Source organism: Neisseria sp. HMSC078C12, assembly GCF_001838065.1.
In the GTDB taxonomy this organism is placed as follows: Bacteria; Pseudomonadota; Gammaproteobacteria; order Burkholderiales; family Neisseriaceae; genus Neisseria.
In genome coordinates, this window is the sequence record NZ_KV835608.1 from 265,126 (window position 1) to 322,055 (window position 56,930).

The window sequence follows — 56,930 nt, forward strand, 5'->3', positions numbered from 1 at the left end:
CCGTTTCCAAACGGCTGGAAATACAACAGGCCGTCTTAGACGAATTTTTGCGCACGCAATACCGACTGATCAACCAAACAAAATAGTACGGTGTGTTTATTGATACAATCAAATCCCTTACAATAATAAAGTTCACAATCAACAATAAGGAAAAGTCATGTTGCCCGAATCAGCCCTTGCCGAAATGTATCCCGTCATTATGACCCCCAGCCATGACGGCAAATATTTCCACAACTACACCCTTTCGCTTCTGAACATCGTCCACACCAACGCCTCCCTCGGCCTGCCGCTGCAAGTAATGATGCAGCGCGGCGAAAGCCTGATTACGCGCGCGCGCAACAACTGCGTGGCCAAATTTTTGGAAAACAAAGAATGGACGCATTTATTCTGGATTGACTCCGACATCGGCTTCTCTCCCGACTCATTCTACCGCCTGCTCTTGGCTGACAAAGACGTTGTGGCCGGCGTTTATCCGCTCAAACGCGAAAACTGGCCCCAAGCAGGCCTTCCTGCCGGCATGACCCAAGCCGATTTCGAGCGCATGTACACTTCTTACACCGTCAACACCAACGACAAAAATGAAAACGGCGAAATCGTCCTGAAAGTCGATGAAGAAGGCTTTATGAAGGTTCATGACGCACCAACCGGCTTTATGGTCATCAAACGCAGCGTATTTGAAAAAATGATAGAGGCTTATCCCGAGTTGAACTACGTCTCCGACAGCGACTACAGCCCGGAAAACAAAGGCCTGCACTACCGTTTCTTCGACTGCATGGTCGATCCCGAAAGCAAACGCTACCTGTCCGAAGACTACACCTTCTGCCACCTCTGGCGTCAAATCGGCGGCGAAGTGTACGTCGACGTACAATCTAACCTGACCCACCAAGGCGCAAAAGTGTATCACGGCTCGTTTGCCGAATCCCTGCAAACCAATGTTGCCAATGCGGTTTACGCCCCCGAAGGCACCACCATGCGCCTCGAACTGGCCGCCCCGTTGCACGCCAATCCGCGCGGTCCGGAATAAGGCTGACCGACAGGCAGGCAGGCAGGCAAAACACTTTAATTCTGCCTGTCTGCCACCATATAGCGCCTATCGTTTTCTTTTCAGACGGCCCCAAGGCCGTCTGAAACCATCTTATTCAGGAGAAACCATATGAGCGACAACGTCCTGCTCCACTTGGGCGAAGAACCCCGTTTCGACCAAATCAAAACCGAAGACATCAAACCCGCCCTGCAAACCGCCATTACCGAAGCGCGCGAACAAATCGCCGCCATCAAAGCGCAAACGCACACCGACTGGGCAAACACTGTCGAAAAACTGACCGACATTACCGAACGCGTCGGCCGCATTTGGAGCGTGGTTTCCCATCTCAACTCCGTGGTCGATACGCCCGAATTGCGTGCCGTATACAACGAATTGATGCCTGAAATCACCATCTTCTTCACCGAAATCGGTCAAGACATCGAGTTGTACAACCGCTTCAAAATCATTAAAAACTCTGCCGAATTCGACACCCTCTCCCCGGCGCAGCAAACCAAGCTCAACCACGACTTGCGCGATTTCGTCCTCAGCGGTGCCGAATTACCGCCCGAACAGCAGGCAGAATTGGCGCAACTGCAAACCGAAGGCGCGCAACTGGGTGCCAAATTCGCACAAAACATCCAAGACGCGACCGACGCTTTCGGCATTTACTTTGACGATGCAGCGCCGCTTGCCGGTATCCCCGAAGACTCCATCGCCATGTTTGCCGCCGCCGCGCAAAGCGAAGGCAAAACAGGCTACAAAATCGGCCTGCAGATTCCGCACTACCTCGCCGTCATCCAATACGCCGACAACCGCGAACTGCGCGAACGAATCTACCGCGCCTACGTTACCCGCGCCAGCGAATTGTCCGACGACGGCAAATTCGACAATACGGCCAACATCGACCGCACCCTCGAAAACGCATTGAAAACCGCCAAACTGCTCGGTTTCAAAAACTACGCCGAGCTGTCGCTGGCAACCAAAATGGCCGACACGCCCGAACAGGTTCTGAACTTCCTGCACGACCTTGCCCGCCGCGCCAAACCGTTTGCCGAAAAAGACTTTGCCGAAATCAAGGCCTTTGCGCGCGAAAACCTGAATATCGAAGACCCGCAATCGTGGGATTTGAGCTACGCCGCCGAAAAACTGCGCCAAGCCAAATACGCCTTCAGCGAAGCCGAAGTGAAAAAATACTTCCCTATCAGCAAAGTCTTGGCAGGCCTGTTTGCCCAAATCAAAAAACTGTACGGCATCGAGCTGGCTGAAAAAACCGTCCCCGTTTGGCACAAAGACGTGCGCTATTTCGAGCTGAAACAAGACGGCCAAACCATCGGCGGCGTTTACATGGACTTGTACGCACGCGAAGGCAAACGCGGCGGCGCATGGATGGACGGCTACAAAAGCCGCCGCCGTTTCGCCGACGGTACGCTGCAACTGCCGACCGCCTACCTCGTCTGCAACTTCACCCCGCCTGTAGGCGACAAAGAAGCGCGTTTGAGCCACGACGAAATCATCACCCTCTTCCACGAAACCGGCCACGGCCTGCACCACTTGTTGACCCAAGTTGACGAAGTGGGCGTATCCGGCATCAACGGCGTCGAATGGGACGCGGTCGAGCTGCCCAGCCAATTCATGGAAAACTTCGTTTGGGAATACGACGTATTGGCGCAAATGTCCTCGCACGAAGAAACCGGTGCGGTATTGCCGAAAGAGCTGTTCGACAAAATGCACGCGGCTAAAAACTTCCAACGCGGTATGTTCCTCGTCCGCCAAATGGAATTTGCCCTCTTCGATATGGAAATCTACCATCAGGAAGACGAAGGCCGTCTGAAAGAATGGCCGCAAATCTTGGACAAAGTGCGTCAAGAAGTCGCCGTAACCCAACCGCCGGCATACAACCGCTTTGCCTTGAGCTTCAGCCACATCTTCGCCGGCGGCTACGCCGCAGGCTATTACAGCTACGCATGGGCGGAAGTTTTGAGCGCAGATGCTTACGCGGCGTTTGAAGAAAGCGACGACGTGGCCGAAACCGGCCGCCGCTTCTGGAAAGAAATACTGGCCGTCGGCGGTTCGCGCAGCGCAGCCGAATCCTTCAAAGCCTTCCGCGGCCGCGAACCAAGCCTGGATGCCCTGCTCCGCCACAGCGGTTTCGACAACGCAGCTTGATTTGAAAATCCGCCGTTTTAAACAGAATGGTTGCTGATTCAAAGTTAAAGGCCGTCTGAAATGTTTCAGACGGCCCTTCGGTTGGCGCAATTAATGAGGAACAATAAATACGTCCAATCTCTAACAATTTTTTCGGGAGAAACTGAAGCACGTATTTCAAACCCCAATCTCCCCCGGCCCATCGCTCAAATCAATTTTTGCCCTTTTTATCGCCGGCGGCCAAACGCATATTGATAAATTCCATCATCAAATCTTTTTTCGTCCAGAAAAAGGATTTCATTTTTTCCAAAGAATAGATTTTCCGAATCATCGCCGGCAATCCTGCGTGAACGATGGCCGCGACTTCGCCATTGGTTGTTTCATTGTCCATGGCGGCTTTGAGGTTTAGATTGTGCGTATTCAGGTAGTCGCAAAGCGCTTTTCTGACGCTGCTGCTGATTTCAAATTGTTTCATGTTTTCCGTCCATAATGCTTTTATAGTTAAATAGCATAGGATTCTAGCAAGTTTTTTGCATTGTGCATATCTCAATGTGCATATTATTGCGGAATTTACAATTTGGCTTTTGGGTAAAATCATGCCTGCAACACATTGTTGCGGCGCACCCTGCCGGATTGTTTTGACTATTTTGTTTCGGCTTGGGCCGCATTGCGGATAAAATAACGGTTTTAGGTGTTGAGGCCGTCTGAAATGTATTTGTGGTTTAAGCTGTTGCACATATTTTTTGTAATTTCTTGGTTTGCAGGACTGTTTTATCTGCCGCGGATTTATGTGAATCTGGCGCAATTGGAACCCGGCAGCGCGGAATATGTACGGCTGACGGATATGTCGCGGCGGCTGTACCGCTTTATGTCGCCTTTGGGCTGGGGAACGCTGATATTCGGCGCGGCCATCGGCTTTGTTAATAATTGGTGGGGCAACGGCTGGCTGGCGGTTAAATTATTGTGCGGCCTACTGCTCTTGGCTTATCAGCTTTATTGCGGCCTGTTGCTGCGCCGTTTTCAAAACGGCAGCAATGTGTATTCGCACCGCTGGTATCGGGTATTCAATGAACTCCCCGTTTTGATGATGGTGGCCGCGCTTTATATGGTGGTTTTCAAGCCGTTTTGATCTTCAGACGGCCTATTTGGTAAATAAGGAAAGAATTCATGACGGTCGAAATCGAACGCCGCTTTTTGCTGGCGGATGACAGTTGGCGCGAAGCGGCAAGCGAGCCGCTGGTGTTGCAACAGGGCTATTTGAGCGTGGAAAAAGAGCGCACCATCCGTGTGCGGATTATCGGTTCGCAAGCCTGGCTGACCCTGAAAGGCTATATTTCCGACATGACGCGCAGCGAATTTGAATACGAAATTCCTCTGGCTCACGCGCAGGCGATGATGGCGGATATGTGCCCGTTTAAAATGGAAAAATACCGCTATCGTGTCGAATTTGAAGGCTTTGTGTATGAAATCGACGAATATTTCGGCGACAATGCGCCCTTGATTGTGGCGGAAATCGAATTGCCGTCTGAAGATACCGAGTTTCCCAAACCGTCTTGGTTGGGCAAGGAAATTACGTCAGACGGAAAATTCACCAATGCGTATTTGAGCAAACATCCGTATTCGTCTTGGACGGAATAACGAGTACAACCCACATACAAAAAAGGCATGTATCGCACATGCCTTTTTTCTTTTCAGACGGCCTGATTTGCCTTACCGATATTTGTATCGAGCTGCTTTCGACATACCGTTTCAAATATCGGGCAAGCCCGTGTATTTTATCCGTGTAGTCTTATGCCGGACGGCAGGCAACCATGTAGTTAACTTCGGTCGAATCGCACAGGGAATAACGGCCGCTCAACAAATTGTAGGTCATGCCCTTGCTGCCGACGGTATCCAATCCGGCTTGGCGGCACATGCGCGCGAGTTCTGCCGGCGTGATGAATTTTTTCCAGTCGTGCGTGCCTTTGGGGACGAATTTCAACAGATATTCCGCGCCGACAATCAGATGCAGATAAGATTTGGGATTGCGGTTGATGGTGGAGAAAAACACCATGCCGTCGGGTTTGACCAGTTTCGCACAGGCTTGAACGATGGCGGCCGGATCGGGAACGTGTTCCATCATTTCCATACACGTTACCACATCGAAGCTGTGCGGCTGCTCGGCGGCGAGGTCTTCGACGCGGATACAGCGGTAATCGATATTGGCAACGTGTTGGGCGGCCGCATGGGCAGCGGCGGTTTGCAGGGATTTTTCCGCCATATCGATGCCGGTAACGTGTTCTGCGCCGCGTTTGGCTATGCTTTCGGACAAAATACCGCCGCCGCAGCCTACATCCAACACACGTTTACCTGCCAATCCGGCATAGCCGTCGATATAGTCGAGGCGCAAGGGGTTGATGTCATGCAGGGGCTTGAATTCGCCGTTTTTATCCCACCATTTGTCGGCGATTTGGCTGAACTTGGCGATTTCGCCGGCATCTACGTTGTCGTGTTGATTGCTCATGGTTTGCTCCTGCATAAAATCATTCGCCTGATTTTAGCCGATTGTGCTTCAAAATAAAATGTTTCAGACGGCCTTTGCCCGTTTATCGGCCCTATTTCAACTTTCATCCGCCTGCCCATAAAAAACGCACCTTGTGGCAAGGTGCGTTTCAATCGGCATGATTTAGAATTTAGCGCCGGATTCGTTGGCCATGTAGTCAACTGCGGCTTTCACTTCGTCGTCGCTCAAGCTGCTGTTGCCGCCTTTGGCAGGCATGGAATTGAAGCCTTCGAGGGCATGTTTGTGCAAGGTATCTTTGCCTTGTTTAATGCGAGGCGCCCAGTCTTCTTTTTTGCCTACGGCAGGAGCACCGGGAATCAAGCCGCCGTGGCATGCTTTACAGTTCGCTTCAAAAACGGCTTTGCCGTCCACTTTGGCGGATTCGGCAGGCTTGGCTTCAGCGGCAGGCGCTTCGGCTTTCTCTTCGTGCTTGGCAGCTTCTTCAGGTTTCGCGGCTTCTTCTGCTTTGCTGGCGGCAGCTTCAACCTTATCGGCAGCTTCTTGAGCGGCAGATGCAGTCGCATCGGCAGCAGAAGCGGCTTCGGTTTTCACTTCAGATGCAACGGCTTGAGCAGTCTCTTGTGTCTCCTGTTTAGCCTCTTGGGAACAAGCTGTCAAACCAGCCATCATCATTACGGCAATCAGTAATTTGTTCATGTTCTGTCTTTCCTTAATTTTATTTAAATCACTGTTTTATATAAACAGCTCAAAAATTCTAACACAGAAACTAATACTTTCGACCTACACTATAATAAATATTGGTATAAATCAGATTTTGTCTCAAAAACTGAAAAACATATTGACACCACCTCTCTACTCGGATAGAAATTTACCCTATTTGTCATGAAGTGCAATAACTTTCATTTTATTGTTCAAGCAGTTACTCATTTTATTTTCAAAGTTTCTTTTAGAATTCAACTTTTTACCGACTTCTCCATGAGTAGCGTCAACCTGAAAGCCATCCCCATCCCAAACAGGCCGTCTGAATCCCAATCAGGTTTCAGACGGCCTGTTTGAATCATGTTAATAAACATTTGCCACTTGGCCATGCAAAAGACACCGGCAGGCTTACTTGTTTATAGAGGTTTTCATATTCCGACTACGATTTAATCCAATGCCATTAGCCTTTTGCCAAGGTTTCAGCTTCAGCCCACAAGCCCCGCTTCTGATCCGCCGTCAATTTCTTAATCCCGATTTCCCGTTTCAGCGCCTCACTTTTAGTCAGGCCGTCTGAAACGATGCGCATCTCGATAGGCTTGTTCAAACGCGTGTATTTCGCGCCTTTTCCTGACGAATGCGCCGCAAACCGCTCTTGCGGACGGTTGCTGATGCCGCAATAAAACGCGCCGTTTTCGCACAAAATCAGGTAAACACACCAATTTTCCGCGTTCATAAATCCCCTTCCTTGGCAAAACTCTCAGTAAAAATGCGCACGGCAGCCTCGGTTTTGGCAGACTGCACACGGTAAGGCGTCACCAAATAAAGGCTGACCGGCGGCAATATCCATTCGGGCAAAACGCTTTTCAGACGGCCTTGGGCAATTTTTTCCCGAACTTCGCCGCCCACTTGCAAAGACAAACCAAAACCGCTTTCGGTCAAGCTGCACACGGCGGCCAAATGCGTGCAGGCAATGCTGTCGGCAACGTCGAGGAAATAGCTTTCTTCACCATTTTGCAAGGTCGTGCGGACAGGTAAAAAATGCAGCCAGCGGTGGGTATGAAGCTGCGCGGGATGGGTAATGGGCGGATGACGGTCGAGATAATCGGGCGCGGCGCAAATAGTGTACGGCCAGGTAACGAGATGACGCGCGACCAGATTGGGATCGTCCAAAGCACGGTCGCCGCCGCGTATGGCGATGTCGGTCTGATTGTGTTGCAGGTCGTCCAAGGTATCGCTGAAATTAAGGACGGGGCGGATTTTAGGGAACTCGGTTTGCAATCGCGAAAAGGCCGTCTGAAAAGCGCAGGATTCGATGACCGTAGAAGTCAGGGCAATCCGCAATTCGCCGACGGGTTCGGTTTTCAGATTGTCGATAACGGTGCGCGTATCGGACAAGGTAGCGGCGAGGCGGCGACAGTATTCGCCCAAGGCACGGCCGGCATCGGTAGGCGCAAGGCTGCGCGTGCTGCGGTTTAACAGCTTGATGCTGTGCAGGGTTTCGAGGCGGTTGATGTGCTGGCTGACTGCCGACGGCGTCATGCCCAGCGCGGCAGCGGCGGCGTTCATGCTGCCGTGTTCGAGGACAGCGGCGAAAACGAGCAGGGATTTGATGTCTTGCATTTCGACTGATTATGTAGTTCAACTTCACAATCATAACAGCAAAACAGGGATTATCAAGCGTTTCAGACGGCCTTACAATGCACTCATCTAATCAATCACATCCCCACAAGGAGTCAAACATGAAAATCGCAGTTATCGGTGCAACTGGTTATGTCGGCAACGCAGTCGTGCAAGAATTGGCAGGCCGCGGTCATGAAGTAACCGCTTTCGCCCGCAATACAGACAAAGTGTTCCAAGCGCAAAATGTTGCCGCCATCTCCGCAGATGTCAACGCGGCGAATTTTGCCGACAAACTGGTCGGTTTTGATGCCGTAGTCAGTGCCTTCAACCCGGGCTGGACCAATCCCAACATCGGCGCGGATTTCACGCGCGGCGCAAACAGCATCGTCGAAGCGGCAAAAGCGGCGCAAGTGCCGTATCTCTTGATTGTCGGCGGCGCGGGCAGCCTGTATGTCGCGCCCGGTTTGCAAGTTATTGATACGCCCGACTTCCCGAAAGAAATTTACGACGGCGCCAATGCCGCACGCCATCTCTTGGCAGAACTCCTGCCGCGCCGCGACGTGAACTGGTCTTTCGTTTCCCCTCCGGCACGACTGGGCACGGACGGCGGCTTCAGCGAAGACAAAACCGGCAAATACCGCTTGGGCAAAGACGATTTGCTGATGGACGGTGAAATTCCGGCAGGCATCAGCGTGGCCGATTTGGCGATCGCCATCGCCGACGATGCGGAAAACAAAGCGCATTTGTTTGAACGCTTTACCGTCGCTGCTGTTTAATTTAATTGTCTCAAATTAAAGGCCGTCTGAATCCAAAGTTTCAGACGGCCTTTTGCTATAATACGCCCATTAAATTTACCTATACGCGAGTTCCCATGTCCGCATCCCAACCCACCATCGCCGCCATCGCCACCGCCCCCGGACGCGGCGGCGTCGGCGTGATCCGTCTTTCCGGCAAAAACCTGCTGCCTTTGGCGCAAACCCTCAGCGGCGGTAAAACACCCAAACCGCGCACCGCGCTTTACACCGACTTTCTCGGCGGCGACGGGCAGCCGATAGACAACGGCATCCTGCTCTACTTCGCCGCCCCCGCCAGCTTTACCGGTGAAGATGTGATTGAGTTGCAGGGACACGGCGGCCCCGTCGTGATGGATATGCTGCTTTCGCGCTGCCTCGAACTGGGCGCGCGTATGGCGGAGCCGGGAGAATTTACCAAACGCGCCTTCCTCAACAACAAACTCGACCTTGCCCAAGCCGAAAGCGTCGCCGACCTTATCGACGCCTCCAGCAAATCCGCCGCACGCATGGCGTTGCGTTCGCTCAAAGGCGCGTTTTCCCGACACATACACGAACTGGTGGACGACCTTATTACTTTGCGGATGCTGGTCGAAGCCACGCTGGACTTCCCCGAAGAAGACATCGACTTTCTCGAAGCCGCCGACGCGCGCGGCAAGCTCCAAGCCCTGCAAGGCCGTCTGAAAACCGTGCTTGCCAGTGCGGAACAAGGTGCGATTTTGCGCGAAGGCATGAACGTCGTCCTCGTCGGCGCGCCCAACGTCGGCAAATCCAGCCTGCTCAACGCCTTGGCGGGCGACGACATCGCCATCGTGACCGACATCGCCGGCACCACCCGCGACACCGTGCGCGAACAAATCACCCTCGACGGCGTACCCGTCCACATCATCGACACCGCCGGCCTGCGCGAAACTGACGACGTGGTCGAACAAATCGGCATCGAACGCAGTCGCAAAGCCGTCTCCGAAGCCGATGTCGCCCTGATTCTGATTGACCCGCGCGAAGGCGTGAATGCCAAAACCCAAGCTATTTTGAACAGCCTGCCCGAAGGTTTGAAAAAAATCGAAATCCACAACAAAGCCGACCTGACCGGCGAACCCGTCGCCGTCCGTTCAGACGGCCTCGCGCAAACCGGCGCGGACACCGTTATCAGTCTGTCCGCCAAAACCGGCGCCGGTCTCGATTTGCTCAAACACGCGCTCTTGCAGGAAGTCGGCTGGCAGGGCGAAAGCGAAAGCCTGTTCCTCGCCCGCAGCCGCCATCTCAACGCCCTGCACGAAGCCGAAGCCGAGCTGGAAAACGCCGCACTCTGCAACAACAACCAAATCGAGCTTTTCGCCGAACACCTGCGCCTCGCCCAAAACGCGTGCAGCGAAATCACCGGTGAATTTACCGCCGACGATTTGCTGGGCGTGATTTTCTCGCGCTTCTGTATCGGCAAATAAAACGGTTTGCCATCAAATACAAAGGCCGTCTGAATGTTCAGACGGCCTTTTTATCACCAAAACAAGCTTTGTTTTACTCGTATTTATTTATCGGCAGCTTCTGCCATATTCTTGACGATATTGGTCGCACCCACTGTCAAACCGGACATCCCGATCAAAGAAGCCGCAGCCAATTTGATTAATGTTTTCATTTTAACTCTTTTCTGTGTATTGATTTGAGGAAGCGTTGTGTGTTTTTATTTGTCGGCATCAGCCATATTGTGGGCGATATTGGTTGCACCGGCGGTCAGGCCGGACATACCGATTAAAGAGGCTGCTGCCAGTTTGATTAAAGTTTTCATTGTTTGTCTCACTTTCTTGTCTGTCGGCCGAAAAACGGCCTAAGTTGCGTTTTCTAAGGTATTGTAATTGATTCGTTTATAATTGAATTATTTGTGTATGGCCGTTTCGATATTACGGGAGATGCCGATGGCAGAAGCCGATATTCCGGACATACCGATTAAAGAAGCGGCGGCAAGCGTTATTAAATGTCCCATTTTAAGTAGTCCTTTTTCATAGAAACAAAATGTTATTTAACAACATACACATTTTTTTCATCGGCATCTGCGCTACCGACAAGGCGAATCATACCGTTTTAAATGTAAACTAATACAGATTAATCGTAAATATATAGCGCAATAATCAAACATATAGATATTTTTTGTTAATTTACATTATGTTTTGAAAATGACACCGATGTCTTACCAAATGACACCGATGTCTTGATTACATACGCACTACAAATGTGTTTCATTTTCCCCATAAAATCGCGCCTTTTTTGTTGCAAAATTGCACTCTAAATAAAATAAATTTTAAAATTCAATATCTTATAAATTTATATTTTTTACAACAAAAATATTTAATTAGTCAAAACCAATACCTTTGATAGCTTCTTTTAAAGAAAACACACGTTTCTAGTGCATATCCGACCATAAAATGCGTTGCAAATATATGATATAGTGAAACATTCCGCGTATTGACTATTTCCAGCATGAACACCACCCTAATCCTGACCGGCGCGGCCGCATTTTTTATCGGCGCGCTGTTTGCTTGGCTGATAACACGCTACCAAGCTCAAAGCCGACACTTTACCGTTTTACAAGAATTGGCCGAAGCCCGCCGCCTGCATGAGTTTGCTGAGCAGGTGCAGGCCCAGACTGCTGCAGACTTGGCGCAAAGCCGCCATACCGTGCAGGAATTGCAAGACGAATTGCAGGAGACGGGCAACCGCTTTGCCGCGGCCGAAAAACAGATTGCCTATCTGCAAGATTGCGAGGCCGAAGCCGAAGCTTTAAAACACGAATGTGCAAAATGGCAGCAAAGCGCGCAAAACCTGCAAATCAACAACGAACGCCTAAACACGCAGCTGGCTCAAGAACAGGCATTGAGTGCGGATAAAAATACGCTTTTGCAACAACAAGAAGCGGAAAAAAGCCGTCTGAAACAAGAATACGACACACTTTTAGAGCAAAACCATGCGCTGCAAGTCCAAAACGAACGCCTCTCCACACAACTGACCCAAGAAAAAGCCAATATCGATGACAAAAACAGCCTTTTACAGCAACAGGAAGCCGAAAAAGGCCGTCTGAAACAAGAATACGCCGCCCTCTTGGAGCAGAACCACGCGCTTCAAGTCCAAAACGAGCGTCTCAACACCCAATCGGAAAAAGACCGTCAGGCCGCCGAAGAAAAATTGGCCCTGCTGGCAGATGCGCGTCAAAACCTGAGCGATCAGTTCCAAAACCTCGCCAACACTATTTTGGAAGAGAAAAGCCGCCGCTTTACCGAGCAAAACCACGACCATCTCCAGCAACTGCTCAATCCGCTCAACGAACGCATCCACGGCTTCAGCGAGCTGGTTCAGCAGACTTATGAAAAAGAAGCCAAAGAACGCCTGACCATCGAAAACGAGCTCAAACGCCTGCAAACCCTCAACACCCAGCTCCACCATGATGCCAAAGCGCTGACCACCGCGCTGACCGGCACGCAAAACAAAACCCAAGGCAACTGGGGCGAAATGATTTTGGAAAGCGTATTGGAAAACTCCGGCCTGCAAAAAGGCCGCGAATACATCGTCCAAGCCTCCAGCGTCCGCCATGAAGCAGACGGCACCCAACGTCGTCTCCAACCCGACGTACTCATCAATCTGCCCGACAACAAACAAATCGTCATCGACTCCAAAGTATCGCTGACCGCCTACGTCCGCTATACGCAAAGTACCGGTGCAGAAGCAGAGCGCGAGCTTGCCAACCACGTCGCCAGCATCCGCGCCCACATCAAAAGCTTGGCAGCAAAAGATTACACCGACCTTGAAGGCGTCAAAACGCTGGACTTCGTCTTTATGTTCGTCCCTGTCGAACCGGCCTACCTCCTCGCCCTGCAACACGATCCTAACCTCTTCCAAGAGTGTTTCGACAAACGCATCATGCTGACCGGCCCCAGCACCCTGCTCGCCACCCTGCGCACCGTTGCCAACATCTGGCGCAACGAGCAGCAAAACCAAAACGCGCTGGCGATTGCCGAGGCAGGCAGCAAACTCTATGATAAATTTGTCGGCTTTGTCGAAAGCATGGATGGCATCAATAAAGCGCTTGGTCAGGCACAATCCCAGTTTCAGACGGCCTACAGCCGTTTGGTTTCAGGCAGGGGCAACCTCATCAGCAGCACTGAAAAACTGCGCAAATTGGGCATCAAAGCCGGCAAACAACTGCAACGAGATTTAGTAGAAAAGGCCGTGTCGGAAACCGAAGATCACGCCGCTTTACCCACGACGCAAAATCAAGAGAATAACTGACCAACTCCAAAACATTGTAAAAAAGGGAATTTAACCAATGAGCAACATCACCATCGTCCTTGCTGCCGATACCGGCTACGCCGAGCAGGTTCATACCCTGATGAAGTCCGTCTGTACGCACAATACAGGTGTCAATTTCTACCTTATGCACAACACTTTCAGGAAAGAATGGATCAACTATACCAACCAAAAACTCGCCGCCAGCGGCAGCCGTCTGAATGACGTCAAAATTGAAATGGACTTCAGCCAATATCGCCGCCTGTCCCATATTTCGGATGCCGCATTTTTCCGCCTGATGATGCAGCACCTGCCCGTCGACCGCGCCCTTTATCTCGACAGCGATATGGTGGTTACCCAGTCCCTGCACGATTTGTTCAACCTCGATATGCGCGGCTATCCCGTCGCTGCCGTACAAGATTCCTATCTCGCCCGTACCGATTGGAACCATCCGACCGGCCTGCACACCACACCCTATTTCAATTCCGGTATGTTGTTGGTCGACCTGGCGCAATGGCGGGAACAGAATATCGCGGCGCAACTGCTGCAAACTGCTACCACCATTGACAAATCCGTTCCCTACGGCGACCAATGCTTTCTAAACACCGTATTTCAAGAAAACTGGCTGCAATTGGAAGAGTCTTGGAATTACCAAACCGGCGCCAGAAGATTTTTCCAGACATACGACCTTGACGAAATGTTCCCTCTGCCGGATACCGCCCCGCCCGTTATCCACTACACCACACGCGCCAAACCGTGGTTGTGCGATTACGGCAAGATTCCTTTTGAAGAAATCTATTGGCAATACTATTGCGCCGACTGGCCGGAAGCGTAATCTCAGACAGGGAATACCCTTCCCTTGCCTCAATTGACCTTAAAACAACCCATCATCAAAAACAAAAGGCCGTCTGAAATCGTTTCAGACGGCCTTTAAGCCATAAAAAAACAGGCAGAATATTCTGCCTGTTTTGTGTTCAACACCGACCGTAAGGCAGGCTTTTCCACCCACCCTCAGCCGGCGTCATCGTTATCCGATTAAATACCACGCAACAATTCGTTCACGCTGGTTTTCGCACGGGTTTGTGCGTCCACGCGTTTGACGATAACCGCGCAGTAGAGGCTGTGGCTGCCGTCTTTGGAAGGCATGCTGCCGGATACGACAACCGAACCTGCCGGTACGCGGCCTTGATAGATTTCGCCGGTCGTACGGTCAAAGATTTTGGTGGATTGACCGATGAACACGCCCATAGAAATCACGCTGCCTTCTTCGACAATCACGCCTTCGACGATTTCAGAACGCGCACCGATGAAGCAGTTGTCTTCAATAATAGTCGGGCTGGCTTGCAGAGGCTCGAGTACGCCGCCGATGCCGACGCCGCCGCTCAAGTGCACGTTTTTACCGATTTGCGCGCAAGAGCCGACAGTCGCCCAAGTGTCAACCATCGCACCTTCGTCAACGTATGCGCCGATGTTGACATAAGAAGGCATCAACACGACATTTTTCGCCACAAAGCTGCCGCGGCGGGCAACCGCACCCGGAACTGCGCGGAAACCTGCGCTGCGGAATTCGTCTTCAGACCAGTCGGCAAATTTAGTCGGCACTTTGTCGAAGTATTTGTTCACGCCGTCGTTGAGGATTTCATTGTCCTGAATGCGGAAAGACAGCAATACGGCTTTTTTCGCCCATTCGTTAACTTTCCATTCGCCCACGCCCAAACGCTCGGCAACGCGCAGTTTGCCGGAGTCGAGTTGATGAATGGTTTCCAAAACCGCTTCACGCACTTCCGGGGTAACGGTATTCGGATTGATTTCGGCACGGTTTTCAAAAGCCGTTTCAATGATGTTTTGCAAAGACATGTTGATTCCTTCAAGAGATCAGGGCCGTCTGAAACCTATTCAGGCCACCCTATTACAAATTTTTAACTCGTTATTTTGCCATGTAAAAGCAATTTCGTCAGCTATTAACATGATGAGCGCCGCGCGTTACACGGCCGGATTTCGGCTAAGCCAAGATTTTCAGACGGCCTGTTCACGTGAATGGAATAGCATTTATTTTCTAACTAATTTTCCAGCTACGATATGCAAGCTGTCGATTCTGCCGACACACGCCGTGCCGATAAATCAATTACCGCCAATCTTTTGCAACAGATTTTCAGCCACCACGCCGCATTCAATATTCCGCTTTAACGGTTTCGCGTTCCAATCTTTCAAGGCCGTCTGAAAATCGGCAAAACCCATCAACTGCGAACCGAAACGGCGCATATGTTCCGTATCCTGCTGACAGTCTATCAGCGCAACGCCCAAATCCGCCAAAAATGGGACGGCGCAGGCAAACGCAATCTTGGACGCATCGGGACGCAAAGCAAACATCGACTCGCCATAAAACACGCAGCCGATTTGCACACCGTAAAACCCGCCCGCCAACTGCATTTCGCCTTGCTCATCCGGCAGCCAACATTCAAACGAATGCGCATGCCCCTGATGGTGCAGCTTCAAATAGGCCGTCTGAAACGCAGGTTCTATCCACGTTCCGTCCTGTTCCGGACGCGGCACATCGGCACAATGGGCAATCACTTTTTTAAAACAGCGGTTGACCGTTACCCGATACGGCTTGTTGCGCAAAGTTTTGGCGAGCGAACGGCCGATATGCAGGCTTTCCGGCACAATCACGGCACGCGGCGCAACCGCATACCAGAAAAACCAACCGTCGCGGCTAAACCACGGAAAAATCCCCTGCCCATACGCCGACAACAGCCGCCCCGTATCCAAATCACCGCTGACGCCGACCAAGCCGTCGCATTCGGCCAAAGCGTAAGACGGGTCGGGGAAACGATAATCCCGTGGCGCAAGTAAAGGAATCTTCATCGCAAAGCCCATAAAGTTTCAGACGGCCTCAAGCGGAAAATGCCCAAGGCCGTCTGAAAAATCAACATACCAACTGATTAACGTTTGGTTTTGGTTTGGCAATCGCCGCATACGCCGTACATATACAGCGCGTGGTCGACGATGCGGTAGCCGTTTTCTTCGGCGATTTTGTCTTGCAGCGCTTCGATTTCCGGATTGTGGAATTCGGTTACTTCGCCGCATTTCACGCAGACGATGTGGTCGTGGTGGTCGCCTTTGTCCAATTCGTAAACCGCTTTGCCGGTTTCAAAATGGTGGCGTTGCAAAATGCCGGCCTGTTCAAACTGGGTCAGCACACGGTAAATCGTCGCCACGCCGATTTCCACGCCCTCTTCCAACAGGATGCGGTACACATCTTCCGCACTCAAATGCTCCTCGGCATGAGTTTCAAACAAGTCCAAAATTTTCAAACGCGGACCTGTAACTTTCAAACCGCTGTCTTTCAATTGCGCAATGTTGCTGAATTTTTCCATAATATTCAATATCCCTGTAAGGTAATAACCGTTATAATACGCACTTTCCGCCCGTTTGCCCACTATTGGGCCGTTAAAGGACGGCAATCTGCCGCCGGTCTTGCAATTGAAAATCGGCGAAAAGAAAAATTAAGAAGATGATTATCGTTTGCTTTTTAAAAATATTCAAGCGATGATAAACATCTTTCCCGAAATGACACAGAAAGGTAAGCCCGTGAATAAAGCCTTATGCCTTGCCATCGCCGCTATTTTAGGTCTGGCCTCATGCAGTGCCGAGCGCGTATCCAACTTTCCATCCTACAAACTCAAAATCATTCAAGGTAATGAGCTCAACCCTCGCGCCGTAGTTTCCCTGCGCCAAGGTATGACCCGCGACCAAGTCCAACTGCTGCTCGGTACGCCGCTCCTGCGCGACGCCTTCCATGCCGACCGCTGGGATTACACTTTCAACACCAGCCGCAACGGCATCATCAAAGAACAAAGCAACCTGACCCTGTACTTTGAAAACGACGTCCTCGCACGCGCCGAAGGCGATGCCATTCAAAAATCCATCGAAGCGGTTCAAGCCGGACAAAACATCGTTCCGACCACCGAAACCAAGCCGCAATAAGGAAGCCCCATGAGCGCATTGAAAATCTCCATTGCCGGCGTCAACGGCCGCATGGGCCGCGTCTTGGTTGAAGCAGTCAACAACCATCCCGACACCGTCCTCTCCGGCGCACTCGAGCATTCCGGTTCGGAAGTATTGGGTTTGGATGCAGGCTTCGCCTCCGGCCTCAAAACCGGCATTGCCATTTCAGACGACGTGGATGCCGTACTGGCTCAAAGCGATGTCCTCATCGACTTTACCCGTCCCGAGCCAACCCTGAAACACCTGCAAAAATGCGTGGAAAAAGGCGTCAACATCATCATCGGCACAACCGGTTTCGACGACGCAGGCAAAGCCGCCATCCAAGCCGCAGGCGAAAAAATAGGCGTCGTCTTCGCCGCCAACTTCAGCGTCGGCGTCAACCTGACCTTCCATATCCTCGACACCGTCGCCCGCGTGTTAAACGAAGGCTACGACATCGAAATCATCGAAGGCCACCACCGCCACAAAGTCGATGCTCCAAGCGGTACCGCATTGCGCATGGGTGAAGTCATTGCCGACGCCCTTGGCCGCGACCTCAAACAATGCGCCGTTTACGGCCGCGAAGGCCACACCGGCCCGCGCGATCCGTCCACCATCGGTTTTGCCACCGTCCGCGCAGGCGACATCGTCGGAGACCACACCGCACTCTTCGCCACCGACGGAGAACGCGTGGAAATTACCCACAAAGCCAGCAGCCGCATGACCTTCGCCGCCGGTGCCGTACGCGCCGCAGTTTGGGCAAACGGCAAAAAAGGCCTGTACGATATGCAAGACGTATTGGGTTTGAAAAACCGATAAACCCGCATCATCAGGTTTCATCCCTGACAAGGCCGTCTGAAAGCACAACGTCGATTTTCAGACGGCCTTATTAAAAAGAAAGCCCCACCATGTCCTATCAACAAATCACCATCAACGTCAACGATGCCGTCGCCGAACGCCTTGCCGACGCGCTGATGGAACACGGCGCATTGTCCGCCGCCATTGAAGATGCCTACGCCGGTACAGAAAACGAGCAGGCCATTTTCGGCGAGCCGGGCATGCCGACCGAGCAAATCTGGCAACAAAGCAAAGTCATCGCCCTTTTCGGCGAAAGCGACGACGCCGCTTCCATTATCGAAGCCGCCGCGCAGGAATGCGGTTTGAACGATTTGAAATACACCGGCGAAATCCTTGAAGATCAAGACTGGGTACGCCTGACCCAAGCGCAATTCGACCCGATTCAAATTTCCGACCGCCTGTGGATTACCCCGTCTTGGCACGAAGCGCCCAACGGCAACGCCGTCAACCTGCAACTCGACCCGGGCCTTGCCTTCGGCACCGGCAGCCATCCGACCACCCGCCTCTGCCTCAAATGGCTCGACACGCAGCTCAAAGGCGGCGAAAGCGTATTGGACTACGGCTGCGGCTCCGGCATTTTGGCCATTGCCGCCCTCAAACTCGGCGCAGGCTCCGCCATCGGCGTGGACATTGACGAACAAGCTATCCGCGCCAGCAAAGACAATGCCGCGCAAAACAACGTCGACGCGCAGTTCTACCTGCCGGACGGCCTGCCGCAAGGCCAATTTGATGTCGTTGTCGCCAACATTCTGGCCAATCCCCTGCGTATGCTCGGAGAAATGCTTGCCGCGCGTACCAAACAAGGCGGCCGCATTGTCTTGTCCGGCCTTTTGGACGAACAAGTCGAAGAACTCAGCGGCATTTACAGCCAATGGTTCGACATTGAGCCTGCCGAAATCGAAGAAGGCTGGGCGCGATTGAGCGGCGTCAAACGCTAAAGTTGTTTTCCGATACAAAGGACGTCTGAAATTTAAGCTTTCAGACGGCCTTTTTGCACTTAAAACGCTGAATATTCCAGCAAAATCAGGTATAATTGCCCATTATTTTGACCTTTCGGAACACATCCGCCGCGCCCGTTTGACATTTCATTGCGCGCACGGAAAAATTCCTTGAAATTCAGCAAGAAAAGACCATGACTGACCAAAAACACGAAGAATACGGCGCCGACAGCATACAAGTGCTGGAAGGCTTGGAAGCGGTACGCAAACGCCCCGGTATGTATATCGGCGACACGCAGGACGGCAGCGGCCTGCACCACATGGTGTTCGAGGTGCTCGACAACGCCATTGATGAAGCGCTCGCCGGACATTGCGACAAAATCACCGTAACCATCCATGCCGACAATTCCGTCAGCGTGGCCGACAACGGCCGTGGCATGCCGACCGGCATCCATCCGAAAGAAGGCCGCTCCGCCGCCGAAGTCATCATGACCGTCTTGCACGCAGGCGGTAAATTCGACAACAACAGCTACAAAATCTCCGGCGGCCTGCACGGCGTGGGCGTCTCCGTCGTCAACGCACTGTCCGACTGGGTAACACTGACCATCTACCGCGACGGCAAAGAACACTTCGTCCGCTTCGTACGCGGCGAAACCGAAGAGCCGTTGAAGGTTGTTGGCGATTCCGACAAAAAAGGCACGACCGTGCGCTTCCTCGCCAGCGCGGAAACCTTCGGCAATGTCGAATACAGCTTCGACATTCTTGCCAAACGCATCCGCGAGCTTTCCTTCCTGAACAACGGCGTGGACATCGAACTGACCGACGAACGCGACGGCAAACACGAAAGCTTCGCCCTCTCCGGCGGCGTGGCCGGCTTCGTGCAATACATGAACCGCAAAAAAACACCGTTGCACGAAAAAATCTTCTACGCGTTCGGTGAAAAAGACGGCATGAGCGTCGAATGCGCGATGCAGTGGAACGACAGCTACCAAGAAAGCGTGCAATGTTTTACCAACAACATTCCGCAACGCGACGGCGGTACGCACTTGACCGCACTGCGCCAAGTGATGACCCGTACCATCAACAACTATATCGAAGCCAACGAAGTCGCCAAAAAAGCCAAAGTGGAAACCGCCGGCGACGATATGCGCGAAGGCCTGACCTGCGTGTTGTCCGTCAAACTCCCCGACCCGAAATTCTCATCGCAAACCAAAGACAAACTGGTTTCCAGCGAAATCGGCCCCGTCGTCAACGAAGTCATCAACCAAGCCCTGACCGACTTCCTTGAAGAAAACCCGACCGAAGCCAAAATCATCACCAGCAAAATCGTCGATGCCGCCCGCGCGCGCGAAGCCGCACGAAAAGCCCGCGAAATTACCCGCCGCAAAGGCGTGATGGACGGTTTGGGCCTGCCGGGCAAACTGGCCGACTGCCAAGAAAAAGACCCTGCCCTGTCCGAACTCTACCTCGTCGAGGGCGACTCCGCAGGCGGTTCCGCCATGCAAGGCCGAGACCGCAAATTCCAAGCGATTTTGCCGCTCAAAGGTAAAATTTTGAACGTCGAAAAAGCACGTTTTGAAAAAATGCTGGCCAGCCAAGAAGTCGCCACGCTGATTACCGCTTTGGGCGCGGGCATCGGCAAAGAAGAATTCAATGCCGAAAAACTGCGCTACCACCGCATCATCATCATGACCGATGCCGACGTGGACGGCGCGCACATCCGCACCCTGCTCCTGACCTTCTTCTACCGCCAAATGCCCGAGCTGGTCGAACGCGGCTACATCTACATCGCCCAGCCACCTTTGTACAAAGCCAAATACGGCAAACAAGAGCGCTATCTCAAAGACGAATTGGAAAAAGACCAATGGCTACTCGGTTTGGCCTTGGAAAAAGCCAAAATCGTTTCAGACGGCCGCACCATCGAAGGCGAAGAGCTTGCCAATACCGCCAAACAATTCCTGTTGGCCAAAACCGTCATCGAGCAAGAAAGCCGCATCATTGACGAACTCGTTCTGCACGCCATGCTGCACGCTTCGCCGGTCGAACTCAGTACAGCAGAAAGCGCAGACCGGGCCGTTGCCGAATTGAGCGGCCTCTTGGACGAAAAAGAAGTCGCACTCGAACGCATCGAAGGCCACGAAGGACACCAGTTCATCAAAATCACACGCAAGCTGCACGGCAATGTGATGGTAAGCTACCTCGAGCCTAAGTTCCTCAACAGCAAAGCCTACCAAACCCTTACCCAAACCGCCGCCGCACTCAAAGGCATGGTCGGCAAAGGGGCGAAGCTCTACAAAGGCGACAACGAATACGACATCGACAGCTTTGAAGCCGCTTTGGACATCTTGATGAGCGTTGCCCAAAAAGGCATGTCCATCCAACGATACAAAGGCTTGGGCGAGATGAACCCGGAACAACTTTGGGAAACCACGATGGATCCTACCGTCCGCCGCCTCCTGAAAGTCCGCATCGAAGACGCCATCGCCGCCGACGAAGTGTTCGTCACCCTGATGGGCGACGAAGTCGAACCGCGCCGCGCCTTCATCGAAAACAACGCCCTGCTGGCACAAAACATTGACGCCTAAGCATGGAAAGATAAAAGGCCGTCTGAAAAACGATTTTCAGACGGCCTTTTTGTTTTTTTGTATTTTATTCACAATATTCTTTTTATAATCCAAAGTCCGATAACTTTTTGTGTTTACTTTCAAGTAAATCATGAATAAATTGCGGTTCTATTTCTAATAATGATTTTACAGTATCATGGATTTCCCAATACCGTTTACTTGGATAGTCAATAATATGCTGTAGATACTCCTTAACGAGCGGCACATACTCTATAAACTGCATTTTCGTGACCAGCCAAAACAACTCACTGATAGAAAAATCTGCCGATGATGCTTTACGAATAATTCTAGCCACAGGAGGAAAGATTTTCTGACGTGCATCATCACCTTTTTGCTGACTCTGATCTGCTTTAGATGCCCAGTAACTGATAAAAGCAGACAAGATATGCCGATCTGTATCATCATAACCATGTAAACGATGATCAATCATTCCCTCTGTATCCCCTTTCTCAAACATCAAAACCAAAGTATCAAAGCCTTCATCAATACCCCAGTAAGCAAGCAGGCGTGCTGAATCAAATTGCAATACCTCTTTTTCATTGGATAGCAATTCAATTAATCCATCTATCCTCTCTTGTGGCACATCCTCCAAGTCAAGCTCTTCTGGAATCGTCGTATAGTCCACATTTTCCGGTACGCTATACAGCAAAAAATCTATTTTTTTCTCATCCATTAATTTGACCCTTAGGCAACTTACTTAAGCCGCGTATTATAGTAGAGCGTTCCAACTGATTCGGATTCGGGTCAATCCCAAATAACCTGTTTAAAACGCTCCAATCCGTTTCCGATTTATTCCGCCTTCCCCAAAATCATCGCATCGCCATAGCTGAAAAAACGGTATTCCTGTTCCACCGCATGACGGTAAACGCTGCGGATATGCTCCATGCCCGAAAACGCGCTGACGAGCATCAGCAAGGTTGATTTAGGCAGGTGGAAATTGGTAATCAATCGGTCGGCAACATTGAAGCGGTAGCCCGGCGTAATGAAAATATCGGTATCGCCGCGACCGGCTTTCAGACGGCCTGTTTCGCGTGCGGCGGATTCCAAGGCGCGCATGGAGGTTGTGCCCACTGCCCACACTTTATTGCCGTGCGCTTTGGCGGCTTCAACGGCGGCAACGGTCTCGGCCGGTACGTCAAACCACTCGCTGTGCATTTTATGTTCTTCAATTTTATCGACGCGCACGGGTTGGAATGTTCCGGCACCGACGTGCAGGGTTACTTCTGCGGTTTCTACGCCTTTGGCTTTCAGACGGCCCAATAATTCATCGGTAAAGTGCAAGCCTGCCGTCGGCGCGGCCACTGCGCCTTGATATTTGGCGTACACGGTCTGATAGCGGCTGTCGTCTTCATCATCGGCCGCGCGTTCGATATAAGGCGGCAAGGGCAGATGACCGTTTTGCTCTAAAAGTTCGTAAACAGTTTGCTCGCCTTCAAATTTCAGGCAAAACAATTCCTCCGCGCGCTCCAGCATAACGGCGCGGATATCGCCTTCAAAAATCAATTCTGTACCCGGCTTCGGCGATTTGGACGAACGGATATGCGCCAATGCGGTATGCGCGTCCAATACCCGTTCAATCAGGGCTTCGATTTTGCCGCCGCTGGCTTTTTGGCCGAACAGGCGCGCCTTCATCACTTTGGTATTGTTAAACACCAGCACATCGCCCGGTGCGACATAATCGGGTAAATCGCCGAAATGTTTGTCTTCAATCGGCAATGTAGGCAAGGCAACCAGAAGCCTGCTGCTGCCGCGCACTTCCGGCGGATGCTGGGCAATCAGTTTTTCGGGCAATTCAAAATCAAAATCGGAAATATCCATTGTCGTGCATAATTTAAAAAAACAGGCGCCATTATACGCGCAAAGTGGGTTTTCAGACGGCATGTTTTGTCGAAAAACCAATAAATTAGAATAAACGCTCTTGGAGAAATCACTTTTTAACGAAAATCAGCGTTCCTTTCTTTTTTCGCCGAAAAACGCCTTTTTTCTATCTTTTACTGGACATTTACCGACAAGTTCGGGAAAATAACCGGATTCATTTTTCAGGCTCCGCCCTGTTCCGACATTATTTAAACGCCGGATGGCAAACCTGCCTTCCGACGTATCAGGAAATCATCTAAAACCACTGCGGCGCATACCTAATATGCACTTTATATGCCGCGCAAAAAAGGAAAAGCAATGGATTTGCGTAAATTAAAAAAACTGATTGATTTGGTCGAAGAATCAGGCATTGCAGAAATTGAAGTTACCGAAGGCGAAGAAAAAGTCCGCATTACGCGCACCACTGCCGCCGCAGCTCCTGTTTATGCTGCTCCGGCACCTGCCGCAGCTCCGGTTGCCGCGCCTGCCGTTGCTCCGGCTGCAGCCGCTCCGGCCGCCGCCCCTGCCGCTCGCGATTTGTCCAACGCGCAAAAATCGCCTATGGTCGGTACGTTCTACCGCGCCCCCGGCCCGAACGCCGCCGCTTTCGTCGAAGTCGGCCAACAAGTCAAAGCCGGCGATACTTTGTGCATCATCGAAGCCATGAAGCTGATGAACGAAATCGAAGCCGAGAAATCCGGTGTCGTTAAAGAAATTCTGGTTGAAAACGGTACTCCGGTCGAATACGGCGAGCCGCTCTTCATCATTGAATAATCCGTTTTTTCAGACGGCCTTTATCTTTAAGGCCGTCTGAAATTCCTTTTCTGTTCATCAAGGACAAACCATGCGTCTGATTTTGGCTATTTTCTTGCCATGGCTTCAGTTTTTCACCATCGGCCGTCCGTTTGCAGGCATCATCTGTCTGATTCTGCAATGTACGTTGGTTGGCTGGATACCGGCAGCCATGTGGTCGGTTTACGCCTTGAGCCAATACAAAACCGACCAAAAAATCCGCAACGCATTAGGCGGCCGCTGAGGCCGTCTGAACCATCCGGAAAGATTATCATGCTGAAAAAAGTATTGATCGCCAACCGGGGCGAAATCGCCCTGCGCGTCCTGCGTGCCTGCCGTGAAATGGGCATCGCCACCGTCGCCGTCCATTCCGAAGCCGACAAAGACAGCCTGCACGTCAAACTCGCCGACGAATCCGTGTGCATCGGCCCTGCCGCATCCGCACAAAGCTACCTCAACATCCCGGCCCTCATCGCCGCCGCCGAAGTCACCGAAGCCGACGGCATCCACCCCGGCTACGGCTTCCTCGCCGAAAACGCCAATTTTGCCGAACAAGTCGAACAATCTGGCTTTGTCTTCATCGGCCCTAAAGCCGACACCATCCGTCTGATGGGCGACAAAGTATCCGCCAAACACGCCATGATCGAAGCCGGCGTGCCTTGCGTTCCCGGCTCTGACGGCGCATTGCCGGACGATGGCGAAGAAATCCTCAAAATCGCCGATAAAGTCGGTTATCCCGTCATTATCAAAGCCTCCGGCGGCGGCGGTGGTCGCGGTATGCGCGTCGTCGAGAAAAAAGAAGACCTCCTCCAGTCTGTCGAAATGACCAAAGCCGAAGCAGGTGCGGCATTCGGCAACCCGATGGTTTACATGGAACGCTATCTGCAGCGTCCGCGCCACGTCGAAATCCAAGTGATTGCCGACGAACACGGCAACGCCATCTACCTCGCCGAACGCGACTGCTCCATGCAGCGCCGCCACCAAAAAGTCATCGAGGAAGCACCGGCTCCGTTCATCACTGAAGAAGAACGCGCCAAAATCGGCAAAGCCTGTGCCGACGCTTGCAAACGCATCGGTTATCGCGGCGCAGGTACGTTTGAATTCCTGTACGAAGACGGCGAATTCTTCTTTATCGAGATGAACACACGCGTTCAGGTTGAGCATCCGGTTACCGAGCTCATCACCGGCGTGGACATCGTCCAAGAGCAATTGCGCATCGCATCCGGCCTGCCTTTGCAATACAAACAGGAAGACATCCACGTTGAAGGCCATGCGTTTGAATGCCGTATCAACGCCGAAGACCCGTACAACTTCATTCCAAGCCCGGGCCTGATTGAAAGCTGCCACCTGCCCGGCGGCTTCGGCGTCCGCGTCGACAGCCACATTTACCAAGGCTACCGCATCCCTCCTTACTACGACAGCCTGATCGGCAAAGTCTGTGTCGTTGGTAAAGACCGCGACCAAGCCATGGCCAAAATGCGCGTTGCCCTCGATGAGCTGGCGATTACCGGCATCAAAACCAATACGCCGTTGCACCGCGACTTGTTCAGTGATCAAGGTTTCCAAAAAGGTGGTGTCAGCATCCACTACTTGGAACACTGGCTGGAAGAACGCAAAGCCAAACAGGCTAAATAATCCCTTGTTTTGACTAAAAATCAGGCCGTCTGAAACGCAAAATAAAGTTTCAGACGGCCTTTTTTATAACACCATCATTTATAAAAACAAACAATATTAGATTATTAATTAATAATATTAATTCTAAATCGGTTTCATAGTTCCAATAGTTAAAACCTTTCTGTATAGTTTGATTCATAGCTTAACGCAAACTATATTTAAATATCGATATTGAAAATTTATTATATTTTGTATAGAAGCATTCCATCCTGGAAACCATTTCATCAACCTATAACAACTTCACAAAGGAAATAACTATGTCCATCTCCAAATGCCCTGTTACCCACCTGACCATGAACAACGGCGCGCCTGTTGCCGACAATCAAAACAGCCTGACCGCCGGTCCACGCGGCCCTCTGCTGGCGCAGGATTTGTGGCTGAATGAAAAACTCGCCGACTTCGTGCGCGAAGTCATCCCCGAACGCCGTATGCACGCCAAAGGTTCAGGCGCGTTCGGTACGTTTACCGTGACACACGACATCACAAAATATACCCGCGCCAAAATCTTCAGCGAAGTCGGCAAGCAAACCGAGATGTTCGCCCGTTTCACCACTGTGGCCGGCGAGCGCGGCGCAGCCGATGCAGAACGCGACATCCGTGGCTTTGCATTGAAGTTCTATACCGAAGAAGGCAACTGGGATATGGTCGGCAACAACACGCCTGTGTTCTTCCTGCGTGACCCGCGCAAATTCCCCGACCTGAACAAGGCGGTCAAACGCGACCCGCGCACCAATATGCGCTCCGCTACGAACAACTGGGACTTCTGGACGCTGCTGCCCGAAGCCCTGCACCAAGTCACCATCGTCATGAGCGACCGCGGCATCCCCGCCAGCTACCGCCATATGCACGGCTTCGGTTCGCATACTTACAGCTTTTGGAATGAAGCGGGCGAACGTTTTTGGGTGAAATTCCATTTCCGCAGCCAGCAAGGCATTAAAAACCTGACCAACGAAGAAGCCGCAAAAATCATTGCCGACGACCGCGAAAGCCACCAGCGCGACCTGTACGAAGCCATCGAGCGCGGCGAGTTTCCGAAATGGACGATGTACATCCAAGTCATGCCTGAAGCCGATGCGGAAAAAGTGCCGTATCATCCGTTTGACTTGACCAAAGTTTGGCCGAAAAAAGACTATCCGCTGATTGAAGTGGGCGAATTTGAGTTAAACCGCAATCCCGAAAACTTCTTCGCCGATGTGGAACAATCCGCCTTTGCACCGAGCAACCTTGTGCCCGGCATCGGCGCCAGCCCCGACAAAATGCTGCAAGCCCGTTTGTTCAATTACGCCGACGCTCAACGTTACCGCTTGGGTGTGAACTTCCGCCAAATCCCCGTCAACCGCCCGCGTTGCCCCGTCCACAGCAACCAGCGCGACGGACAAGGCCGAGCCGATGGCAACTACGGCAGCCTGCCGCACTACGAACCCAACAGCTTCGGCCAATGGCAACAACAGCCCGACTTCGCCGAACCGCCTTTGAAAATTAATGGCGACGCGGCGCACTGGGACTACCGCCAAGACGATGACGACTACTTCAGCCAACCGCGTGCCTTGTTCAACCTGATGAACGACGCGCAGAAACAGGCTTTGTTCGGCAACACCGCCGCAGCCATGGGCGATGCCCCAGACTTCATCAAATACCGCCACATCCGCAACTGCTACCGTTGCGATCCGGCATACGGTGAAGGCGTAGCCAAAGCCCTTGGACTGACTGTCGAAGATGCCCAAGCGGCACGAGCTAACGACCCGGCTTTAGGTCAACCTGGTTTGCTGTAAGGAGGCATTATGTGGATAGAAATTGAAGAAATCTTGTCTCAAGCTGTCCGATACAGCCGTTCGAGCAAAAAGTAACGGTTTAGATCATTAATCAGGCCGTCTGAAACGCAAAATAAAGTTTCAGACGGCCTTCTTTGATGATGAAGTTTATTTGATTGCTTCTGTTTCAATGGAAATAGCTACCCTTATTTCTCCGTAAATCATGGCATTCGCCTCACCATCTCACGCTTTCCACTGGCAAATAAAAAAACCGCACGGCTGATTACCGTGCGGTTTTGCTTTTTGTCTGAAGGTTTCAGACGGCCTTACAGCATGCCGCCCATACCACCCATGCCGCCCATATCAGGCGTAGCAGGTTTTTCTTCAGGGATTTCAGCAATCATGCAGTCTGTGGTCAGCATCAGGCCGGCGATGGATGCGGCGTGTTGCAGCGCAGAACGGGTTACTTTGGCAGGATCGAGTACGCCCATTTCGATCATGTCGCCGTATTCGCCGGAGCCTGCGTTGTAACCGTAGTTGCCTTTGCCTTCCAACACTTTGTTCACCACCACACTAGGTTCGCCGCCTGCGTTGGCAACGATTTGGCGCAGCGGAGACTCGACGGCGCGCAAGACGATTTGTACGCCTGCGTCTTGGTCGGCATTGCCGGTGTGCAGGTTTTCCAAAGCAGCACGGGCACGCAACAGGGCTACGCCGCCGCCTGCAACCACGCCTTCTTCAACGGCTGCGCGGGTAGCGTGCAGCGCGTCTTCCACGCGGTCTTTTTTCTCTTTCATTTCGACTTCGGTAGCGGCACCGACTTTGATCACTGCCACGCCGCTGGCCAGTTTAGCCACACGCTCTTGCAGTTTTTCTTTGTCGTATTCGCTGGTTGAGGTTTCGATTTGTTGGCGGATTTCTGCAACACGCGCTTCGATTTGGGCTGCATTGCCGAAGCCGTCGATGATGGTGGTGTTTTCTTTACCGATTTCGATGCGTTTGGCTTGACCCAAATCGTCCAAAGTCGCTTTTTCCAGAGACAGGCCGACTTCTTCAGAAATCACCACGCCGCTGGTCAGGATAGCAATGTCTTGCAACATGGCTTTGCGACGGTCGCCGAAGCCAGGGGCTTTAACGGCAACGGTTTTCAGAATACCGCGGATGTTGTTCACCACCAAAGTCGCCAAGGCTTCGCCTTCTACGTCTTCAGCGATAATCAAGAGCGGACGGCTGGCTTTGGCTACTTGTTCCAAAACAGGCAACAGGTCGCGGATGTTGCTGATTTTTTTGTCGAACAACAATACAAACGGATTGTCCAGCGCGGCGATTTGTTTTTCAGCGTCGTTGATGAAGTAAGGAGACAGGTAGCCGCGGTCGAATTGCATACCTTCAACCACATCCAGCTCGTTTTCCAAAGATTTGCCGTCTTCAACGGTAATCACGCCTTCTTTACCGACTTTTTCCATCGCTTCGGCGATAATCGCGCCGACTTGTTCGTCAGAGTTGGCGGAAATAGAGCCGACTTGGGCGATTTCTTTAGAAGTATCGCAAGGTTTGGCGATGTTTTTCAGCTCGTCAACCAAAGCGGCAACGGCTTTGTCGATACCGCGTTTCAGGTCGGTCGGGTTCATGCCGGCGGTCACGTATTTCATGCCTTCGGCAACGATGGATTGCGCCAATACGGTTGCAGTAGTGGTACCGTCGCCGGCTACGTCGTTGGTTTTGGACGCAACTTCTTTCACCATTTGCGCGCCCATGTTTTCGAATTTGTCTTTCAATTCGATTTCTTTTGCAACAGACACACCGTCTTTAGTGATGTGCGGGCCGCCGAAAGCGCGGTCAAGTACCACGTTACGGCCTTTAGGGCCCAAAGTTACGCGTACGGCGTTTGCCAATACATTGACGCCGTTTACCATTTTTTGGCGAACTTCATTGCCGAATTGTACGTCTTTTGCTGCCATTTAAATTCTCCAAATCAATATTAAAAATCTGTTCGAGGCCGTCTGAAAACTTCATGTTTGATTCAGACGGCCTTTGGTTCTGAAACTTAATTCAACAATTATTCAACGATACCGAAGATGTCTTCTTCACGCATTACCAACAGCTCTTCGCCGTCGGCTTTTACAGTTTGGCCGCTGTATTTGCCGAAGATCACTTTGTCGCCGACTTTGACATCCAGCGGACGGCGCGCGCCGTCTTTACCGATTTTACCCGCACCCACGGCGATCACTTCGCCCATGTCGGGTTTTTCAGCGGCCGCACCCGGCAAAACGATGCCGGAGGCGGTTTTTTCTTCAGCTTCTAAGCGTTTGACGACTACGCGGTCGTGTAAAGGGCGGATGGTCATGTCTTAATGCTCCGATAAATAAATAGATTGAAAACAATTGTCTGTCGGACATGACAGACACGGTTTGCTTGGAAATAGCGGCACGCTTATGGAAAGCCTGCCGTAATGGCGGGTAGATTTGGGTTGTCTGCGACAAATTCAAGGGAAAAAGTAAAAATTTCTATGCAGTCTTTCCAAATATTTTCATACGCAAAAATGTTCGAGTACATATTTTTCAGACGGTCTGATATACCAACTGCAAAGTTCGTTTAAAAACAACCCACTTCCTTTACAAATTCAATACAACTCTTTACAACTGTTTCTTTTATATGCATTATTATAAATGATGATTATTCTTAATTGCATATTTTAAAGATAATTTCTCTTTATTTGCTTTTATTTTTTATTACTGTCATTTTATTAAGGACATTTCTCAATGAATACGCCCCTGTTTCGACTGAGCCTGCTGTCACTGACACTGGCAGCCGGTTTTGCACACGCAGAAAATGAAGCCAAAGACAATGTTGTGCTTGATACCGTTACCGTTAAAGGCGACCGCCAAGGTAGCAAAATCAAAACCAATATCGTCACTCTTCGTCAAAAAGACGAAAGCACGGCAACCGATTTGCGCGAATTATTAAAAGAAGAACCAGCCATCGACTTCGGCGGCGGCAACGGTTCATCTCAATTCCTGACGCTGCGCGGCATGGGTCAAAACTCGGTGGATATTAAGGTGGACAACGCCTCTTCCGACAGCCAAATGCTGTATCACCAAGGCCGTTTCATCATCGACCCTGCACTGGTTAAAATCGTCTCTGTACAAAAAGGCGCAGGTTCGGCATCTGCCGGTATCGGCGCAACCAACGGTGCGATTATTACCAAAACAGTCGATGCCCAAGACTTGCTCAAAGGTTTGGACAAAAACTGGGGTGTGCGCCTCAACAGCGGCTATGCCAGCAATGACGGCGTAAGCTACGGTGCAAGCGTATTCGGCAAAGCGGGCAACTTTGATGGCTTGTTCTCTTACAGCCGCAACGATGAAAAAGATTACGAACCCGGCAAAGGCTATACACACAGCAACGGCGGCAAAACCGTACCATTCAGCGCGCTGGACAAACGCAGCTATCTTGCCAAAATCGGCGCAAACTTCGGCGACCACCGCTTAGTGTTAAGCCACATGAATGATCAACACCGAGGCATCCGCACCGTCCGTGAAGAGTTTACCGCCACTGACAACCCGCGTCTGACTTTGGCACGTCAAGCCCCGACCTACCGCGAAACCAGCCTCTCCAACACCAATTTGGCATGGACGGCGAACAATTTGGGCTTTGTTGAAAAACTGGATGCCAACGCCTACCTCATGAAAAATGAACGCTATTCGGCTGATGACAGTAAAAACGGTTATGCAGGCAACCTGCCCGGCCCGAATACGACCGTTATCGAAACCAAAGGCGCGAATTTCAATCTAGACAGCCGCATTGGCGAAAAAACATTGATCAAATACGGCGTCAACTACCGTCATCAAGAAATCAAACCGCCGGTATTCTTCAGCGCAGCCTTGAGCAATCCGAAGAAAAGCGATGCCGGTATTTACGCTGAAGCCATCCACGACATCGGCGACTTTACCCTTACAGGCGGCTTGCGCTACGACCATTTCGATATCAAAACCCATGACGGAAAATCCGTTTCCGATGGCACCGTCAACCCGAGCTTCGGCGTGATTTGGCAACCGCATGAATACTGGAGTTTCAGTGCCAGCCACAACTACGCATCCCGCAGCCCGCGTCTTTACGATGCGATGCGCCAACATGGACGCGGAAACTCCATCACGTCGATTGCTGACGGTACCAAAGCCGAACGCGCCCGCAATACCGAAATCGGCTTCAACTATAACAACGGCAGCTTTGCCGCCAACGGTAGCTACTTCTGGCAAAAAATTAAAGATGCCGTCGCAGGTCCGCAGCAACGCCATGATGCTGCTGGCAACCCGATTGCAGGCGTACGCGAAATCGTCAATGCAGGCTACATCAAAAACCAAGGCTACGAACTGGGTGCATCCTACCGTACAGGCGGCCTGATGGCGAAAGTCGGCGTCAGCCACAGCAAACCGCGCATCTACGACACTCACCCTGAAAACTTGTTAAGTGCCAACCCTGAATTTGCCGTACAAACCGGCCGTACTTGGACAACATCCCTCTCCTACCGCTTCCAAAATCCGGATTTGGAAATCGGATGGCGCGGACGCTACCTGCAAAAAGCCTCCGGCTCTGTGTTGGTACGCGACAAGGGCGAAGTCAAACGTAAAGGCTATGGCGTGAACGATGTGTTCGCCAACTGGAAGCCCCTGGGCAAAGACACGCTCAATGTCAACTTTGCCGTCAACAACGTGTTTAACAAGTTCTACTATCCGCACAGCCAACGCGGTGAAACCTTACCCGGTATCGGCCGCGATGTCCGCTTGGGTGTGAACTACCGCTTCTAAGCAATCAGCTTGAAAAAGCCGTCTGAAAACAAAAGTTTTCAGACGGCATCTAGCTTTATAATCCGATACAAGTTATCATTTCTATTTACTTTATTTCCGACCACGGAGAAACCCTATGTTACGTTTGACCGCTTTAGCCGTATGCTGCACCCTCGCTTTGGGTGCGTGTTCACCGAAAGATTCTGCGTCCAACCAAGCCCAAACTGCTTCCGCTTCTGCCGCCCAAACCGAAGGTGCAAGCCTGACGGTGAAAACTGCGCGCGGCGATGCGAAAGTGCCGCAAAATCCAGAGCGTATTGCCGTTTACGATTTGGGCATGCTCGATACTTTAAACAAACTGGGCGTAAAAACCGGTTTGTCCGTCGACAAAAACCGCCTGCCCTACTTGGACGAATATTTCAAAACGACCAAACCTGCCGGCACGCTGTTTGAGCCTGACTACGAAGCCTTAAACGCTTACAAACCGCAGCTCATCATCATCGGCAGCCGTGCAGCCAAAGCATTTGACAAGTTGAACGAGATTGCGCCGACCATCGAAATGACCGCCGAAACCGCCAATCTGAAAGAAAGTTCCAAAGAGCGCATCGACGCGTTGGCGCAAATCTTCGGCAAACAGGCCGAAGCGGACAAGCTGAAAGCGGAAATCGACGCTTCGTTTGACGCGGCGAAAACTGCGGCACAAGGCAAAGGCAAGGGTTTGGTGGTATTGGTCAACGGCGGCAAAATGTCGGCTTTCGGCCCTTCTTCCCGTTTGGGCGGTTGGCTGCACAAAGACATCGGCGTTCCCGCTGTCGATGAATCGATTAAAGAAGGCAGCCACGGCCAGCCCATCAGCTTTGAATACTTGAAAGAGAAAAATCCTGATTGGTTGTTCGTCCTTGACCGCGGTGCGGCCATCGGCGAAGAAGGCCAGGCGGCAAAAGATGTGTTGAACAATCCGCTGGTCGCTGAAACGAACGCCTGGAAAAAAGGACAGGTGGTTTACCTTGTTCCTGAAACTTATTTGGCGGCCGGCGGCGCGCAAGAATTGCTGAACGCTTCCAAACAGGTTGCCGACGCATTCAACGCGGCGAAATAGTTATTTCGGGGGGCGGCAATGCCCACCCTTCCGTTTCACGGCATCCGGACGGCCTTTGCCCGAGCTGTATTTTGGTCATCAGGCCGTCTGAAACGGGCATTCTTGCCCGTTTGCTTCGTTATCTTTGAAAACGATACAACTATAAAATAATGCCTTTGTTTCTTTTACGACCTTATCGTTTATGTTTCACAAGCCCTTTTATTTGAACCTTATCAACGGCATCGCGCTTCTGATATTGTTTGCCGTCAGCCTGTCGGTCGGCGTGGCCCAATTCGACTGGTCCGCCCTGTTTTCGCTCTCCGACAGCCAACAGGTTATGTTCATCAGCCGCCTGCCGCGCACGTTTGCCATTGTGCTGACGGGTGCGTCGATGGCCGTGGCCGGCATGATTATGCAGATTTTGATGCGCAACCGTTTTGTCGAACCGTCGATGGTGGGCGCAAGCCAAAGTGCGGCTTTGGGTTTGCTGTTGATGTCCTTGCTGTTACCGGCCGCGCCGCTGCTGGCAAAAATGTCGGTTGCCGCCGTTGCTGCGCTGATCGGGATGTTGGTCTTTATGCTGCTGATCCGCCGCCTGCCGCCGACCGCGCAGCTGATGGTGCCTTTGGTCGGGATTATTTTCGGCGGTGTGATTGAGGCGGTGGCCACCTTTATCGCGTACCAAAACGAAATGCTGCAAATGCTGGGCGTGTGGCAACAGGGCGATTTTTCCGGCGTGTTGCTCGGGCGGTATGAGCTGTTGTGGGCAACGGGGGTTTTGGCTTTGTTTGCCTATTTGATTGCCGACCAGCTGACGATTTTGGGTTTGGGCGAAACGGTGAGCGTGAACTTGGGGCTGAACCGGACGGCGATTCTGTGGTCGGGGCTGATTATTGTGGCGCTGATTACGTCTTTGGTGGTCGTAACGGTCGGCAATATTCCGTTTATCGGCCTGGTCGTGCCGAACATCATCAGCCGCCTGATGGGCGACAAGCTGCGCCAAAGCCTGCCGGCGGTGGCCTTGCTGGGCGCGTCTTTGGTGTTGCTGTGCGACATTGTCGGACGCGTGATTGTGTTTCCGTTTGAAATCCCTGTATCGACTGTTTTCGGAGTCATGGGTACAGTGTTGTTTTTGTGGCTTTTATTAAGGAAACCTGCTCATGCCGTCTGAAAAAAATATCGATTTTATGGCAGGAAGCAGCCGTCCGTTGTGGGTGGCTTTTGCGCTGTTGCTGGTTTCCTGCGCCCTGTTTATGACGCTCAATGTCAAAGGCGATTGGGACTTTGTTTTAAACCTGCGCCTGACCAAACTTGCCGCGCTGCTGATGGTCGCCTATGCGGTCGGCGTGTCCACGCAACTTTTCCAAACGCTGACCAACAACCCGATTCTGACCCCTTCGATTTTGGGTTTCGATTCGCTGTATGTGTTTTTGCAGACCTTGCTGGTGTTTACGCTCGGCGGCGTGGGCTATTCTTCCCTGCCGTTGACGGGCAAATTCGGCTTTGAGCTGGCCATCATGATGGGCGGCTCGCTGCTGCTGTTTTACACGCTCATCAAACAAGGCGGACGCGATTTGTCGCGCATGATTTTAATCGGCGTGATTTTCGGGATTTTGTTCCGTAGCCTGTCGTCGCTGCTTTCGCGCATGATTGACCCCGAAGAATTTACCGCCGCGCAGGCGAATATGTTTGCCACCTTCAATACCGTCCACTCGGAATTGTTGGGCATCGGCGCAATCGTATTGCTCATCAGCGCCGCCGTAATCTGGCGCGAACGCCACCGCCTCGACGTTTACCTGCTCGGCCGCAATCAGGCCATTAATTTGGGCATCAACTACACGCGCAATACCTTATGGTTGCTGCTCTGGATCGCCGCGCTGGTTGCGACCGCGACCGCCGTTGTCGGCCCGGTAAGCTTTTTCGGCCTGCTGGTTGCCGCGCTGGCCAACCATTTTTCCCCGTCAGTGAAACATTCCGTCCGCCTGCCCATGACTTTTTGTGTCGGCGGCATCCTGCTGGTCGGTGGGCAAACCATCTTCGAACACTTCCTCGGCATGCAGGCCGTATTGAGCGTGGTCGTCGAATTTGCAGGCGGCTTGGTATTTTTATATTTGGTGTTGAAAAAGAAATAAATTAAACGTGCCCAAACAGCTTCAGGCCGTCTGAAACCCGTGTTAAAAAATATTTAACCATTGAAATGAAACTAAATTTCTAACATGTACTCATAGTAAACATCACTAAATTTACTAAAATTACAAAAAATGAGTACGACATTAAAATACCGTCCCGACTTGGACGGCATCCGGGCTTTGGCCGTCTTGGCCGTTATTATTTTCCACATCGACGCCGCTTGGCTGCCCGGCGGCTTTCTCGGCGTGGATATGTTTTTCGTTTTGTCCGGCTATCTGATTACCACCATTATCAGCCGCGAAATGCAGAACGGCAGTTTTTCGTTTTTAGAGTTTTACAAACGCCGCGCGAAACGCATTTTGCCCGTTTTCTCTTTTGTGCTTGTGTGCACAACCGCGGCGGCCGCCCTTTTCTTTTTGGCATTCGACCTGCGCCAATACGTCAAATCGGCAGTGTTTGCGTTGCTGTTTTCAGCCAACCTGTTTTTTGCACGGCGTGGCGGCTATTTTGATGCTGACGCAGCGGAAAAACCTTTGCAACACATTTGGTCTTTATCTCTGGAAGAACAGTTTTACTTTGTTTTTCCGGTTTTGCTGATTGCCTTTTTCCGATTCAGCAAAGGACGCAGCATCCGCCAATTCATCCTTTTGCTGATTGTATTGAGCCTGCTGTCCGTCTTTTTGCCCACCTTCGGCATGGACCCTTATTTCCTGCCTTATGTGCGAGCATACGAGCTGCTGATCGGCGCACTTTTCGCCTTTATTCCGCCCTCGCAAAACAACGACCGTTTCAGCACGCCTGTGGTCGGCTGGGCGATGATGGCGGTTATTGCCGCCATGCTACTGCTTCCTTACGGCGTGTTGCCCGGCGAAGGCAATATCGAACGGCTGCTGTGCTGTACGGCGGTTGGCGGCTTGATTTACTCGGGCAAAACCCTGCAGACGCAAAACGGCTTCAATACCGCCAAACTGTTGAGCCTCAAGCCCGTTGTATTTATCGGTTTGATTTCCTATTCGCTGTATTTGTGGCATTGGGTGGTCTTGGCCGTCATGCGTTATGTTTACATGGACAACGCTTTACCGATGTCCGCGATTGTATTGGCCGTGGTGCTGATGTCGGGCTTGTCCGTTTTGTCCTATTACTTCGTCGAAACACCGGCGCGACGGATAAAGAATTTCACCACCCCAAAATTCATCGGGGTAATCGCCGCCTATTTCGCCCTGCTGATTCCTGCCGCCGGCTACCTGCTGACTGCCAAACCGGCCGCATACGAGGCAAACCTATATACGGTTGACGAAAGTAAAATCTGCGCGGATACCTTGACCAAAACCGACTGCGCCGTCGGTGCGGAAAACCAAAGCAGCAAAGTCCTGCTGATGGGCGATTCCCACGCCGCCCACCTGACGCCCTTTATCGATATGGTGGGCAAACGGGAAGGCTTTGCCGCCGACGTTATCTCGTCCAACAGCTGCGGCGTTGCCTTCGGCTTTATGTTGCCGCAAAGCGACCGCCGTGCCGACCGTTGCAACCCTTACAACCGCTTTATCGCACAAAAGGTTGAAAACTATCCGGTGGTCTTTATCTCGCAACGTTGGTTCCTGCATACCGAAAAGCCCGGTTTTACGGAGCATTTCAGCAAAATGCTCGACACCCTGATTCAACAGGGCAAGCAGGTTTACGTCTTTGCCGACACGCCGATGAACGCGCAACTGCCCCTGCGCCATTATTACCTGAAACAGCGCCTCGGCCTCGACATGCAATACGTTTCCGAGCATAAAAAAGCCGAAATCGCCCGCTCCGCCGAAGCCGACAAAACCATAGAAAACATTGTCAAACAGCGGCCTGCCGTGCATTGGGTCAACATCATGGGGCCGATTCCGGCAGATAAAACCATAGACGGCCTGCCGATATATTTCGACACCAACCACCTCAACACCCACGGCGCGACAAAACTGGCCGAAAAATTTATACAGGACAAACAAATACTCTTAAAATAACATTCATGCCCAAGGCCGTCTGAATATTTCAGACGGCCCGGGCAAACCCGCAAAGGACAACCCTCATGACACAAGAACATTTCCCATCATTCTTCAACCAAGCCCCGACCATCACCGTCCAAGACGCATTGGCCGACTTCCTCGGTGCAGCCGAACACGGCATCCTCACTTACCACTACGCCGATGCCGTACGCCTGTGCGGCCACTCCTGCCCGACTGTCGCCGGTGCCTACCTGATGGTCATCAAAGGCCTGAAAGCCCTTTACGGCGAAGAGCTGCCGCAACGCGGCGACATCGAAGCCTTCATGCAGGGCGAGCGTGACGAAGGCACAACCGGTGTTACCGCTTCCGTCGTCCAACTCCTTACCGGCGCAGCACCCGAAACCGGCTTTGGCGGCGTAGGCCCTGCCGGACGCTTTGCCCGCCGCCATTTATTGTCCTTTGGTGCAGGCGAAATCAACGGCACACTCGCGCTCCGCCGCCGCGATACCGGCAAAACCGTTGCCGTCAGCCTCAACGCCGCGCTCCAACCCTTCGCGCCGCAAATGCGCGACATTATGCCCAAAGCCGTCAGCGGCAGCGCAAGTGCCGACGAACTCAAACAATTCGGCGAGCTTTGGCAAGAACGTGTCCGCGCCTTCCTGATCGATCAAGCCGACAATCCCGAATTTGTGACCGTCAGCGAAATCTAACCACTCCATACAGAAATAAAATTCAGACGGCCTCACGCTGAAAGGCCGTCTGAAACCCCAAGTTTTCCATACTCGAATCCGCCTATGATTACCATCCGCAACGTCAGCCACACCATCGGCAGCAACCCCATCCTCAACGACGTCAGCCTCGACATCCCCGAAGGCGGCATTACCGCACTAATCGGCCCGAACGGCGCAGGCAAGTCCACCCTCCTCTCCTTTATGGCGCGCCTACAGCCCTTGGTACACGGCGACATCAGCTACGCAGGCAAAGACATCAAAACCACGCCCACCGCCGAACTCGCCCGCACGCTCTCCATCCTCACCCAAGAAAACAGCATCATGAGCCGCATTACCGTGCGCGACCTGCTCATGTTCGGCCGCTATCCATACCACCAAGGCAGGCCGTCTGAAACGGATAAAACCATCGTCGAAGAAGCACTCGCCGAGTTCCACCTGCAAGGCTTCGCCGACCGCTACCTGACCGAGCTTTCCGGCGGACAACGCCAACGCGCCATGATTGCCATGGTGTTCTGCCAGCGTACCGACTACGTTTTGCTGGACGAGCCGCTGAACAATCTCGACATGTATCATGCCCGCTCCCTCATGCAAATCCTGCGCCGGCTGACCGACGAGTACAAGCGCACCACCGTCGTCGTCCTGCACGACATCAACCAGGCCGCCGCCTACGCCGACCACGTTGTCGCCATGAAAAACGGCCAAGTCGCCATGCAGGGTGCGCCCAACGACATTTTCACCGCCGAAAACATCAAATCCCTATTCGATATGGACGTCAACGTCCTCGATTACGAAGGCAAAAAACTGGTTATCCACCACGTTTAAATCCAATAAAAAAGGCCGTCTGAAACCCGATTACTCAGGTTTCAGACGGCCTTTGCCTATTCAAAAAATTTATTTTTTTTCGTACAAACCGCGCACCACGCGACCAATCGCAGCAATGCCTTTTTCCAGCGTTTCCGCATCCTGCGCAATGCTCATGCGAATGCACTCGCTCGCGTGCGGATAATCTTGCGTATCGATGCCGACAAAGAAATGCTCGCCCGGAATAATCAGCGTGCCTTCAGCCTTGAGCATTTCGTACAAGGTTTGCGACGAAACCGGCAGGTTTTCAAACCAAAGCCACAAGAAAATCGCACCTTCAGGCTTGTGGATTTTCAACGGATACGCACCCAATTCACGCTTGAGCAGGGAAACCGCCGTTTGCGCCTGCCGACGGTAAAACGGCTGAATCACTTGGTCGGCCAACTGTTTCAGACGGCCGTCGTTTAACAGCGGCGCCGCAATCGCCGCGCCGAAACGGGTGGGCGACAGGTTCACAATCGCATTCAAACTGCTGACGGCTTTGACCACTTCCGGCGCGGCGACAATAATGCCGGTACGCACGCCGGGCAGGCCGATTTTAGAAAGGCTGAAGCAGAGGATGATGTTTTCGTGCCAGTTGAGCGTCACATCGCTGTAAATAATATTCGGGAACGGCATTCCGTAAGCGTTGTCGATAATCAGCGGAATCCCGTGTTCCTGCGCCAAAGCGTCCAAACGCGCCATTTCGTCATCGGTCAGCACATTGCCGGTCGGGTTGGTCGGGCGCGAACAGCAAATCGCGCCGATTTTGCCCTCTTTCAATTCAGGCAGGCTCTCCAGCGCGTCAAAGTCCACGCGGTATTTGAAAAAGCCCGCTTCGCCTTCGTGTTCGACATTTTCGATTTTCGGCTTCACCGAAATAAAATGCTGCCCTTCGATATGCACATCGGCATAACCGATATATTCAGGCGCAAGCGGCAACAAAATGGCTTTTTCAGCCGTTTGGCCGTCTGAAAGATTGAATTTGCCGCCGAACAGGTTGAACAAATAGAAAAACGCGTTTTGCGAACCATTGGTCAGCGCGATATTGTCCGCCGTCAGATTCCAGCCGTATTCACGGTTGAGAAACTCCGTCAAAGCCGCAATCAGCGCCGCATCGCCCTGCGGATTGGAATAATTGCCGATATTCTCAACCGCATGTTCCGCCGCCAGTTTGGAAAACACATCGGCGAACACCGCATTGACTTCCACAATCTTCGCCGGATTGCCGCCGCCAAGCATATTGACGGGCTTGTCGCTTTTGAGCGCGTCGCCCAAATCATCCATCAATTGCAAAATGCCGCTGTGTTGCGTGAATTTTTCGCCGAATGCTGAAAACTGCATGGAAACTCCGTTGCTGGGTGTGTAAAAACAATAAACCGCTATTATAAGAACAAAGGCCGTCTGAAAACCAGTTATCCTGATTGTTCAGACGGCCTTTAGTATTCAATCTTTCCTTTAACGGCCAAAATTGTCTCGGCGTTCGCGCCAGTCTTGGCGGATGGAGCCGCTTTTGCCGACCGGCGTGTCTTGTTCGACTTCCCAAATAAAATTCGTTCCTCCACCTATCGGATGCGAGCCGCGCAAACCGATGTGGCTGCCTTGGTCGGCAACGGCGGTGCTGCTGCGTGTTTGGCCGCTGAAACGGGTTTGCGAAGTTTCGATGCCGCTTTTGATGCTGCCGTAAAGCTGTACGTCGGCATGTGCGGCGAGTGCGGCGGTGGAAAGTGCGGCAGTGAGGAGAAGTTTCAAGTTCATGGTTTATCCTTTTTTTGGAGAGGAATTGTGAGGCGATTGTATCGGCCTTGTGCGTAAACAAGTTACAATTCTTGCAAAATCTGACAGGAGTTTTGATGATGCGCTCTTTACGCGCCGCCGCGGTGCAAATGGTGTCGTCCACCGACCCCGAAACCAATATTGCCACGATGAAACGCCTTGTCCGCGATGCGGCCGAACAAGGGGCGGATTGGGTGTTGCTGCCCGAATATTGGCCGCTGATGGGCAAAAACGATACGGACAAGCTGGCATTTGCCGAGCCTTTGGACGATGAACGCGTTGGCGAAACCTGCGACACCCGTTTTCAGACGGCCTTAAGCGAAACGGCAAGGGAATGCGGCGTAGTGTTGTTTGGCGGTACGGTTCCGCTGCAAAGCCCAAACGCGGGCAAAGTGATGAACACGATGCTGGTGTATGACCGCAACGGCAACCGAATCGGTCTTTACCACAAAATGCACCTTTTCGGCTTTTCCGGTTTGGGCGAACGCTACGCCGAAGCCGATACGATACTGGCGGGCAGCGATGTGCCGAAGTTAAGCGTGGACGATGTTCCGCTGGCGGCCGGGGTCTGCTACGATTTGCGCTTTCCTGAGTTTTTCCGCGCCCAGCAGCCGTTTGATGTTTTGCTGTTGCCGGCCGCGTTTACCTATACGACCGGCAAAGCGCATTGGGAATTGCTGCTGCGCGCCCGTGCAGTGGAAAACCAATGCTACGTCATCGCGTCGGCACAAGGCGGACTGCATGAAAGCGGCCGCCGCACATTCGGCCACAGTATGATTATCGACCCTTGGGGCGATGTGTTGGCGACGTTGCCCGAAGGCGAAGGCGTGATTTGTGCCGATTTGGATACCGCGCGCCTGCAAAGCGTACGCACGCGCCTGCCTGCCCTGAAACACCGACTACTTTAAACACACACTATGCCTCACTCCCAACCCACACGCATTCTCGGCATCGACCCTGGCAGCCGCGTGACCGGATTCGGCATTATTGATGTCCACGGCCGCGAGCATCATTATGTTGCTTCCGGCTGTATCAAAACGCCGACCGGCGCGTCGCTTTCCGAACGCATCGCCGTGATTGTCCGCCATATCGACGAAATCATCCGCTACTATCAGCCGCATCAAGCGGCCATCGAGCAAGTCTTCGTCAACGTCAATCCGGCCGCGACGTTAATGCTCGGTCAGGCGCGCGGTGCCGCGATCGCCGCTTTGGTCATGCACGACTTGCCCGTATTTGAATACACCGCGCTTCAGGTCAAGCAGGCTGTGGTCGGCAAGGGCAAGGCCGCCAAAGAACAGGTACAGCATATGGTGGTCCAAATGCTTGCACTTTCAGGCACGCCGCAAGCCGATGCCGCCGACGGACTCGCCGTCGCCCTCACCCACGCCCTGCGCAATCACGGATTGGCTTCGCAACTCAATCCAGACGGCCTGCAGGTCAAACGCGGCCGTTTCCAATGGTAAGCCGACATTCAGGCCGTCTGAAATCGTGTTCCAGCCCGTTTTCAGACGGCCTTTCGGTTATAATACCCCTTTGCCCACATACAGCGAGCCTGCATGAAAGCCGCCTTCCTTTTTCTCTACCTCATCCGCCTGCTGCCTTTTTGCGTGTTGCACAAGATTGCCGACACGATCGGCATTCTCGCCTATTACGCAGTCAAACCGCGCCGCAAAGTCGGCGAGGTCAACCTCAAAAAATGCTTTCCCGAGCTAAATGACAGCCAGCGCACCGCCCTGCTCAAACGCCATTTCCAACACATGGCCAAGCTGATGCTCGAATACGGCCTCTACTGGTACGCACCTGCGGACAAACTGCGCTCGTTGGTGCGCTATCAAGACAAACACCATCTTGACGAAGCCCTCGCCGCCGGCGAAAAAGTCATCATCCTCTATCCGCACTTTACCGCATTTGAAATGGCGGTTTACACGCTCAATCAGGATGTGCCGCTGACGAGTATGTATTCGCACCAAAAAAACAAAGCCCTGGACGAGCAAATCCTGAAAGGCCGCCACCGCTACAACAATGTTTTCCTGATCGGCCGCACAGAAGGCCTGCGCGCCATCATCAAACACCTGCGCAAAAGCGATGCGCCCTTTCTTTATCTGCCCGACCAAGACTTCGGCCGCAACGATTCCATTTTCGTCAATTTCTTCGGCATTCAGACGGCCACGATTACCGGCCTCAGCCGTATCGCCGGCATGACCAAAGCCAAAATCATTCCCGCCATTCCCACGCGCGAAGCCGACAATACCGTAACCCTGCGCTTCTATCCGGCTTGGGACAATTTCCCGACCGAAAATGTCGAAGCCGACACCCAGCGCATGAACGACTTCATCGAAGAGCGGGTACGCGAGCATCCCGAACAATATTTCTGGCTGCACAAACGCTTCAAAACCCGTCCCGAAGGCGAAAGCAGCTTTTACTGACTACATAAAATTACAATTTAAGCATGAAAAAGCGGCAAAACCTTTCTTTTGCCGCTTTTTCATTTTAATTGTATCAAACCCAATCTCGGCTTCAATTTCAAACAATCAAATCAAATTCCACTTTAAATGCTTTAAAAACAACTTTTTTCAAGGCAATTGAAACTTTCAAACAACCTTATATTTTTTCTCAAATAAAAAATGCTCTATTCAATACCCTTTTCATTTATATGTTAAATTTAATTTCATTTAAAAACAAAATGTTATAAAATAACCTTTAAAATAAAACAAATTTTAATCATTCGAAATATGAAATTAAATTAAATTTAAGGCAATAAATACAAAATAAACATCTAATTTTAAATTAATTATGAAATTTAATTGCAAAATTATGACAATAACTGCAATTTACCCCGAACCAAACCTTCAGAAAAAAATACTTGGCAAACTGTAAAAATTCGCGTAAATTTCACTACATCAAATTACAAGACATTCAGACGGCCTCAGCCGGTTTTAAATGTTTTTGTAAGCAGTTTTCTGATATTGCAAGCAATTGCAGTATTTTTAGAGGATTTCGGCGCAATGCCCGAAATGAAAGTTTACCGGTGCAGAGTTGAGCTGCATCTGTAAAGCCGCAGGTGAAAGCCTGTATTGTTTGTGAAGCGTAAATCTCTGATTTGAGGTATTGGGGCAATCCTGTGGGGGATTGCCTCTTTTTTTATCTGCGCCGTCATGCCACAATGGCATCATTCCTTATCCAACCCGATCACGCCATGACTCCGATACTCGCCTTCGACATCGAAACCATTCCCGACGTAAACGGCATCCGCCTGCTTTACGATTTGCCTGCCGATTTGCCCGACAACGAAGTTGTCCTGTTTGCCCAACAGCAACGCCGCGCCAAGACCGGCAGCGACTTTATGCAACACCATCTGCACCAAGTCGTTGCCATCTCCTGCTGTATGCGCTGGGGTCAGGACAAAATCCGCGTCAGCACCATCGGCGATCCCGAAGACAGCGAAGAAGTCATGATTGCCAAGTTTTTCGAGGTCATCGAAAACTATACGCCGCAACTCGTCAGCTGGAACGGCGGCGGTTTCGACCTGCCCGTCCTCCACTACCGCGCCCTGATACACGGCATCAGCGCCGCTCGCTACTGGGACATGGGCGACGGCGACTTTGGCGACAGCCGCGACTTTAAGTGGAACAACTACATCAGCCGCTACCACACCCGCCATTGCGACCTGATGGATTTGCTCGCCCTCTACCAACCGCGCGCCAGCGTGCCTTTGGACGATATGGCCAAACTCTGCGGCTTTCCCGGCAAACTGGGCATGGACGGCAGCAAGGTTTGGGACGCTTATCATGCAGGCCGTCTGAAAGACATCCGCGACTATTGCGAAACCGATGCCGCCAATACCTACCTGATGTACATGCGCTTTCGCATGATGAGCGGCGCGCTCGATGCCGACGAATACGAAGTCGAAATCAAACGCATCAAACATTATCTGGCCGCACAAGCCGAAGAAAAACAACACTGGGCGGAGTTCGTCGCTGCTTGGCGTTAAACCAGGCCGTCTGAACAGCTAAACAGAAAACCAAAAGGGCGTGATCGACACGCCCTTTTTTAATTCCGACAAACCATGCCCGCTAAGCAGGCAAACATCCCAGCGTAACCCTGTCCAATCCTGCCAAATCCTGTTCGGTTGCCACTTCGGCAAAACCGTTCTCAAGCATAATGTTCCGCACCGCTTCGCCTTGGTCATAGCCGTGTTCAAACAGCAGCCAGCCGTTAGACTTCAGGTATTTGGGGGCTTCTTGGGTAATGTGGCGGATATGGCTGAGGCCGTCTGAAAAGTCGGTCAGCGCGTTTTGCGGTTCAAACCTCAAATCGCCCTGCGACAAATGTTCATCGCCATCCTCGATATACGGCGGATTGGAAACAATCACATCGTATCGGCCTTCAGACGGCCTGTCGGTATCAAACCACGAACCCCGCGCAAACTCGACTTTTGCGCCCAATTCTGCTGCATTTTGACGGGCAGTATCCAAAGCACCAGTGCTGATGTCGGATGCGCGAACATCGGCATCAACGCGTTCAAGCGCGACGGTCACGGCAATGGCGCCGCTGCCCGTTCCCAAATCCCACACGCGGCCTTGCGGCGGCAAGCGTTTGAGCACGGCTTCCACCAAATGCTCGGTTTCAGGGCGTGGAATCAACACATGGGGATTGACGGCAAAGCATCGTCCGTAAAACTCGCGTTCGCCCAACAGATAGGCCATCGGCTCGCCTTTCAGACGGCGTTGCGCCAAAGCCTCCAAGGTTTGCAGGGCGGAGTCTGCCAAATCGTCCGTACCGCGCGTTACCAGCTGAGCGCGCGTGTAACCCAGCGCATATTGCAACAACATCCGCGCTTCGTTTTTGGGCAGTGCCGATTGGCGCAACCATTCATCAAGCGTCATTTTTCGTCCCATCTGCCAGCGTTGCGGCTTTTCTTTCCTTATTCTTTCCGGCAAACGTGCCGATGGTGGCAACCGCAAATGCGGCATACCACAAATAAAATCCTGCACCGTAACGCACGATATCCGCCGTATTTCCTGCTTCATCGACGTGTACGGCTTTCACACTGAAAGCCACCAGCGCCAAGCCCCAAAGCGCCGCATGGACAGGCACGACCTTCTTCCGCAACGCCAGCAACACAATGGCAGCCAACCAAACATAATTCGCATAGGCCGCACAATACCTGATATCCAAAGAAGCAAATATCGACCCCAAAATCAAAACGGTTACACCCTTCATGCTTTCATGATTGCCCAAATAAAATGCAACATTAGACAAAGACGCTATCCACAGTGCAACCGACACCAGCAACATCACTATGGGAAAACTTGATTTCCGATTCTCTTCCTGCATGGTTTTATCCTAATGTAAAAGGCCGTCTGAAACCTTTCAGACGGCCTGCCGTTTAAATTTCGCTACCACCGACGGTCAGTCCGGCATCAATCCTCAGGGTCGGTTGTCCGACGCCGACAGGAACGCTCTGCCCTTCTTTGCCGCAGACGCCGATGCCGCTGTCGAGCGCAGAGTCGTTGCCTATCATGGAAACGTGTTTCAGCACTTCGGGGCCGTTGCCGATGATGGTTGCACCTTTGACAGGATATTGCAGCTTGCCGCCTTCCACCCACCACGCTTCGGATGCGCTGAACACAAACTTGCCGCTGGTAATGTCCACTTGTCCGCCGCCGAAGTTGACCGCGTAAATGCCCTTGTCGATGGACGCGATGATTTCTTCCGGCTCATAGCCGCCGTTTTCCATAAAGGTATTGGTCATGCGCGGCATAGGCGCGGAAGCGTAACTTTCGCGGCGGCCGTTGCCGGTCGATTGCGTACCCATCAGGCGGGCGTTGGTTTCGTCCTGCATATAGCCGACCAAAATACCGTCTTCAATCAATACCGTGCGGCGGGTTTCGTTGCCTTCGTCATCGATATTGAGCGAACCGCGTCTGTCGGCAATATCGCCTTGATCCACAACGGTCACGCCTTTGGCGGCCACGCGCTCACCGATACGGCCGGAGAAAACGCTGGTTTCTTTGCGGTTGAAATCGCCCTCCAAACCATGTCCGACCGCTTCGTGCAGCAACACGCCCGGCCAGCCATTGCCCAAAACGACGGTCATCTCGCCGGCAGGCGCAGGACGGGATTCGAGATTGGTCAGGGCTTGTTTGACGGCGGAATCGACAAACCGATGCACCAAGTTTTCATCGAAATACGCCAAATCATAACGCCCGCCGCCGCCCGCGCTGCCCTGCTCGCGACGCTCGCCCTGCTTGGCAATGACGGTAACGTTCATGCGCACCATCGGGCGGATGTCGGCAGCGTGTTTACCGTCCAAACGGGCGATGTACACCATGTCGTATTCGCAGGTCAAACCGGCCATCACTTGCACGATACGCGGATCGGCAGCTTTGGCCAGCGTTTCGACTTTGTTCAACAGCGCAACTTTGGCGGCAGAATCGAGGCTGGCAATAGGGTCAATCGCCATGTGGACAGGCTTACCGTAGGCAGGTGTCGGTACTTTGACGCTGGTCTCGCCGCCGGCCGCACCAATCACGCGAACGGCTTTGGCAGAGCGGTTGATCGAATCGATACACAGGCTGTCGGCGTAGGCAAAAGCAGTCTTATCGCCCGAAACGGCACGCACGCCCACACCCTGATCGATTTGGAAGCTGCCCGATTTGACGATGCCTTCTTCCAAATGCCAGCTTTCATAGGCAGTACGCTGACAATAGATGTCGGCATAATCGACATGGTTGGCGCCGATAATGCTCAGGCTTTGGGCGAGCAAATCGGGGGAAAGGTGGTTGGCTTCGAGCAAATCTCGCTGTACAGCGGCATAGGTTTGTTGCATAATTTTTCAGACGGCCCGACAAGCAGGCAAAGTTAATTTGGCCTTGATTATACGGTATTTTATATGGCTTTGGATATGTTGATTGCTTGGGTTTATGAGTGATTGAAACAAATCAAAAGGCCGTCTGAAACATAGGAATATAGGGTTGAAACGTTTGCCTTGCCCTATTTCAACGTCAGCCGCGTAAAGAAGATAACAAATCATCGTATGATTGATGCAACGGCAGACTGATAAAGATTTAAATCATAAATAAATTGGACTTAAAATGAAAAAATTACTTGTTGTATTGCTAGGACTGGCAAGTCTTAATGTTTATGCTGCTGACCCCGCAACTAGAGGAGCATTGCAAAACAATCCGGCGCTGTGTCAGTATGGCTATAATCCCAACTGTACGTCGTCTCGTCAGTATCAACGAAATCAACCTACGGAAATTGTTAATATCGAGGTTCCTTCAAAATATTTGGCACTAGCCGTGAATCCAAAAACTGGTCTGTCAGGGGGGGCTCTCGATATGGATTCTCGGGCTGCAGCAGAGAAAGAGGCCATCAAAACTTGTGAACGTGGAGGAAGCAATGCTCCATGTAAAGTAATTGCATGGGCAAGAAATGGTTGTGTTGCCAGTGCAAGAGGAACTGAAGGCAAGAGAACAAGACAATTCTTAGCTACAGCAGAACCAGGGCTTACCGAAACAAAAGCTTTAAGAAAATGCCAGAATGCTGGTGTTCATGGATGTGAGATTTTTATCCCTGAAACCTGCTCTCTGCCTAAATTCTAATAGCCAAAAGGCCGTCTGTTGTTCAGACGGCCTTTTCAATCACGGCAAAGCCAATACCGAAATTTAATTTCCATACAAAACAATCTATTATAGAAAAATCCCTTATTTTTTCAATTTTGCTATTGATAATAGTTATTATTAGCGTATAATCAAACCCACTCGGAAGACGTCCTAATCCGAGCCATTAAACGACAGATTTTATCCCCCTCTTTCCCATTATCTCTTGATACTCGGAGTGCGCATATACGAAACATACCTGTTCCCCTTTATATCAGATACTCAAAACCGAAAAACATGAAACCCACTGCCGATACAGTGGGTTTCGTGTTTTACGGCGTTCGGTTTATCAGACTTCACCGACTGCTGATCAGGCCGTCTGAAACCGAACAGGCCTGATTATCGGCAGGTTTTCATGTTCAACTTGCCATAACGGCCGACAATGTTTCTGATGTCTTGGGCATCGCGCTCGTCAACTGCCATAAAGACCACGGTCATGCGCGCTACGCTCAAACCGGTATCGGGTGCACTTCTGTCTTCCTGTTCGACAATGCGCGCGCCGCCGAAACCTGCGCTGGACAAGCGTGAAATCAAAACTTGGGCGGAAGAACGGCTGCGTGTTACGTCAATGCTGATTTCGCCGTTGTGAATGCTGCCGCTAAAGCCGCGGCTGCCCAAGGCATCCAGCTGGGCGGAAGTGTCGCCGTCGGCAGGCAAGACCACGCGGAAGGTTTTGGAAGAAGTTTCGCCACCGGATGCGCCGTTGCGTTTTTCGATACTGCGGCTGGCCGCATGGGGCCATTTGCCCAACAGGCCTTTGATGCGGTGGTAATCGTCTTCGTCCATTACCACGGTGGCGCTGCTGGTACACAAGCGTTCCACGCCGGCCGCGTCCATCTCTTCTTCGGCGGCGCGGCGTTCTTGCGCTTCTTTCTCGCGGCGCATTTTTTCTTTTTTCTCTTTCAACTGCTGCGCTTCTTGTTTTTTACGCAAGGCTTCTGCTTTTTCGGATTCGGGTTCGGCCATCATCAGGCCGTCTGATTCATCCGCCACCCAATCGGGCTGCGATGCCTGCTGCGGCTCGGCTTTGGGCGCGTCCAAAGAAGACGGGCGCAATAATTCGTGCGTGCCGCCTTCCAAGGCCGATTCGGGTTTGGCGGTTTTATGCTGTGTCCGATAGGCAACCATGCTGCCAAAAACAATGATGTTGAGTGCGACCAAGACCGCAAACAGCCATTTCATGATGCGTTTTCCTTTTTATTGTCCGTTGCGATGGGTAATCCAATGCAAGAGCCCGTGAATCACGAGATTATCGACGATTTTCACTTGATTGTCATGAACAAATGCCTCGGGCAAGGCCTGCACGACTCTGGCCGCGCCGCCGCCGGTGATAATGATATCGACCGGCTTGCCCCCGCCCGTTTTGTCTTTCAGACGGCCGTGCATCATCATCAGCGCGCCGCAAACGGCATCCATCATGCCGCTGGCAATGGCGTTCGGCGTTGTGGTTGGGAAAGGATATACTTTGCCGATGGGGCGGTTGAGGTTGGCTGTTTTGAGTGCCATCGCCTCTTTCATCAAGTGGAAACCGGGCATGATGGTGCCGCCGAGATAATGATTGTCTTCCGTCAGCGCGTCGGTGGTTACGGCGGTGCCGCAGCTGACGACGACGCAGGCGTTTTGCGTGAAGCGGCGGCTGCCCAGCGCATTAAACCAGCGGTCGGAACCATGTTCTTCAGGGCGGCGGTAATGGTTGCGGATACCCAACGCCTGCGGCATGGAAGACAACCATTCGACCGGACGGGTCAATTGTTCTTCCACCATCGCTTTTTTGACCGAACCGCACACGGCGCAACCGACAATCTTCACATCTTCATCGGCAAATCGCAGCCATTCTTCGCCCAGCTGGGTTAAATCACGATACGGCGCGCGGCTGACTTCGGTAAATGTGCCGTTCTCCACCCACGCCCATTTCAACTGGCTGTTGCCACCGTCCAGCAGCAAAAAGCGTTCCGGCTTGGCGGCGGCAGGTTGTGCCGGACGGTTATCCGGGCGCAAGCTGATTTCGCCGCTGACGATGGTTTTTTCACCCTTGTCCGTCAGCAAACGCAACGCGCCTTGCGCATCCACGCCTTTGACTACGCCTTCGTGGACAATGCGCCCTTCCTGAAGCAGCAATACCGGCCTGTCCGTGTCGCGGTTGGCGGCATCGTATTCGCCGACACATGACGCAAATCCGTTTTGCGCGTATTCGTTCAACAACGCATCGAGTTGCGCCAACACCGCATTCAATAAGGCTTCGACGCTTACGCCCTGCTTAGAGGCCGTCTGAAACAAAGCCTGCACGGAAGTAGCGTTTTCCACTTCTTTCGGCAATACAAAATTAATGCCGATGCCGATGACGGCGACGGTTTTATTTTCCACCCGCGTCGTTTCAATCAACACGCCGGCCAATTTATCGTTGGCCACGACCAAATCGTTCGGCCACTTGATGTTCACGTCCAAACCAATATCGGCAAGCGCACGGCGGCAAGCCAATGCCACCACCAACGCCAGCGAACCCAGCTCATATTGCGGCTTATCAAACGCCCAGCCCAAGCTGAACATCAAGCATTCGCCCTGTCGGTTGACCCAGCTTCGCCCCTGACGTCCACGCCCTTTGGTTTGAAAATGCGCCACACACAAAGCCTTGTGCGCCAAACCTGCCGACCGGCGCGCCAACGCCATGATTTCATCGTTGCTGGACGAACATTCGTGTTTCAACTGCGCGCGAAAACCATGTTTCCCGGCCATTTGTCGCAGAGATTCTTCGCCAAACACAGCCAATGGGCGCACCAAGCGCCATTGCCCGTCATGCTGGCGCAGCAAGCCGCGGATATGGCCCGGCATCTGCTGCCAAAATCCGTTTAATTGTTGCGGCTTCATTCCGGCCGCACGCGCCAGCTGAGAAACGTGTTGCGGCAGGCCGTCTGAAAGCGCGGCGAGCAAGGCCCAATGGCGGCTGTTCAAATCCGTCATGCGCCTCCTCCGGCTTCACGGATTTTCGCCAACGTTTTGGTGGTCGAAGTCTGGTGGAAAAACGGAATCGAAAATACTTTGCCACCGCGTGCAAACGTCTCGGCCGCACCGACAATCTTATCCACAGGCCAATCGCCGCCTTTAATCAACACATCGGGTTTGACCATTTCAATCAGCGCGGCCGGCGTATCGTCATCAAACCATGTGACCAAATCCACGCTGGCCAATGCCGCTGCCACTGCCGCACGGTTTTCCAAAGGATTAATCGGTCGGTCGTCCCCTTTGCCCTGACGGCGCACCGAAGCATCGGTATTCAACGCCAAGACCAAAGCCGCACCGGCCGATCGCGCCTGCGCCAGATACGTTACATGGCCTCGGTGGAGAATATCGAAACAGCCGTTGGTAAACACCAGCGGACGGGGCAATGCCGCCAAACGCTCCGCCAGCTTTTCGGGCGGACAGATTTTGGATTCGAATTCTGGAGCTGACCATTCGGACATGATGCGGTTCCTTTGGGAATAAAACAGAAAATAATCGGGGTATTATAAAGGATAACGGCGAAACGCCATAAAAAGATACCGAACGGTACGATATTCGGGCTTGACTGCGTATTCATCGGCATTTGACAGACACCGCAGACGCCATTTTTGCCGCTGCCATGATGGAACGGTTTGATGAACACTGTTTTTGAAACCCAATAAACTTGAAGTAAAATTCAGGGCATAAACGGAAAAAAGCCTGCATACAATATGCAGGCTTTCATCTGGGGTGGCTGATGGGGCTCGAACCCACGACAACTGGAATCACAATCCAGGGCTCTACCAACTGAGCTACAGCCACCGTAAAAATTGGCACGCCCGACAGGAATCGAACCTGTAACCCCCGACTTAGAAGGTCGGTGCTCTATCCGGTTGAGCTACGGGCGCTCATGCCGATTCGTGCTTAGAATTTTGTGGTCGGGGCGGTGGGATTCGAACTCACGACCCTCTGCTCCCAAAGCAGATGCGCTAACCGGGCTGCGCTACGCCCCGACTGAAGACCCGAACTATACAGACCCTTTTCAGCCCGGTCAACACTTACTTTGCTTTATTTTTCTATTTTTTATTTATCTTATTATTTTTAATCATTATTTATTTTTATGTTTCGTCATCGGGGTCACTCTTTTGTGTCAGGCCGTCTGAAAAATGCGATAATTTGAACGCAATATTTGTCCCTATTTAGAAGGAAAATCATGACTGCTCAACTTATAGACGGAAAAAAAATCTCCCAGCAACGCATCGAGGCGGTCGCGCAGGCGGTAAAGGCGCGTCAGGAAAAAGGTTTGCACACGCCTTGTTTGGCGGTGGTATTGGTCGGCGACGACCCTGCCAGCGCGGTTTATGTACGCAATAAAAAACTGGCCTGCCAAAAAAGCGGCATCGAATCGCGCTCTTACGAGCTGCCGTCTGAAACCACGCAAGACGATTTGTTGAAACTGGTGGACGAATTGAACGGCGATTCTGCCGTCGACGGTATTTTGGTGCAACTGCCGCTGCCGGCCCACATCGACAGCCAGGCAGTTTTGGAACGTATCGTGCCGCATAAAGATGTGGACGGCTTCCACCCTTACAACGTCGGCCGCTTGGTCGTCAAAATGCCACTGATGCGCCCGTGCACACCCAAAGGCGTGATGACTTTGTTGGAAGCCTACGGCATCGACCCGAAAGGCAAAAAAGCCGTGATTGTCGGCGCATCCAATATTGTCGGCCGCCCGCAGGCATTGGAATTGCTGCTGTCCCGCGCGACGGTAACTATCTGCCACAGCGCCACGCAAAACCTTGCCGATGAAGTTGCCGCCGCCGATATTTTGGTGGTCGGCGTGGGCATTCCGAATTTCGTTAAAGGCGAATGGGTCAAACCCGGCGCCGTCGTTATCGATGTGGGCATCAACCGCTTGGAAGACGGCAGCCTGTGCGGCGACGTGGAGTTTGACGTTGCCAAAGAACGCGCTTCCATGATTACGCCCGTTCCCGGCGGCGTCGGCCCGATGACGATTGCCACTTTGTTGGAAAACACGCTACACGCGGCCTCATTGCACGATTAACCGCCGTCATTAAATTAGGCCGTCTGAACATGGTTTTTCAGACGGCCTGACCTGTTTTTTGTTTTTTACCTTATCGGCTTCACATGTCCTTACTCGCTTCCCACACCGACAACCCGACTTTCCGCAACGCTTCCTATATCCTGATGGGTTTGGCTTTGCTGATTGTCTTACACTACCATCTGCTGCCGCTGCTGCTGTCGGTTATCCTGACCTATATCTTTATTACGCGCACCAACGGCGTCATCCTCAAACTCCGCCGCCGTGTTTTGCCGCGTAACACGCGGCTGCATAAATCGCTCAACGCGCACAATATCAACCTGATTTCCACTACGCTGACGCTGGCCATCGTGTTCAGCATCATTGCGATGATGTCTTTGGGCATTTACCACCTGATACACGGCGGCCACGTCGGCTTTATGCTGGCCAAGCTGGCGGCGATTTTGGAAGACACCAAAAACAGCCAAGACCTGCCTGCGGCCATTCTCAATATGCTGCCCAACAATATGGCCGAAATCAAAGCCTCGGCAATCAAGCTGATTGACGAATACCGCGCCGCGCTGACCCGCATCAGTAAAAACAGCATCACGTCCTTCGTGTACATCCTCATCGGCATCATCATCGGCGCCATGCTCAGCTTCCACCGCCTGAAAATGCGTAAAAACCGCCGCAAAATGCCACTGTTTAAAGCCGAATTGGTGCAACGCATCGTCACTTTTGAAACCAGCTTTGAACGCGTGTTCCTCGCCCAAGTCAAAATCTCACTGATCGACACTTTTCTGACCGGCCTGTACCTTTACTTGGTTTTACCGCTGTTCGGCGTTGAGCTGCCGTTTAAAATGACCGTCCTGATCGTCGCCTTTATCGTCGGCCTGATTCCGGTGGCGGGCAACCTGATTTCCAACACCATCATCATTATTTTGAGCCTCGGCGCATCGCTTTACGTCGCACTCGCCTCGCTGGTTTTCCTTGTTGTCATCCACAAGCTCGAATATTTCCTCAACGCCAAAATCATCGGCTCGGAAATCGAATCCAGCGCGTGGGAATTGCTGGTGGCAATGGTCGTCTTTGAACGCATTTTCGGCATCGGCGGCATCATCGTCGCGCCGGTTTATTACGCCTATTTGAAAAACGAATTGAAACTGCGAAAATTGATTTAATCAGTTGCATTTATACACATCAAAGGCCATCTGAAAACGACAATCGGGTTTTCAGACGGCCTTTGCTTTACCTTTTCTTACACTTTACGGCATAATGACAACCACGCATTCCTAGAAGAAAGACAAACAATGTCAACCAAAACCCCATCCCTATTCGGCGGCGCGATGATTATCGCCGGTACGGTTATCGGCGCAGGCATGCTTGCCAACCCGACCGCCACCTCCGGCGTCTGGTTTGCCGGCTCGCTGGTCGTGTTGCTGTACACCTGGTTTTCCATGCTCTCCAGCGGCCTGATGATTTTGGAAGTCAACACCCATTATCCGCACGGCGCCAGCTTCGACACCATGGTCAAAGACCTGCTCGGCCCGGCTTGGAACGTCATCAACGGCGTTGCCGTCGCTTTCGTTTTATACCTGCTCACTTACGCCTACATCTTCGTCGGCGGCGACCTGACCGCCAAAGGCATCGGCAGCGCGGTAGGCGGCGAAATTTCGCTCTCCGTCGGCCAACTCGTCTTCTTCGGCATCCTCGCCTTTTGCGTTTGGGCATCCGCCCGCTTGGTTGACCGCTTCACCAGCATCCTCATCGGTGGCATGGTATTGACCTTTATTTGGGCAACCGGCGGCCTGATTGCCGATGCCAAAATGCCTGTTTTGTTTGACACCCAAGCCCCTGCCGGCACCAGCTACTGGATTTATGTCGCCACCGCCCTGCCCGTCTGCCTTGCGTCATTCGGTTTCCACGGCAACGTCTCCAGCCTGCTCAAATACTTTAAAGGCGACGCGCCCAAAGTAGCCAAATCCCTGTGGGCAGGTACGCTGATTGCCTTGGTAATTTACATCCTCTGGCAAATCGCCATCCAAGGCAATCTGCCGCGCAGCGAGTTCGCACCGGTTATCGCCGCAGAAGGACAAGTTTCCGTCCTGATCGAAACGCTGTCCAAGTTCGCCCAAACCGGCAATATGGACAAAGTGTTAACCCTGTTCTCCTACATGGCGATTGCCACGTCCTTCCTCGGCGTAACGCTCGGCCTGTTCGACTACATCGCCGACATCTTCAAATGGAACGACAGCATCTCCGGCCGCACCAAAACCGCCGCGCTGACCTTCCTGCCGCCCCTGATTTCCTGCCTGCTCTTCCCCACCGGCTTCGTTACTGCCATCGGCTACGTCGGCCTGGCCGCAACCATCTGGACAGGCATCATCCCGGCCATGCTGCTCTACCGCTCGCGCAAAAAATTCGGCATCGGCAAAAACTACCACGTTTACGGCGGATTCCGGCTGATGGTTTGGGTTTTCCTCTTCGGTGTCATCAATATTGCCGCGCAGATATTGAGCCAAATGGAGCTTGTTCCCGTATTTAAAGGTTAAATTCCCTTAAGGCCGTCTGAAACACCCTCTTTCAGACGGCCTAATTCATTATTTTCCGCTACAATACCCCCTTTCCCCCAACGAACCCCGTCCATGTACGACAATATCCGTTTCCACCTCGACGAAGACTATCCCGACCAGCTCCCGCCCGAAAACGCCGCCACCCACATCGGCATGTACTGGCAGTGGGCGGCAAAATCAGGTCTCGTCAACCCCGTCTGGCAAACCGCCCCCGAAACCACGGCCGACTTCGCCGCCATGACCGCAGGCACGATCAGCGGACGGCACTTCCTGCTCAAACACATGGACGGCGCATTGACGGCGGACGACTTTACCGAACTCGGCCAACGGTTTACCGAGTTCTACTACACCGACGAAGAAGACGGCTACGGCGCATTTATGGAAGACTACGTCCTCGCCCTCGACACGCCCTCGCTCGGCGGCTTCTACCACGTCAAAAACACCCCGGAAACCTTCGCCAAACTGACACCCGTTTTTCAGACGGCCTTTGAAAAATGGAAAAGCAGTACCGAGCTGCTGACTTCACCATTATGGCATCACTGTACGAACCATTCGGACTGGTTGGCATAGAATCTATTTTGTGCGGAACCCGAGTTGTTTTCTCCGACAATATGGTATGTACCGAAGTCATGAACGAAAATGCAGGCTTCTTTTTCTCACGTCAAAACCCAGAAACACTGGCACAAGCCATCACACAAGCAGTTTCGCTTAAACAACAGGGAAAACACAAAATTACCTCTCCTATGCAGGCATTAACCTATAATCCTACATTAACGCATCATATCGACCAGACTCTCAATATACTATACTGACAGAT

At 52.2% G+C, this 56,930-nt stretch carries 53 protein-coding genes, 3 tRNA genes and 1 pseudogene (1 of these 57 running past the window's edge); 34 read left to right on the forward strand and 23 right to left on the reverse strand.

Annotation, left to right across the window (positions count from 1 at the left end; all coding sequences use genetic code 11):
- The 3 genes from HMPREF2596_RS06320 to HMPREF2596_RS06330 form a co-directional block, all read left to right on the forward strand.
- Positions 1–86 carry the 3' end of a mechanosensitive ion channel family protein gene (locus HMPREF2596_RS06320; RefSeq protein WP_070850309.1) on the forward strand. Its footprint begins 778 nt before the window's first position, so only the last 86 of its 864 coding nucleotides appear in the window; its start codon lies off the left edge, out of view; the stop codon is at positions 84–86.
- A 71-nt stretch (positions 87–157) separates the two neighbouring features.
- Complete coding sequence (locus tag HMPREF2596_RS06325; protein WP_070615877.1) at positions 158–1,024, forward strand: trafficking protein particle complex subunit; 867 nt, start codon at positions 158–160, stop codon at positions 1,022–1,024.
- A gap of 129 nt (positions 1,025–1,153) precedes the next feature.
- Positions 1,154–3,190: a M3 family metallopeptidase gene (locus HMPREF2596_RS06330; protein WP_070850311.1), complete on the forward strand. Its 2,037-nt coding sequence runs from the start codon at positions 1,154–1,156 to the stop codon at positions 3,188–3,190.
- A 190-nt stretch (positions 3,191–3,380) separates the two neighbouring features.
- On the opposite strand, the gene HMPREF2596_RS06335 is transcribed toward HMPREF2596_RS06330, so the two are convergent.
- A complete protein-coding gene (locus HMPREF2596_RS06335) occupies positions 3,381–3,644 on the reverse strand; it encodes a hypothetical protein (RefSeq protein ID WP_070850313.1) in 264 nt (87 codons plus the stop codon).
- A gap of 234 nt (positions 3,645–3,878) precedes the next feature.
- On the opposite strand from HMPREF2596_RS06335, the gene HMPREF2596_RS06340 reads away from it, so the two are divergent.
- The gene (locus HMPREF2596_RS06340; protein WP_036492713.1) at positions 3,879–4,298 is read left to right on the forward strand and encodes a CopD family protein; all 420 of its coding nucleotides are present in this window, start codon (positions 3,879–3,881) and stop codon (positions 4,296–4,298) included.
- Positions 4,299–4,336: 38 nt separating this feature from the next.
- Positions 4,337–4,807 (forward strand): CYTH domain-containing protein, encoded by a 471-nt coding sequence (locus tag HMPREF2596_RS06345; RefSeq protein WP_070765232.1) that lies wholly within the window; start codon positions 4,337–4,339, stop codon positions 4,805–4,807.
- Between the two features lie 151 nt (positions 4,808–4,958).
- Here the strand turns inward: HMPREF2596_RS06345 and ubiG are convergent, their stop codons facing one another.
- The 4 genes from ubiG to HMPREF2596_RS06365 all read right to left on the reverse strand — a co-directional run bounded on the left by ubiG (position 4,959) and on the right by HMPREF2596_RS06365 (position 7,991).
- The gene (ubiG, locus tag HMPREF2596_RS06350) at positions 4,959–5,672 is read right to left on the reverse strand and encodes a bifunctional 2-polyprenyl-6-hydroxyphenol methylase/3-demethylubiquinol 3-O-methyltransferase UbiG (RefSeq protein WP_210401065.1); all 714 of its coding nucleotides are present in this window, start codon (positions 5,670–5,672) and stop codon (positions 4,959–4,961) included.
- Between the two features lie 162 nt (positions 5,673–5,834).
- Entirely contained in the window at positions 5,835–6,368 is a 534-nt protein-coding gene (locus HMPREF2596_RS06355; RefSeq protein ID WP_070850317.1) for a c-type cytochrome, read from the reverse strand.
- Between the two features lie 463 nt (positions 6,369–6,831).
- Positions 6,832–7,104: a GIY-YIG nuclease family protein gene (locus HMPREF2596_RS06360; RefSeq protein ID WP_070850319.1), complete on the reverse strand. Its 273-nt coding sequence runs from the start codon at positions 7,102–7,104 to the stop codon at positions 6,832–6,834.
- Complete coding sequence (locus HMPREF2596_RS06365) at positions 7,101–7,991, reverse strand: LysR family transcriptional regulator (RefSeq protein WP_070850321.1); 891 nt, start codon at positions 7,989–7,991, stop codon at positions 7,101–7,103. The genes HMPREF2596_RS06360 and HMPREF2596_RS06365 overlap by 4 nt, the downstream gene beginning before the upstream one ends.
- A 119-nt stretch (positions 7,992–8,110) precedes the next feature.
- Between HMPREF2596_RS06365 and HMPREF2596_RS06370 the strand changes: the two genes are divergently transcribed.
- From HMPREF2596_RS06370 to HMPREF2596_RS06385, 4 genes are all read left to right on the forward strand, one after another.
- Complete coding sequence (locus tag HMPREF2596_RS06370) at positions 8,111–8,767, forward strand: NAD(P)-dependent oxidoreductase (protein ID WP_070850323.1); 657 nt, start codon at positions 8,111–8,113, stop codon at positions 8,765–8,767.
- 95 nt (positions 8,768–8,862) lie between these two features.
- The gene (mnmE, locus tag HMPREF2596_RS06375) at positions 8,863–10,227 is read left to right on the forward strand and encodes a tRNA uridine-5-carboxymethylaminomethyl(34) synthesis GTPase MnmE (RefSeq protein ID WP_070850325.1); all 1,365 of its coding nucleotides are present in this window, start codon (positions 8,863–8,865) and stop codon (positions 10,225–10,227) included.
- Between the two features lie 1,030 nt (positions 10,228–11,257).
- On the forward strand, positions 11,258–13,060 hold the full coding sequence (rmuC, locus tag HMPREF2596_RS06380) for a DNA recombination protein RmuC (RefSeq protein ID WP_070850327.1): 1,803 nt from the start codon (positions 11,258–11,260) through the stop codon (positions 13,058–13,060).
- Positions 13,061–13,097: 37 nt separating this feature from the next.
- On the forward strand, positions 13,098–13,892 hold the full coding sequence (locus HMPREF2596_RS06385) for a glycosyltransferase family 8 protein (RefSeq protein WP_070850329.1): 795 nt from the start codon (positions 13,098–13,100) through the stop codon (positions 13,890–13,892).
- A gap of 200 nt (positions 13,893–14,092) precedes the next feature.
- On the opposite strand, the gene dapD is transcribed toward HMPREF2596_RS06385, so the two are convergent.
- From dapD to fur, 3 genes are all read right to left on the reverse strand, one after another.
- Entirely contained in the window at positions 14,093–14,914 is an 822-nt protein-coding gene (gene dapD, locus HMPREF2596_RS06390) for a 2,3,4,5-tetrahydropyridine-2,6-dicarboxylate N-succinyltransferase (protein WP_004520923.1), read from the reverse strand.
- A 264-nt stretch (positions 14,915–15,178) separates the two neighbouring features.
- Positions 15,179–15,922, reverse strand: a complete 744-nt coding sequence (gene aat, locus HMPREF2596_RS06395) for a leucyl/phenylalanyl-tRNA--protein transferase (RefSeq protein ID WP_070850425.1) — start codon at positions 15,920–15,922, stop codon at positions 15,179–15,181.
- A gap of 77 nt (positions 15,923–15,999) precedes the next feature.
- Positions 16,000–16,497 carry a ferric iron uptake transcriptional regulator gene (gene fur, locus HMPREF2596_RS06400; protein ID WP_079453813.1) on the reverse strand — a complete coding sequence of 166 codons (498 nt, stop codon included), beginning with the start codon at positions 16,495–16,497 and terminating at the stop codon, positions 16,000–16,002.
- 151 nt (positions 16,498–16,648) lie between these two features.
- Between fur and HMPREF2596_RS06405 the strand changes: the two genes are divergently transcribed.
- The 4 genes from HMPREF2596_RS06405 to gyrB all read left to right on the forward strand — a co-directional run bounded on the left by HMPREF2596_RS06405 (position 16,649) and on the right by gyrB (position 21,425).
- Positions 16,649–17,044, forward strand: coding sequence for an outer membrane protein assembly factor BamE (locus HMPREF2596_RS06405; RefSeq protein ID WP_049333683.1), 396 nt, complete (start codon positions 16,649–16,651; stop codon positions 17,042–17,044).
- A gap of 9 nt (positions 17,045–17,053) precedes the next feature.
- Positions 17,054–17,863 carry a 4-hydroxy-tetrahydrodipicolinate reductase gene (dapB, locus tag HMPREF2596_RS06410; RefSeq protein WP_070850331.1) on the forward strand — a complete coding sequence of 270 codons (810 nt, stop codon included), beginning with the start codon at positions 17,054–17,056 and terminating at the stop codon, positions 17,861–17,863.
- Positions 17,864–17,952: 89 nt separating this feature from the next.
- The gene (gene prmA / locus HMPREF2596_RS06415) at positions 17,953–18,840 is read left to right on the forward strand and encodes a 50S ribosomal protein L11 methyltransferase (RefSeq protein WP_003684134.1); all 888 of its coding nucleotides are present in this window, start codon (positions 17,953–17,955) and stop codon (positions 18,838–18,840) included.
- A 194-nt stretch (positions 18,841–19,034) separates the two neighbouring features.
- Positions 19,035–21,425: a DNA topoisomerase (ATP-hydrolyzing) subunit B gene (gyrB, locus tag HMPREF2596_RS06420; RefSeq protein WP_070850333.1), complete on the forward strand. Its 2,391-nt coding sequence runs from the start codon at positions 19,035–19,037 to the stop codon at positions 21,423–21,425.
- A gap of 82 nt (positions 21,426–21,507) precedes the next feature.
- On the opposite strand, the gene HMPREF2596_RS06425 is transcribed toward gyrB, so the two are convergent.
- Both HMPREF2596_RS06425 and queA read right to left on the reverse strand, forming a co-directional pair.
- Complete coding sequence (locus HMPREF2596_RS06425; protein WP_070850335.1) at positions 21,508–22,137, reverse strand: hypothetical protein; 630 nt, start codon at positions 22,135–22,137, stop codon at positions 21,508–21,510.
- A 116-nt stretch (positions 22,138–22,253) separates the two neighbouring features.
- Complete coding sequence (gene queA, locus HMPREF2596_RS06430) at positions 22,254–23,282, reverse strand: tRNA preQ1(34) S-adenosylmethionine ribosyltransferase-isomerase QueA (RefSeq protein WP_070850337.1); 1,029 nt, start codon at positions 23,280–23,282, stop codon at positions 22,254–22,256.
- Positions 23,283–23,639: 357 nt separating this feature from the next.
- On the opposite strand from queA, the gene accB reads away from it, so the two are divergent.
- From accB to katA, 4 genes are all read left to right on the forward strand, one after another.
- Positions 23,640–24,095: an acetyl-CoA carboxylase biotin carboxyl carrier protein gene (accB, locus tag HMPREF2596_RS06435; protein WP_070850340.1), complete on the forward strand. Its 456-nt coding sequence runs from the start codon at positions 23,640–23,642 to the stop codon at positions 24,093–24,095.
- A 70-nt stretch (positions 24,096–24,165) separates the two neighbouring features.
- Positions 24,166–24,357, forward strand: a complete 192-nt coding sequence (locus tag HMPREF2596_RS06440) for a YqaE/Pmp3 family membrane protein (RefSeq protein WP_003680299.1) — start codon at positions 24,166–24,168, stop codon at positions 24,355–24,357.
- 29 nt (positions 24,358–24,386) lie between these two features.
- Positions 24,387–25,748, forward strand: coding sequence for an acetyl-CoA carboxylase biotin carboxylase subunit (gene accC, locus HMPREF2596_RS06445; protein ID WP_070850342.1), 1,362 nt, complete (start codon positions 24,387–24,389; stop codon positions 25,746–25,748).
- 296 nt (positions 25,749–26,044) lie between these two features.
- Complete coding sequence (katA, locus tag HMPREF2596_RS06450) at positions 26,045–27,559, forward strand: catalase KatA (protein WP_070850344.1); 1,515 nt, start codon at positions 26,045–26,047, stop codon at positions 27,557–27,559.
- Positions 27,560–27,864: 305 nt separating this feature from the next.
- On the opposite strand, the gene groL is transcribed toward katA, so the two are convergent.
- Together groL and groES are read right to left on the reverse strand one after the other, a co-directional pair.
- A complete protein-coding gene (gene groL / locus HMPREF2596_RS06455; protein WP_070850346.1) occupies positions 27,865–29,499 on the reverse strand; it encodes a chaperonin GroEL in 1,635 nt (544 codons plus the stop codon).
- A gap of 98 nt (positions 29,500–29,597) precedes the next feature.
- Positions 29,598–29,885, reverse strand: a complete 288-nt coding sequence (gene groES, locus HMPREF2596_RS06460; RefSeq protein WP_003744509.1) for a co-chaperone GroES — start codon at positions 29,883–29,885, stop codon at positions 29,598–29,600.
- A gap of 415 nt (positions 29,886–30,300) precedes the next feature.
- On the opposite strand from groES, the gene HMPREF2596_RS06465 reads away from it, so the two are divergent.
- The 7 genes from HMPREF2596_RS06465 (at position 30,301) to HMPREF2596_RS06495 (ending at position 39,065) form a co-directional block, all read left to right on the forward strand.
- Entirely contained in the window at positions 30,301–32,346 is a 2,046-nt protein-coding gene (locus HMPREF2596_RS06465; protein WP_070850348.1) for a TonB-dependent receptor domain-containing protein, read from the forward strand.
- 115 nt (positions 32,347–32,461) lie between these two features.
- A complete protein-coding gene (locus tag HMPREF2596_RS06470) occupies positions 32,462–33,424 on the forward strand; it encodes a siderophore ABC transporter substrate-binding protein (RefSeq protein ID WP_070850350.1) in 963 nt (320 codons plus the stop codon).
- A gap of 181 nt (positions 33,425–33,605) precedes the next feature.
- Positions 33,606–34,574 (forward strand): ABC transporter permease, encoded by a 969-nt coding sequence (locus tag HMPREF2596_RS06475; protein WP_036492655.1) that lies wholly within the window; start codon positions 33,606–33,608, stop codon positions 34,572–34,574.
- Complete coding sequence (locus HMPREF2596_RS06480; protein ID WP_070850352.1) at positions 34,564–35,535, forward strand: iron chelate uptake ABC transporter family permease subunit; 972 nt, start codon at positions 34,564–34,566, stop codon at positions 35,533–35,535. Before HMPREF2596_RS06475 ends, HMPREF2596_RS06480 begins: the two co-directional genes overlap by 11 nt.
- Positions 35,536–35,664: 129 nt before the next feature.
- A complete protein-coding gene (locus tag HMPREF2596_RS06485) occupies positions 35,665–37,530 on the forward strand; it encodes an acyltransferase family protein (protein WP_070850354.1) in 1,866 nt (621 codons plus the stop codon).
- Positions 37,531–37,595: 65 nt separating this feature from the next.
- A complete protein-coding gene (locus HMPREF2596_RS06490) occupies positions 37,596–38,222 on the forward strand; it encodes an FmdE family protein (protein WP_070850356.1) in 627 nt (208 codons plus the stop codon).
- A gap of 84 nt (positions 38,223–38,306) precedes the next feature.
- A complete protein-coding gene (locus HMPREF2596_RS06495; RefSeq protein ID WP_003749115.1) occupies positions 38,307–39,065 on the forward strand; it encodes an iron ABC transporter ATP-binding protein in 759 nt (252 codons plus the stop codon).
- Positions 39,066–39,134: 69 nt separating this feature from the next.
- Here the strand turns inward: HMPREF2596_RS06495 and HMPREF2596_RS06500 are convergent, their stop codons facing one another.
- Both HMPREF2596_RS06500 and HMPREF2596_RS06505 read right to left on the reverse strand, forming a co-directional pair.
- On the reverse strand, positions 39,135–40,427 hold the full coding sequence (locus HMPREF2596_RS06500) for a valine--pyruvate transaminase (RefSeq protein WP_070850359.1): 1,293 nt from the start codon (positions 40,425–40,427) through the stop codon (positions 39,135–39,137).
- Positions 40,428–40,541: 114 nt separating this feature from the next.
- A complete protein-coding gene (locus HMPREF2596_RS06505) occupies positions 40,542–40,841 on the reverse strand; it encodes a porin (protein WP_070850361.1) in 300 nt (99 codons plus the stop codon).
- A 95-nt stretch (positions 40,842–40,936) separates the two neighbouring features.
- Between HMPREF2596_RS06505 and HMPREF2596_RS06510 the strand changes: the two genes are divergently transcribed.
- From HMPREF2596_RS06510 to HMPREF2596_RS06525, 4 genes are all read left to right on the forward strand, one after another.
- Complete coding sequence (locus tag HMPREF2596_RS06510) at positions 40,937–41,767, forward strand: carbon-nitrogen hydrolase family protein (RefSeq protein WP_070850363.1); 831 nt, start codon at positions 40,937–40,939, stop codon at positions 41,765–41,767.
- A 9-nt stretch (positions 41,768–41,776) separates the two neighbouring features.
- A complete protein-coding gene (ruvC, locus tag HMPREF2596_RS06515; RefSeq protein ID WP_070850365.1) occupies positions 41,777–42,322 on the forward strand; it encodes a crossover junction endodeoxyribonuclease RuvC in 546 nt (181 codons plus the stop codon).
- Positions 42,323–42,400: 78 nt separating this feature from the next.
- A complete protein-coding gene (locus HMPREF2596_RS06520) occupies positions 42,401–43,285 on the forward strand; it encodes a lipid A biosynthesis lauroyl acyltransferase (protein WP_083324995.1) in 885 nt (294 codons plus the stop codon).
- A 770-nt stretch (positions 43,286–44,055) separates the two neighbouring features.
- A complete protein-coding gene (locus HMPREF2596_RS06525; RefSeq protein WP_003749126.1) occupies positions 44,056–44,850 on the forward strand; it encodes a 3'-5' exonuclease in 795 nt (264 codons plus the stop codon).
- A gap of 82 nt (positions 44,851–44,932) precedes the next feature.
- Here HMPREF2596_RS06525 and prmC read toward each other — a convergent pair whose 3' ends face one another.
- Genes prmC through tldD form a run of 3 tightly spaced genes read right to left on the reverse strand, consistent with a single transcriptional unit; the run spans position 44,933 to position 47,691 of the window.
- Positions 44,933–45,745: a peptide chain release factor N(5)-glutamine methyltransferase gene (prmC, locus tag HMPREF2596_RS06530; protein ID WP_070850368.1), complete on the reverse strand. Its 813-nt coding sequence runs from the start codon at positions 45,743–45,745 to the stop codon at positions 44,933–44,935.
- The gene (locus tag HMPREF2596_RS06535; RefSeq protein WP_070850370.1) at positions 45,735–46,196 is read right to left on the reverse strand and encodes a hypothetical protein; all 462 of its coding nucleotides are present in this window, start codon (positions 46,194–46,196) and stop codon (positions 45,735–45,737) included. Before HMPREF2596_RS06535 ends, prmC begins: the two co-directional genes overlap by 11 nt.
- Positions 46,197–46,248: 52 nt before the next feature.
- Positions 46,249–47,691, reverse strand: a complete 1,443-nt coding sequence (tldD, locus tag HMPREF2596_RS06540; protein ID WP_070850372.1) for a metalloprotease TldD — start codon at positions 47,689–47,691, stop codon at positions 46,249–46,251.
- A 265-nt stretch (positions 47,692–47,956) separates the two neighbouring features.
- On the opposite strand from tldD, the gene HMPREF2596_RS06545 reads away from it, so the two are divergent.
- Positions 47,957–48,466: a DUF4189 domain-containing protein gene (locus tag HMPREF2596_RS06545; RefSeq protein WP_070850374.1), complete on the forward strand. Its 510-nt coding sequence runs from the start codon at positions 47,957–47,959 to the stop codon at positions 48,464–48,466.
- Between the two features lie 396 nt (positions 48,467–48,862).
- On the opposite strand, the gene HMPREF2596_RS06550 is transcribed toward HMPREF2596_RS06545, so the two are convergent.
- The 6 genes from HMPREF2596_RS06550 to HMPREF2596_RS06575 all read right to left on the reverse strand — a co-directional run bounded on the left by HMPREF2596_RS06550 (position 48,863) and on the right by HMPREF2596_RS06575 (position 52,512).
- Entirely contained in the window at positions 48,863–49,705 is an 843-nt protein-coding gene (locus HMPREF2596_RS06550) for a cell division protein (RefSeq protein WP_070850376.1), read from the reverse strand.
- 15 nt (positions 49,706–49,720) lie between these two features.
- Entirely contained in the window at positions 49,721–51,481 is a 1,761-nt protein-coding gene (locus tag HMPREF2596_RS06555) for a bifunctional biotin--[acetyl-CoA-carboxylase] ligase/type III pantothenate kinase (protein WP_070850378.1), read from the reverse strand.
- Positions 51,478–51,984, reverse strand: coding sequence for an adenylyltransferase/cytidyltransferase family protein (locus tag HMPREF2596_RS06560; RefSeq protein WP_114139664.1), 507 nt, complete (start codon positions 51,982–51,984; stop codon positions 51,478–51,480). Before HMPREF2596_RS06560 ends, HMPREF2596_RS06555 begins: the two co-directional genes overlap by 4 nt.
- Before the next feature lie 261 nt (positions 51,985–52,245).
- Positions 52,246–52,321 (reverse strand) — tRNA-His (locus tag HMPREF2596_RS06565).
- Between the two features lie 9 nt (positions 52,322–52,330).
- Positions 52,331–52,407 (reverse strand) — tRNA-Arg (locus tag HMPREF2596_RS06570).
- Between the two features lie 27 nt (positions 52,408–52,434).
- Positions 52,435–52,512: transfer RNA gene (locus tag HMPREF2596_RS06575), tRNA-Pro, on the reverse strand.
- Positions 52,513–52,712: 200 nt separating this feature from the next.
- On the opposite strand from HMPREF2596_RS06575, the gene folD reads away from it, so the two are divergent.
- The 5 genes and pseudogenes from folD to HMPREF2596_RS11030 form a co-directional block, all read left to right on the forward strand.
- The gene (gene folD, locus HMPREF2596_RS06580) at positions 52,713–53,564 is read left to right on the forward strand and encodes a bifunctional methylenetetrahydrofolate dehydrogenase/methenyltetrahydrofolate cyclohydrolase FolD (protein WP_070850381.1); all 852 of its coding nucleotides are present in this window, start codon (positions 52,713–52,715) and stop codon (positions 53,562–53,564) included.
- Between the two features lie 83 nt (positions 53,565–53,647).
- Positions 53,648–54,721 (forward strand): AI-2E family transporter, encoded by a 1,074-nt coding sequence (locus tag HMPREF2596_RS06585; RefSeq protein WP_049322947.1) that lies wholly within the window; start codon positions 53,648–53,650, stop codon positions 54,719–54,721.
- A gap of 129 nt (positions 54,722–54,850) precedes the next feature.
- Complete coding sequence (locus tag HMPREF2596_RS06590; RefSeq protein WP_070850383.1) at positions 54,851–56,092, forward strand: aromatic amino acid transporter; 1,242 nt, start codon at positions 54,851–54,853, stop codon at positions 56,090–56,092.
- Positions 56,093–56,185: 93 nt separating this feature from the next.
- Positions 56,186–56,683 (forward strand): DUF7832 domain-containing protein, encoded by a 498-nt coding sequence (locus tag HMPREF2596_RS06595; RefSeq protein ID WP_070850385.1) that lies wholly within the window; start codon positions 56,186–56,188, stop codon positions 56,681–56,683.
- Positions 56,620–56,925 (forward strand): annotated as a pseudogene (locus tag HMPREF2596_RS11030) (glycosyltransferase); the annotation flags it as partial. The gene HMPREF2596_RS06595 and the pseudogene HMPREF2596_RS11030, both read left to right, overlap by 64 nt.
- Between the last annotated feature and the right edge of the window lie 5 nt (positions 56,926–56,930).

What these genes read in the sequence shown, in the direction of transcription:
- HMPREF2596_RS06325 (WP_070615877.1), top strand. Translation starts at nt 158, where the DNA reads ATGTTGCCCGAATCAGCCCTTGCCGAAATGTATCCCGTCATTATGACC.
- HMPREF2596_RS06330 (WP_070850311.1), top strand. Translation starts at nt 1,154, where the DNA reads ATGAGCGACAACGTCCTGCTCCACTTGGGCGAAGAACCCCGTTTCGAC.
- HMPREF2596_RS06335 (WP_070850313.1), bottom strand. Translation starts at nt 3,644, where the DNA reads ATGAAACAATTTGAAATCAGCAGCAGCGTCAGAAAAGCGCTTTGCGAC.
- HMPREF2596_RS06340 (WP_036492713.1), top strand. Translation starts at nt 3,879, where the DNA reads ATGTATTTGTGGTTTAAGCTGTTGCACATATTTTTTGTAATTTCTTGG.
- HMPREF2596_RS06345 (WP_070765232.1), top strand. Translation starts at nt 4,337, where the DNA reads ATGACGGTCGAAATCGAACGCCGCTTTTTGCTGGCGGATGACAGTTGG.
- ubiG (WP_210401065.1), bottom strand. Translation starts at nt 5,672, where the DNA reads ATGAGCAATCAACACGACAACGTAGATGCCGGCGAAATCGCCAAGTTC.
- HMPREF2596_RS06355 (WP_070850317.1), bottom strand. Translation starts at nt 6,368, where the DNA reads ATGAACAAATTACTGATTGCCGTAATGATGATGGCTGGTTTGACAGCT.
- HMPREF2596_RS06360 (WP_070850319.1), bottom strand. Translation starts at nt 7,104, where the DNA reads ATGAACGCGGAAAATTGGTGTGTTTACCTGATTTTGTGCGAAAACGGC.
- HMPREF2596_RS06365 (WP_070850321.1), bottom strand. Translation starts at nt 7,991, where the DNA reads ATGCAAGACATCAAATCCCTGCTCGTTTTCGCCGCTGTCCTCGAACAC.
- HMPREF2596_RS06370 (WP_070850323.1), top strand. Translation starts at nt 8,111, where the DNA reads ATGAAAATCGCAGTTATCGGTGCAACTGGTTATGTCGGCAACGCAGTC.
- mnmE (WP_070850325.1), top strand. Translation starts at nt 8,863, where the DNA reads ATGTCCGCATCCCAACCCACCATCGCCGCCATCGCCACCGCCCCCGGA.
- rmuC (WP_070850327.1), top strand. Translation starts at nt 11,258, where the DNA reads ATGAACACCACCCTAATCCTGACCGGCGCGGCCGCATTTTTTATCGGC.
- HMPREF2596_RS06385 (WP_070850329.1), top strand. Translation starts at nt 13,098, where the DNA reads ATGAGCAACATCACCATCGTCCTTGCTGCCGATACCGGCTACGCCGAG.
- dapD (WP_004520923.1), bottom strand. Translation starts at nt 14,914, where the DNA reads ATGTCTTTGCAAAACATCATTGAAACGGCTTTTGAAAACCGTGCCGAA.
- aat (WP_070850425.1), bottom strand. Translation starts at nt 15,922, where the DNA reads ATGAAGATTCCTTTACTTGCGCCACGGGATTATCGTTTCCCCGACCCG.
- dapB (WP_070850331.1), top strand. Translation starts at nt 17,054, where the DNA reads ATGAGCGCATTGAAAATCTCCATTGCCGGCGTCAACGGCCGCATGGGC.
- prmA (WP_003684134.1), top strand. Translation starts at nt 17,953, where the DNA reads ATGTCCTATCAACAAATCACCATCAACGTCAACGATGCCGTCGCCGAA.
- gyrB (WP_070850333.1), top strand. Translation starts at nt 19,035, where the DNA reads ATGACTGACCAAAAACACGAAGAATACGGCGCCGACAGCATACAAGTG.
- HMPREF2596_RS06425 (WP_070850335.1), bottom strand. Translation starts at nt 22,137, where the DNA reads ATGGATGAGAAAAAAATAGATTTTTTGCTGTATAGCGTACCGGAAAAT.
- queA (WP_070850337.1), bottom strand. Translation starts at nt 23,282, where the DNA reads ATGGATATTTCCGATTTTGATTTTGAATTGCCCGAAAAACTGATTGCC.
- accB (WP_070850340.1), top strand. Translation starts at nt 23,640, where the DNA reads ATGGATTTGCGTAAATTAAAAAAACTGATTGATTTGGTCGAAGAATCA.
- HMPREF2596_RS06440 (WP_003680299.1), top strand. Translation starts at nt 24,166, where the DNA reads ATGCGTCTGATTTTGGCTATTTTCTTGCCATGGCTTCAGTTTTTCACC.
- accC (WP_070850342.1), top strand. Translation starts at nt 24,387, where the DNA reads ATGCTGAAAAAAGTATTGATCGCCAACCGGGGCGAAATCGCCCTGCGC.
- katA (WP_070850344.1), top strand. Translation starts at nt 26,045, where the DNA reads ATGTCCATCTCCAAATGCCCTGTTACCCACCTGACCATGAACAACGGC.
- groL (WP_070850346.1), bottom strand. Translation starts at nt 29,499, where the DNA reads ATGGCAGCAAAAGACGTACAATTCGGCAATGAAGTTCGCCAAAAAATG.
- groES (WP_003744509.1), bottom strand. Translation starts at nt 29,885, where the DNA reads ATGACCATCCGCCCTTTACACGACCGCGTAGTCGTCAAACGCTTAGAA.
- HMPREF2596_RS06465 (WP_070850348.1), top strand. Translation starts at nt 30,301, where the DNA reads ATGAATACGCCCCTGTTTCGACTGAGCCTGCTGTCACTGACACTGGCA.
- HMPREF2596_RS06470 (WP_070850350.1), top strand. Translation starts at nt 32,462, where the DNA reads ATGTTACGTTTGACCGCTTTAGCCGTATGCTGCACCCTCGCTTTGGGT.
- HMPREF2596_RS06475 (WP_036492655.1), top strand. Translation starts at nt 33,606, where the DNA reads ATGTTTCACAAGCCCTTTTATTTGAACCTTATCAACGGCATCGCGCTT.
- HMPREF2596_RS06480 (WP_070850352.1), top strand. Translation starts at nt 34,564, where the DNA reads ATGCCGTCTGAAAAAAATATCGATTTTATGGCAGGAAGCAGCCGTCCG.
- HMPREF2596_RS06485 (WP_070850354.1), top strand. Translation starts at nt 35,665, where the DNA reads ATGAGTACGACATTAAAATACCGTCCCGACTTGGACGGCATCCGGGCT.
- HMPREF2596_RS06490 (WP_070850356.1), top strand. Translation starts at nt 37,596, where the DNA reads ATGACACAAGAACATTTCCCATCATTCTTCAACCAAGCCCCGACCATC.
- HMPREF2596_RS06495 (WP_003749115.1), top strand. Translation starts at nt 38,307, where the DNA reads ATGATTACCATCCGCAACGTCAGCCACACCATCGGCAGCAACCCCATC.
- HMPREF2596_RS06500 (WP_070850359.1), bottom strand. Translation starts at nt 40,427, where the DNA reads ATGCAGTTTTCAGCATTCGGCGAAAAATTCACGCAACACAGCGGCATT.
- HMPREF2596_RS06505 (WP_070850361.1), bottom strand. Translation starts at nt 40,841, where the DNA reads ATGAACTTGAAACTTCTCCTCACTGCCGCACTTTCCACCGCCGCACTC.
- HMPREF2596_RS06510 (WP_070850363.1), top strand. Translation starts at nt 40,937, where the DNA reads ATGATGCGCTCTTTACGCGCCGCCGCGGTGCAAATGGTGTCGTCCACC.
- ruvC (WP_070850365.1), top strand. Translation starts at nt 41,777, where the DNA reads ATGCCTCACTCCCAACCCACACGCATTCTCGGCATCGACCCTGGCAGC.
- HMPREF2596_RS06525 (WP_003749126.1), top strand. Translation starts at nt 44,056, where the DNA reads ATGACTCCGATACTCGCCTTCGACATCGAAACCATTCCCGACGTAAAC.
- prmC (WP_070850368.1), bottom strand. Translation starts at nt 45,745, where the DNA reads ATGACGCTTGATGAATGGTTGCGCCAATCGGCACTGCCCAAAAACGAA.
- HMPREF2596_RS06535 (WP_070850370.1), bottom strand. Translation starts at nt 46,196, where the DNA reads ATGCAGGAAGAGAATCGGAAATCAAGTTTTCCCATAGTGATGTTGCTG.
- tldD (WP_070850372.1), bottom strand. Translation starts at nt 47,691, where the DNA reads ATGCAACAAACCTATGCCGCTGTACAGCGAGATTTGCTCGAAGCCAAC.
- HMPREF2596_RS06545 (WP_070850374.1), top strand. Translation starts at nt 47,957, where the DNA reads ATGAAAAAATTACTTGTTGTATTGCTAGGACTGGCAAGTCTTAATGTT.
- HMPREF2596_RS06550 (WP_070850376.1), bottom strand. Translation starts at nt 49,705, where the DNA reads ATGAAATGGCTGTTTGCGGTCTTGGTCGCACTCAACATCATTGTTTTT.
- HMPREF2596_RS06555 (WP_070850378.1), bottom strand. Translation starts at nt 51,481, where the DNA reads ATGACGGATTTGAACAGCCGCCATTGGGCCTTGCTCGCCGCGCTTTCA.
- folD (WP_070850381.1), top strand. Translation starts at nt 52,713, where the DNA reads ATGACTGCTCAACTTATAGACGGAAAAAAAATCTCCCAGCAACGCATC.
- HMPREF2596_RS06585 (WP_049322947.1), top strand. Translation starts at nt 53,648, where the DNA reads ATGTCCTTACTCGCTTCCCACACCGACAACCCGACTTTCCGCAACGCT.
- HMPREF2596_RS06590 (WP_070850383.1), top strand. Translation starts at nt 54,851, where the DNA reads ATGTCAACCAAAACCCCATCCCTATTCGGCGGCGCGATGATTATCGCC.
- HMPREF2596_RS06595 (WP_070850385.1), top strand. Translation starts at nt 56,186, where the DNA reads ATGTACGACAATATCCGTTTCCACCTCGACGAAGACTATCCCGACCAG.